The following is a 56,826-nucleotide window of genomic DNA, read 5'->3' as shown; positions in this document are numbered from 1 at the left end:
GTGCGGCGCTGCTGATGCGGCAGCGGTTCCCGCTCGGGGTGTGGATGGTGGTGTGGCTGTACACCGGCGTCAATCTCGCGGTGCCGGAGTACTATCCGTTCGCCTATCTGTTGGTGGCCGCGTATACGGTGGCGAGCCGGGTGCCCGCGTCCACCGCCCGGCTCGTGCTCGTCGCGTCCGCCCTGCCGCTCGGGCTGTTCAGCTATCGGTCCGGACAATCCGGTGCATCCGGAGACCAGGTGCGCGATGTCGGCACGGCCGTCGGCACCTGGGCGATCATCCTGTCCATCGCCTGGGGTCTGGGCAGGCTGGCCTACGCCCGTGAGCAGCATGCGCGCGCCGAGCGGGAACGACTGGCCGCGGCGGCCGAAAGGGCGCTCGCCGCACAGCGTTTGCGGCTCGCGCACGAATTGCACGACAGTGTGACCGGCGCGGTCGCGGGCATGATGCTGCACGCCGGGGCCGCTCGCGCGCTGTCGGCCGGGGGTGATCCGCGCGTGCGGCAGGCGCTGGAGGTCATCGAACAGGCCGGGGCCCAGGCCATGTCCGAACTGCATTCCATGCTCGGGCTGCTGCGCTCGAGCGACTCCGGCGACGCGCCGCACGCCCGATTCGCCGATGTCGAGCGGCTGCTGGAATCCGCGCGCCGCGCGGGGCTGCGGGTGTGCAGCGAGGTCACCGGAGCGGCCCGGCCGCTGGACCCCGAGGCCGACCTCGCGGCCTATCGAACCGTGCAGGAGTCGCTGACCAACGCCACCAAATACGCCGGGCCGGGCGCGACCGTCTCACTCGACATCACGTGGACCGAGGACGCGCTGGAACTGCTGGTCCGCAGCTCCGGCGGCAGCGCGACACCCGCCGCGGGGCTGTCGACCGGCAATGGGCTGCGCGGGCTACGCGAACGGCTGGACGCCGTCGGCGGGGAGCTGAGCAGCGGGCCGGACGGCGACGGCTGGTGCGTCCGCGCCACCCTGCCCACCACCGCCGACGCGCCGATGGAGCTGTCATGACGATCACCGTGCTCGTCGCCGAGGACGAGGCGCTGGTGCGCGCGGGCTGCGTCCTGCTGCTCGGCACCGCACCCGATATCGAGGTGGTCGGCGAGGCCGGTGACGGCGCGGCCGCGATCGAGGCCGCGAAAACCCTTGCGCCCCAGGTTGTCCTGATGGATCTGCGGATGCCGATCCTGGACGGTATCGGGGCCACCCGGGCGATCACCGAAATTCCGGGCGCACCGGCGGTTCTCGTGCTCACGACCTTCCACGAGGACACCGCTGTACAGGAGGCGCTCGCCGCCGGGGCGAGCGGTTTCCTGCTCAAACAGGCCGCACCCGCCGATCTGGTCCAGGCCGTGCGCCGCTGCGCCGCGGGCGAGGGGTGGCTCGATCCCGCCATCGTGGGCGGTGTTCTCGGGGCATTGCGCCGCGCCGGACCCCGGGCCGCCCTGGCCCCGACCACGCTCTCGGGCCTGACCGCCCGGGAACAGGAGGTGCTGAGACTGATGGCCCTGGGCCGCTCCAACACCGAGATCAGCGCCGAACTGTTCATCAGCGAGGCCACCACCCGCACGCACGTCGCGCACGTGATCGCCAAGACCCACTCCCGCGACCGCACCCAGGCCGTCGTACTGGCCTATCAGAGTGGACTCATGAGCTGACCATCCCATTCCCCCCGTACCCCGCTCCACGCACACACCACGCAAGTCCCCGCGCCCGCACACACCACGCAAGTCCCCGCACCACGCGCTCACCACAGGTCCCGGCACCACGCACTCACCACACATGTCCCCGCACCACGCACTCACCACACATGTCCCCGCACCACGCACTCACCACACATGTCCCCGCACCACGCACTCACCACACATGTCCCCGCACCACGGCCGCCAGGCCGGGGTGCGGGGTCAGCCGATGTCGATCGGATCGATCTGGACGCGCAAGGGAGCGTCGGAGCGGTGGGTGCTGCGGACGGCCTGGGCGGCGGTGAGGGCGCGGGAGAGGGCGGAGCCGCAGGGGCGGGGGGCGCGCAGGATCATGCGCTCGACCTCGGTGGGGGAATCGCCGGAGGAGAACGGCTTTCGGGCGCCGAAGGGCAGGGGGACCGGGCCGAGGACCTCGACCTCGGCGGGAAGCTTTGCCTCGCCGAGCAATTCGGCGATGGATTCGGCGGTGCCGTCGATGGCCGCCAGGCGGACGGCCGGGGGGAAGCGGACCTCGGTGCGGGAGGCTAGCTCGAATTCGGCGTGGCCCACCGGATCCCAGCGCACCAGGGCCTGCACGGTCGGAACGGCCGGATCGGCCATCACGATCACCTGACCGGTCGGGCGGACCAGCGTGGCCGCGGACATCCACCGGCGCAACGCGTCCTCGGCCGCGCGCAGATCCGCGCGCCCGAGCAACGCCCAACCGTCCAGCAACAGCCCCACCCCGTAACCGCCCGGCGCGACCGGCTCCGCCCCGATGGTCGCCACGACCACCTGTGGCCCCTCGGGCACCGAATCCAGCACGGCCGCACCGCCGGAGCCCCGAATCGGCACCCCCGGGAACGCCCGCCCCAACTCCTCCTGCGTACGCGCCGCCCCGATCACGACCGCCCGCAACGCCCGCGACCCACACGAACCGCATCGAAACGCGGCCTCGGTCTTACCGCACCACCGACAGCTCGGACTGTGCGCGACGGCATCGGACGCATCGCGCGCGAGGGAGACTCCCGCAGCACGCGCATCGAGGAACCGCGCGCGTCCGCCCGGATGACCGCCCTCTCGGAGGCCGCTCACTCGCTCGTCGGCCCCGCGCTCACCCCGGCCCGTTCGATCCTGTGCCCCCGCACTTCTCGCGCGACCCGTGGGCGCGTTGTCCGGCAGGGCCAGCGGTCCATTGCAATGACGGCAACGCGCGGGGACCCGGCATTTCGCGCAGGCGAGGGCCGGGACATAGCCGCGCCGGGGAACTTGGACCAGGACCGACTCCCCCGCCGCCAGCGCCTTGCGGGCCGCGGTGAATGCGACACCCGGGATGCGGACCGCCCGCGCGACCGGATCCCGTTCCAGGGCGATGTCACTGTCGCCGGGCGCGCTGATCCGCGGCATATGCTCGCGCACCACGGCCCGATCCGCGAGCAGGTCATGCGCCCAACCGGTTTCGACCACGGCCTGGATCTCCGCGGTCCGCGAGAACCCACCGGCCAGAAACGCCGCCCCCGTCTCGTGCGCCCGCAGCATCGCCACCTCCCGCGCATGGGGATACGGCGCCCGCGGCTCGGCGTACATATCGTCCCCGTCGTCCCAGATGGCAATCAATCCGAGATCCCGCACGGGCGCGAAGACCGCACTACGCGTCCCGACCACCACCCGCGCACTCCCACGCAACGCGGCCAACCACCGCCGATACCGCGCCGCGGGCCCCAACCCCGCCGCCAGCCCCACCACCGAATCCCCCACCAGCTCAACACAAGCCGCCAGCACCCGATCCAGATCCCGCTGATCCGGCACCACCAGCACCGCACTCCGTCCACCCTCGACGGTCACCGCGGCCAACTCCGCCAACCGCCGCGCCCACTCCTCCCCCGGCACCGCCTGCCAAGCCGCCCGCGGCCCCCGCCCCCGCCCCAGCGCGGCCAAAAACGACTCCGCATGCCGGTACTTCCCCCACCCGCGAAACCGCGAAACGTCAACGCCCTCAGCCCCCTGCCCGGACTCCGTCCGGGCAGGGGAATCGGAATGGCCCTCCGCCACTGGGGAAGTACTGGGAGCAGCCTCGACACCGGAGAGATCAGCGACGGCCGACTCGGCATCGGCGGAAGCAGCACGGGCGGACTCGACACCACCGGGAGCCAGCCGCTTTTCGAAGGAGGCACCAGGCAAAGTATCGACCGCATGATCCACCTCGGCCGGAGGAGCGGCGACAGGCACCATTTCGACGGAAGCCGCTGCAACGGACCCGGTTTCGGCCGAATACCCATGCCGCACCGCAGCGGGAGCCGTCTCGTCGACGGGTTCCGCTTCATGGGCTGCCTGCGGCACCGCCGCGCGAGGGGCGGCCGAGGTCGGCGAATCAGCCTGAGGGGGAGACGTTTCGGAGGATGCCGCAGACTTCTTCCCGCCCGGCGTCTCCGCCTCCACCTTCGCGTGCCGCGGCGGAATGGCCAGCCGCAGCACGTCCGCGCGCGTTCCGGCGTAGCGGGCGGCCACCGCGTTGACCAGGCGCAGGATCTCCGGCGTCAGTACCCGCTCGCCCGACACCACTCGCTCCAGGCGCACCAATTTGCCGGTGTGGTCGGAGGTTTCGAGGCGTTCGAGGATGAAGCCGTCGATCAGGCGGCCCGAGAAACGGATGCGGACGCGCACGCCGGGTTGGGCGAGCGCGTCCAGGTCGGGGGGGACCAGGTAGTCGAAATCCCGGTCGAGGTGGGCCGGTTCGAGCAGCGGCAGCACGCGCGCGATGGGGCGCGCGACTGCCGCCGCTTCCGGCGCCGGGGTGGCCAATTAGAGGCCGACGGCGGCGCGGAGCTTGTCCGCGCGCATCGGATGCAGCCTCCCAGGGCAGGTCGACATATCCACGCCGGCCACCTTACAGACCCACGGCGGCGCGGAGCTTGTCCGCACACATCGGATGCAGCCTCCCAGGGCAGGTCGACATATCCACGCAGGCCACCTTACAGACCCACAGCCGCGCGGAGCTTGTCCGCACACATCGGATGCAGCCTCCCAGGGCAGGTCGACATATCCACGCAGGCCACCTTACAGACCGACGGCGGCGCGGAGCTTGTCCGCGCGGTCGGTGTGCTCCCAGGGCAGGTCGACATCGGTGCGGCCGAAGTGGCCGTAGGCCGCGGTCGGGCCGTAGATCGGGCGCAGCAGGTCCAGGTCGCGGATGATCGCGCCGGGGCGCAGATCGAAGACCTCGGCCAGGGCGGCGGAAATCTTTGCCGGATCGACCTTTTCGGTGCCGAAGGTCTCGACGAACAGGCCGACGGGGGCGGCCTTGCCGATGGCGTAGGCGACCTGCACCTCGACCCGGTCGGCCAGATCGGCGGCGACCACGTTCTTGGCGACCCAGCGCATGGCGTAGGCGGCCGAGCGGTCGACCTTCGACGGATCCTTGCCCGAGAACGCGCCGCCACCGTGGCGGGCCATGCCGCCATAGGTGTCGACGATGATCTTGCGGCCGGTGAGGCCCGCATCACCCATCGGCCCGCCCAGGACGAACTTTCCGGTCGGGTTCACCAGCAGCCGGATGTTCGAGGTGTCCAGCGGTTCGGGCAGCTCCAGTTCGGCGAGCACCGAGTCCACGACCTTCTCGCGGATATCGGGCGCGAGCAGGTTGTCCAGGTCGATATCGGCCGCGTGCTGGGTGGAGATGACCACGGTGTCCAGCCGGAGCGGCCGCGCACCGTCGTATTCGATGGTGACCTGGGTCTTGCCGTCGGGACGCAGGTACGGCAGCACGCCGGACTTGCGGACCTCGGTCAGTCGCCGCGACAGCCGATGCGCCAGCGCGATCGGCAGCGGCATCAGTTCGGGGGTCTCCTTGGTGGCGTAACCGAACATCAGGCCCTGGTCGCCCGCGCCCTGCTTCTCGATCTCGTCGTCGGAGCCGCCCACGCGCGCCTCGTGCGAAACATCAACGCCCTGGGCGATATCCGGCGACTGCGCGCCGATCGCGACGTTCACACCGCACGACGCGCCGTCGAAGCCCTTGGCCGACGAGTCGTAGCCGATCTCGAGCACCTTGTCGCGCACGATGGTGGGGATGTCGGCATATGCGGAGGTGGTGACCTCACCCGCTACATGGACCTGACCTGTTGTGACCAAGGTCTCCACCGCGACTCGGCTGCGCGGATCCTGCGCGAGCAGCGCATCGAGAATGGAATCGCTGATGGCATCACAGATCTTGTCCGGGTGACCCTCGGTCACGGACTCACTCGTGAATAGCCGGCTACCGGACGTGCGCACAGTTAATCCCTCTCCCTCAACGGGTTTCTCGTCTCAGGACTGCGACGGTAACGGCATGACGTCATCGCGCAATCCTTCGACTCAGACTATTCCAAACCACCGACGGGGTGGGCGATGACGCCGCTGCTGCGACGCCCCCACCAGCGACAACACCTCCACAGGGCTCCGTTTCGGCGGCCGGTGCGCTAATGCATGCAATGCCCATTGTGCACTGCGTGCCAATTGCAGGATAGGCCGAAGCTCCCCGCGCGTCAGCGCAGCAGGGGGCCCAGCGCATCCAGCACGCGGCTGGCCAACAATGCCTTCGACCCGTGATCGAGGGCCTGTTCGGTGCCGTCGGCACCCAATAACCAGCCGTCGTTGTTGTCCACCTCGAAGGCCTTGCCCTCGCCGACCGCGTTGACAACCAGCAGGTCACAGCCCTTCCGCTTCAGTTTCGCACGGGCGTGAGTGAGCACATCGCCGTGCTCGTCGCCGGTCTCGGCGGCGAATCCGACGATCGCGAGCCCGGGCAGTCGCCCGTCGCGTCGCGCGGCCACCAGCCCGGCGAGGATGTCGCGGTTCTTGGTGAGCTCGATCGAATCCGGTTCTCCCGCACCCTTTTTGATTTTCGCGGCGGCGACGTTGGCGGGTCGGAAGTCGGCGACCGCGGCGGCCATGATGACCGCGTCGGCGCCGGTGGCGTGCTTGTCCACGGCGATACCCATCTGCTCGGCGGTGGTGACGTGCACCACCTCGACCCCCGCCGGGGGTTCGAGTCCGATGGTATTGCCCGCGACCAAGATCACATGCGCGCCGCGCTGGGCGGCCACGCGCGCCATGGCATAGCCCTGCTTCCCCGAACTGCGATTGCCCAGGAACCGCACCGGATCCAGCGGCTCGCGCGTACCGCCCGCCGACACCACGATGCGGCGGCCCTCCAGATCGCGCGGGATCGCGTCGGCGCGCTCGAGCAGCAACGAGGCCAGGGCGAAGATCTCCTCGGGCTCCGGTAGGCGCCCGGGACCGGTATCGGCGCCGGTGAGCCGGCCGGCGGCGGGTTCCATCACGATCGACCCGTGGGCGCGCAGCGTCCGCACGTTCGCGACCGTGGCCGGATGCTCCCACATCTCGGTGTGCATGGCCGGGGCGAACAGCACGGGACATCGCGCGGTCAGCAGCGTGGCGGTGAGCAGATCGTCGGCGCGGCCCATCGCGGCGCGCGCCATCAGATCGGCGGTCGCCGGGGCGATCACGACGAGGTCGGCCTCCTGGCCGATCCGCACGTGCGGAACCTCGGGGACATCGGCGAAAACGCCGGTATCGACCCGATTTCCGGACAGCGCCTCGAAGGTCGCCTTGCCGACGAACTGCAGCGCCGACTCGGTCGGGATCACGCGGACGTGGTGCCCGGTCTCGGTGAATTTGCGAATGAGAGAGCAGGCCTTGTAGGCGGCGATTCCGCCGCCCACGCCGACAACGATCCGCATCTGACTACGCCTCTTCGGGTCCGGGTGCTGTGGTGGGCGGCGGTGTCGCCGTTACTCGCCTTCGGAGTGCTCGAGCAGGTCGGCGTGGATCTCGCGCAGCGCCACCGACAACGGCTTCTCCTGCAGGCCCGGCTCGACCAGCGGACCCACGTACTCGAGGATGCCGTCGCCGAGCTGGTTGTAGTAGTCGTTGATCTGGCGCGCCCGCTTGGCCGCGTAGATGACCAGCGCGTACTTCGACGACGTGCGCTCGAGCAGCTCGTCGATCGGAGGGTTGGTCAGGCCGACCGGGGTGTCGTACGCGGGCACGGTCTTGGTGTCGCTCACTGGTGAGGCTCCTGCGGGTCGTGTGGATGAGTCCCGGCTGCGCCGGGGCCGACGGGCTACCCGATGTTCCACTGACGGAACGAGGGATTCCGTCTACATCGAATTTGTGCTAACGAACAACGATACCAACTGCCCACAGGCGCTGGTCAGCTCGTCGTTCACGATCACGGTGTCGAACTCGTCACAGGCCGCCAGCTCCATCCGCGCGGTCTGCAGCCGCCGCTCGATGACCTCCGGCGACTCGGTGCCGCGCCCGGTCAGACGGGCGACAAGTTCCTCCCAGCTGGGCGGCGCGAGGAAGACCAGGTGCGCCTCCGGCATCACCTTGTGGATCTGGCGCGCCCCCTCCAGGTCGACCTCCACCAGCACGTTCTTCCCGGCGGCCAGCGCCTCGCGCACGGGGGCGGCCGGGGTGCCCGACCGCTGCAGGCCGCCGTGAATCTCGGCCCACTCGAGCAACTCCCCCTTTTCGATCATGGCGTCGAACTCGGCCCGGGTCACGAAGCGGTAGTCACGGCCGTCGACCTCCCCGGGCCGCGGGGCCCGGGTGGTGGCCGACACACTGAAGACCAAGTCCGGCAGTCGTTCTCGGACACACCGGACGATCGTGGACTTGCCGACGGCCGAGGGGCCGACCAGTACTACCAGCCGACCCTTCTGCGTGTGCTCGACCACCCTCGTGATCAGGCCTGGTCGAACTTCTGCAGCAGCGCCTTGCGCTGCCGATCGCCCAGACCCCGCAGGCGACGGGTAGGCGCGATCTCGAGTTCGCTCATGATCTCGGCGGCCTTGACCTTGCCGACCTTGGGCAGGGCCTCCAGCAGCGCCGACACCTTCATCTTGCCCAGCACCTCGTCGGTCTCGGCGTCCTTCAGGACCGTCTTCAGGTCGGTGCCGCCACGCTTCAAGCGCTCCTTGAGCTCCGCCCGAGCCTTGCGCGCGGCAGCCGCCTTCTCCAAAGCAGCGGCGCGCTGCTCGTCAGTCAGCTGGGGAAGGGCCACGGTTCCTCCGTCTCATCGTTCATTGCTTCATCTCCCGCCGGTAACCCGGCGGTCTGTGCGACCGTACCCACGCCTCGCGCCGATTGCGAACCCACCCCCCAGGTCAGCGCGGGATTCGGGCACGGTATCGCGCGTGCGGACGCCGCGTCGCGCCCGATCGGACCGATAGCGCAGATCCTACGCCCGATCTCGCGATTCACGGCGTGACCTGGGATTTTTCCCCCTCCGACCGGCGTTGTCGCAGTACAGCCGGGGTACCCGTGGCTGTCGTAATCGGGCTGTTATCGCGCGACCAGGAATTTTCTTGGATTCGTCGGCGTGTCGTGAATTTTTGCCCCTGCGTGTCGCTCATCACGTCCCACGCCGCTCCGGGTCGGATGACCGAATCGATGGCAGCCACGCGGGCGGGGGTCGAAATACCGCCTCACAGCCCCGCTGACGCGGGAAAACACACCGCTGTAGTTCTCCCGTTCGATCGGAGGTTCGAACACGCTGGCGGGCCATACAAACAGAACGGACCGGTCTCTTTCGAGACCGGTCCGGTATCGCGCGCCCGGCATCGGGACCCGGCGTCCACCCGCTCATGCCTGCAGAAAGGCGAACTCCTCGGCGAGTTGATGCGTCCGCGTCCGCAGCGCCGCGACCGACGGCCCGGCCGCGAGCACCTCGCGAGACACTGCGGGCAGCACCGCCGCGTAGCTCTCCGGCGGCACGATCGCCCGGATCGACTCCGCTCCCCCGCCCTGCGCCCCGACCCCGGGCATGAGGATCGGCCCGTTGAGCTTGCTCAGATCCGGGGCCTCGGTGAGGGTCGCGCCGATCACCACGCCGACCGAACCGAACGCGGCCCCGGCATTGCAGGCGGCCGCGTCGTCGACCATGGTCTGGGCGATGCTGCGGCCGTCGGCGGTCACCGTGCGCTGCAGCGGGGCGGCCTCCGGATTGGAGGTGGCCGCCAGCACGATCACGCCACGCTCGTTGACCATCGCCAATTCGATTGCGGGCGTGAGCGATCCGAAGCCGAGATAGGGCGATACGGTGACCGCGTCGCTGCCCAGCGACCCATCGCCGAGCCAGGCCGCCGCATAGGCGGCCATGGTCGAGCCGATATCGCCGCGCTTGGCGTCGGCCAGCACCAGCGTTCCGGCCGACCGCAGCGCGGCGATGGTGTCCTCGAGCACCATGAGCCCGCCCGAGCCGTACGCCTCGAAGAACGCCACCTGCGGCTTCACGATCGCCACCTGCCCCTCGAAGGCCTCGACGCAGGCGTCGGCGAAGCGTTTGAGCCCCTCGACGTCCTCGGTCAGACCCCAGGCACGCAGCAGCGGCGGATGCGGATCGATGCCCACGCACAGCGCACCGTGCCGTGCGGTGGCATCGCGCAACCGCTCACCGAACGAGGTCACCGGCTCTCCGCGTCGGCACCGGCCACCGCCAGTTCCGGCTCGGCGTCGACCTCCTCGATCCACGGTTTGCGGCCCATGGGCGGGGTCGCCCGAAAACCGACGGTCGAATATCCGCCGACCTTCCGCATGCCCCGGATGTCTCCGCCGCCCGGCAAGACCGCCTCACCGGTTTCGACAGTCCGACGCCGACGGGGCTTGACCCGTCCGGCGCCCACCGGCCGGGCACCTGCCCCAAACCCGATGGCTCCCACCGTAGTAGTCCTCTCCTGTATCAGTTCAGCCGCGCAGCACGGCGTGCAGCTCTTGCAGTGAGCGCACCCCGATACCGCCATTGATGGTTGCCTCGATGCCCTGCACGGCCGCGGCCGCGCCCTGCACCGTGGTGATGCACGGAATGTTCGCTCCCACCGCGGCGGTCCGGATCTCGTAGCCGTCGACCCGGGGCCCGGAATTGCCGTAAGGGGTATTGAACACGATGTCGATCTCGCCGTCCTTGATCCGATCGACGATCGTCGGCGCGTCGGTAGGCGTGGGCTCCGAGTGCTTACGCACCCGTTCACACGGAATTCCGTTGCGCCGCAACATCTCCGCCGTTCCTTCGGTAGCCAGAATCCGGAAGCCCAGGTCGTGCAGCCGCTTGACCGGGAACACCATCGCTCGCTTGTCGCGGTTGGCAATCGACACAAACACCGTACCCCCTGTCGGCAGGGAGCCGTAGGCCGCGGTCTGACTCTTTGCGAAAGCCGTGCCGAAGTCGGCGTCGATGCCCATCACCTCGCCGGTCGACTTCATCTCCGGCGACAGCAGCGAGTCGATTCCCGAGCCGTCCGGGCGGCGGAACCGGTGGAACGGCAGCACGGCCTCCTTGACCGCTACCGGCGCGTCCATGGGCGCGTGGCCGCCGTCGCCCTCGGCGGGCAGCATCCCCTCCTTGCGCAGCTCGGCGATGCTGGCGCCCAGCATGATCCGGGCCGCCGCCTTGGCCAGCGGCACCGCGGTGGCCTTGGACACGAACGGAACGGTGCGACTGGCCCGGGGATTGGCCTCCAGCACGTAGAGCACATCGTCCTTGAGCGCGTACTGCACGTTGAGCAGGCCACGCACGCCGATGCCCTTGGCCAGCGCGGTGGTCGAGCGCCGCACGGCCTCGATATCGCTGCGGCCCAGGGTGATCGGGGGCAGCGCGCACGCCGAGTCACCGGAGTGGATACCGGCCTCCTCGATGTGCTCCATCACTCCGCCCAGGTAGACCTCCTCGCCGTCGCACAGCGCGTCGACGTCGATCTCGATGGCGTCCTCCAGGAACCGGTCGACCAGCACCGGATGCTCCGGATTCAGCTCGGTGGCCCGGGAGATGTAGCCCTCGAGCGAGGTCTCGTCGTAGACGATCTCCATCCCGCGCCCGCCCAGCACGTAGGACGGCCGTACCAGCACCGGATAGCCGATCGAGGACGCGATCTTCTTGGCCTGCTCGACCGTGGTCGCGGTGCCGTACTTGGGCGCGGGCAACCCGGCGTCCACCAGCACGTGCCCGAATTCCCCGCGGTCCTCGGCCAGGTCGATCGCCGCGGCGGAGGTGCCGACCACCGGCACCCCGGCGTCGGTGAGCCGCTGCGCCAGACCCAGCGGGGTCTGCCCGCCCAGCTGCACGATCACGCCCGCGACCGTGCCGGATTCGCGCTCGGCGTGGTACACCTCGAGCACATCCTCGAAGGTCAGCGGCTCGAAGTAGAGGCGATCGGCGGTGTCGTAGTCGGTCGACACGGTCTCCGGGTTGCAGTTGACCATCACCGTCTCGTACCCGGCCTCGCGCAGCGTGTGCGCGGCGTGCACGCAGGAGTAGTCGAACTCGATGCCCTGACCGATGCGGTTCGGGCCGGAGCCGAGGATGATCACCTTCTCGCGCTCGCGCTGCGGGGCGACCTCGGATTCGGCGGCCGGATCCAGCTCGTAGCTCGAGTAGTGATACGGCGTCTTGGCCTCGAACTCCGCGGCACAGGTGTCCACGGTCTTGTACACCGGCCGGATGCCGAGCCGGTGGCGCAGCTCGCGCACGCCGTTCTCGCCCGCCAATTCCGGTCGCAGCGCGGCGATCTGGCGATCGGACAGGCCGTTGTGCTTGGCCCGGCGCAGCAGCGGCTCGTCCAGCACGGGCGCGGCGAGGATCTCCACGCGCAGATCGACCAGGCCCGCGATCTCGGCGACGAACCACGGGTCGATGCCCGAGGCGGCGGCGACGTCCTCGATGCTCGCGCCCAGCCGCAGGGCCCGTTCCACCTGGTACAGACGCCCCTCGGTGGGCACGCGCAGATCGTCGAGGATCGCGGCGACGTCGGTCCACTTGCCGTCGGGCTGGGTCCAGAAGCCCGCGGCCTTGGTCTCGAGCGAGCGCAGCACCTTGCCCAGCGCCTCGGAGAAGTTGCGGCCCAGGCTCATCGCCTCGCCGACCGACTTCATCGTGGTGGTCAGGGTCGGGTCCGCGCCCACGAACTTCTCGAACGCGAACCGCGGCGCCTTCACCACCACGTAGTCGAGCGTCGGCTCGAAACAGGCGGGAGTCTCCTTGGTGATGTCGTTGACGATCTCGTCGAGGGTGTAGCCGATGGCCAGCTTCGCGGCGATCTTGGCGATCGGGAAGCCGGTCGCCTTGGAGGCCAGCGCCGACGAGCGCGACACGCGCGGGTTCATCTCGATGACGATCAGGCGGCCGTCGCGCGGGTTGACCGCGAACTGGATGTTGCAGCCGCCGGTGTCCACGCCGACCTCGCGCAGGATGGCGATGCCCAGATCGCGCATCTTCTGGTACTCGCGGTCGGTGAGCGTCATCGCGGGCGCGACGGTCACCGAATCGCCGGTGTGCACGCCCATCGGGTCCACGTTCTCGATCGAGCAGACCACCACGACGTTGTCGCGGCCGTCGCGCATCAGCTCGAGCTCGTATTCCTTCCAGCCGAGGATCGACTCCTCGATCAGCACGTTCGCGGTCGGCGAGGCCGCCAGGCCGCCGCCGGCGATGCGATCGAGGTCGGCGTCGTTGTAGGCCATGCCCGAACCCAGCCCGCCCATGGTGAACGAGGGCCGCACGACCACCGGGAAGCCCAGCTCCGCAACGGTTTCGCGCACCTCCTCCATGGTGTAGCAGACCCTGGAGCGCGCGCTCTCGCCGCCGACCTTGGCGACGATGTCCTTGAACTTCTGCCGGTCCTCACCGCGCTGGATGGCGTCGAAGTCCGCGCCGATCAGCTCGACGTCGTACTTCTCCAGCACCCCGCGCTCGTGCAGCGCGACGGCGGTGTTGAGCGCGGTCTGGCCGCCCAGCGTCGCCAGAATCGCGTCGGGACGCTCCTTGGCGATGACCTTCTCGACGAACTCGGGGGTGATCGGCTCGACGTAGGTCGAGTCCGCGAATTCCGGATCGGTCATGATCGTGGCCGGGTTGGAGTTGACCAGCGACACCCGCAGGCCCTCCGACCGCAGCACCCGGCACGCCTGGGTGCCGGAGTAGTCGAACTCGCAGGCCTGGCCGATCACGATCGGGCCCGAGCCGATCACCAGGATGTGCTTCAGATCCTCGCGGCGTGGCATCAGGCTCCCTCCATGAGACCGGCGAAGCGGTCGAAAAGATAGGCGGCGTCGTGCGGACCCGCGGCGGCCTCGGGGTGGTACTGCACCGAGAAGGCGCGGCCGTCGGTCAGTCGCACGCCCTCGACCGTGCCGTCGTTGGCGCAGGTGTGGCTGACCTCGGCGGTACCGAACGGGGTGTCGAAGCGCTGCCCGGCCTCACCCTCGACCGCGAAACCGTGATTCTGCGCGGTGATCGAGATCTGCCCGGTGGCGTGATCGACGACCGGCACATTGATGCCGCGGTGGCCGAACTTCATCTTGTAGGTCTTCAGGCCCAGCGCGCGGCCCAGGATCTGGTTGCCGAAGCAGATGCCGAACAGCGGAAGACCCTCGCCCAGAACGGCTTTGGTGAGATCCACCGCGGCGTCCTGGGTGGCCGGGTCGCCCGGGCCGTTGGACAGGAACACCCCGTTCGGGTTCAGTTCCTTGATCTGGTCCAGCGTCACGTTCGAGGGCACCACGTGCACCCGCATACCGCGCTCGGCGAACATGCGCGGGGTATTGGTCTTGATGCCCAGATCGACCGCGACCACGGTGAACCGGTGCTCACCGGAGGGCTCGATGGTGTAGACGCTGCCGGTGCTGACATCGGCGGCCAGATCCGCGCCCAGCATCGAGGGCTGACCGTTCACCCGGGCCAGCAGCTCCTCGGTCGAGGCGGCGGCGGCCGCGCCGGAGAAGATGCCCGCCTTCATCGACCCGCGGCTGCGCAGATGGCGCACCAGCGCGCGGGTGTCGATGCCCGCGATGCCGACCACCCGCTGACGCTCCAGCTCGGCCTGCAGCGTGGTGGTGGCGCGCCAGTTGGAGCAACGCTTGGCGGGGTCGCGCACGGCGTAGCCCGCGACCCAGATCTTCTGCGACTCGTCGTCCTCGTCGTTCCAACCCGTATTGCCGATCTGCGGGGCCGTGGCCACCACGATCTGGCGGTGGTAGCTGGGGTCGGTCAGGGTCTCCTGATAACCCGTCATCGCGGTGCAGAACACCGCCTCGCCCAGCGTCTCTCCGGTGGCGCCGAAGGGCGCGCCGCGGAATACGCGACCGTCCTCCAGCACCATCACAGCGGTAGCACCGCTCATGCTTTCTCGTCTCCTGTCGTCGTACTGGTCGCGCTGCCCGTCCAGGCCGGATACACCGTCTTGTCGTCGCCGCGGAATCCGGTGTCCACCTCGGTTCCGGTCGGCAGCTTCCAGCGAATCACCAGCACACCATCTGCTGTCATTACCTTGCCCGCATGGCCCCGCTCGGTGCGCACCGCGGTGATGGACTCGCTCGGAATCCACAGCGGCGACGCGCCGTCGCGCTCGAGCAGAATCCCGCGCTCGAAGCGGGTGAGCTCCGCCGTGGCCCGGAACCCCAGATCGCCCACCGCGATCCGGTTCTGCCAGCTGGGAGCCAGCGTGGTCCCGGTGTAGAGGCCCGTGGTGGGCTCCAGCAGCTGCGCACCCAATTCCGGTGGCACCGAGGGCAATTCGCCGATCGACGCCGCCTGCTTACGCGCCTTCTTCTGCCAGGCCCGATACATCAGCCACAGGCACAGCACAAACAGTGCCAGCAGCCCGAGCACCCACAGCGTTCGCTCCATGTCAGGCTCTCATTCTCCCGGCCAGCGACGGGCCGCTCCCGTCGTCAGGCGCTCGCATCTGTTGTGCCTTGCCGTCGCGCGCGGTGATCCGTCCGCGCAGGAACGTCGCCGTCACCCGCGCGGGCAGGGTCATCGCCTCGAACGGCGTGTTGTTGGAAATGCTCGCGAGCTCCGTTGCCCGCACCGTCCATTCCGTCTCCGGATCGACCAGCACCAGATTGGCCGGCTCGCCGACCGCCAGCGGCCGACCCTGATCGTCCAGACCCGCGATGCGCGAGGGGTTTTCGCTCATCACCCGGGCGACGCCACGCCAGTCGAGCAGTCCGGTGCGCACCATCGTCTCGACGACGATCGACAGCGCGGTCTCCAGTCCCAGCATGCCGGGGCGGGCGGCGGCGAATTCGCAGCACTTGTCCTGTTCGGCGTGCGGGGCGTGGTCGGTGGCCACACAGTCCACCACACCCTCGGCCAGCGCCTGACGCAGCGCCTGAACGTCGGAGGCCTCGCGCAGCGGCGGGTTGACCTTGTTCACCGCGTCGTAGGTCTCGAGCCGCGAATCGTCGAGCAGCAGGTGGTGCGGGGTGACCTCGGCGGTGATCGAAATACCCTGGGCCTTGGCCCATTTCAGCAGTTCGACGGTCCCGGCCGTGGAGGCGTGGCAGATGTGCACGCGCGCCCCGGCATCGCGGGCCAGCAGCGCGTCGCGGGCCACGATCGACTCCTCGGCCGCCCGCGGCCAGCCCTGCAGGCCCAGTCGCGCGGCGTTGGGGCCCTCGTGCGCCACCGCCCCCTTGGTCAGCCGCGGCTCCTCGGCGTGCTGGGCGATCAGCACGCCGAGCGAGTTCGCGTATTCGAGCGCCCGGCGCATGATCAGCGGGTCGTAGACACAGTGGCCGTCGTCGGAGAACATCCGCACCCCGGCCTCGCCCGCGGCCATGGTGCCCATCTCCGCCAGCTGCTTACCCTCGAGGCCTATGGTGACCGCGCCGACCGGATAGACGTCGACCAGGCCGACCTCCTGCCCGCGCCGCCACACGTGGTCGGTGACCACGACGCTGTCGGCGACCGGACTGGTGTTGGCCATGGCGAACACCGCGGTGTAGCCGCCGAGTGCGGCCGCGGCGGAACCGGTTTCGATGGTCTCGGTGTCCTCGCGGCCCGGCTCGCGCAGATGCGTGTGCAGATCCACGAAGCCCGGCAGCAGAATCTGGCCGGTGCCGTCGACGACCTCGGCGTCGACCTCACCCAAATCCGAAGCGATATCGCGGATCTCACCGTCCGTCAGCAGGACATCGACCGGATCGCCCTCGCCGTAGAGGCGCACATCCTTGATCACTACGTTACTCACGCCACCACCTCTTCGGCTCCGACCAGCAGGCGGAACAGCACCGCCATGCGCATGTGCACGCCATTGGTGACCTGCTGCAGCACCGCCGCCTTCGGCGAATCGGCCACCGCGGACGCGATCTCCATGCCGCGCAGCATCGGGCCCGGGTGCAGCACCACCGCATGCTCGTCGAGCAGCGCCATCCGCCGCTCGTTCAGTCCGTAGTTGATGGAGTATTCGCGCGCCGACGGGAAGAAGCCGCCGTTCATCCGCTCGGCCTGCACGCGCAGCATCATCACCGCATCGGCGCCCGGCAGCTCGGCGTCCAGCGCATGCGAGATCCGCACCGGCCAGGCGTCCACGCCGACCGGCAGCAGCGTGCGCGGTGCGACCAGCACCACCTCGGCCCCGAGGATGTTCAGCAGGAACGCATTCGAGCGCGCGACGCGGCTGTGCAGGATGTCACCGACGATGACCACCCGCTTACCGTCCAGATCGCCGAGGCGCTGGCGCAGGGTGAACGCGTCGAGCAGGGCCTGGGTCGGATGCTCGTGCATACCGTCCCCGGCATTGATGATCGCCGGGCCGGTCCCCGCGTAACCGCCTCTGCCCGTTTCCAATTCGCCGAACCAGCGGGCGATCTGATGGGCCGCGCCGGAGGCCGGATGCCGCACGATGAGCGCGTCCGCGCCCGCGGCGTGCAGGGTCAGCGCGGTGTCGCGCAGCGATTCCCCCTTGGAGACCGAGGAACTCGACGCGCTGACATTGATCACATCCGCGCTCATCCACTTTCCCGCGACCTCGAACGAGACCCGGGTGCGGGTGGAGTTCTCGAAGAACACGGTCATGACCGTGCGCCCGCGCAGCGTCGGCAGCTTGCGCACCTCGCGCCCCAGCAGCGCCTGCTCGAAACGCTGGGCATCGTCCAGCAATTCGGTGGCGGCGGCGCGATCCAGATCGGTGACGGAGAGAAGATGTCTCACTTCTCCTCCCCCTGATGCAGGTAGACGCCGTCGCGGCCGTCGTGTTCGGTCAAGAGCACGGAGATGTCCTCGCTGCGGGCGGTGGGCACGTTCTTGCCGACGTAATCGGCGCGGATGGGCAGTTCGCGGTGGCCGCGGTCGATGAGCACCGCCAGTTGCACCGCGCGGGGGCGGCCCAGATCGCGCAGGCCGTCCAGGGCCGAGCGCACGCTGCGGCCGGAGAACAATACGTCGTCGACCAGAACCACCAGCGCGTCGTCGATCCCGCCCTCGGGCACCGAGGTGCGCTCGAGCGGGCGATGCGGGCGATTGCGCAGATCATCGCGATACAGCGTGATGTCCAGCGAGCCCACGGCCGGGCGCACGCCGGAGAACTCCTCGATCCGGTCGGCCAGGCGCGAAGCCAAACCCGTTCCGCGCGTGGGGATTCCGATCAACACCACCCGGGGGACGCTCGGGTCCGAGGAATCGAGAGCGGTCTTCTCGATGATCTGATGCGCCATGCGCGCGATGGTTCGGCCGACATCCTGGGCGGACAACAATTCACGCCCGGCCCGCACCCACTCGGGGTCGTGCCGCTGCGAATATTCGCCCGCGCTCGACCTGGCGGCCCGATCCTCGGGCACGCTCATGCCGACCTCCTTCCCCGCCTCTCTGGACGGTCCTTTAAAGGATGTCTTCCGGCGGAGAATGCTAGCAGCGCGCCCGCAAACGCCCGCCATCGGGGGTGGCCGCTGTGAGGGCCGCCACCTGGGGGAATGCGGGCGCATGAGGATGCGGGGGCGAACCGCCGCGCCCACGTCGGGGTGCCGGACCTCGGGCCGGTTGCGGCGAATACTGGGTCGACCACGCCAGACGAGGAGGACGGACATGCGTGTGCGAACCGCGATGGTCACGACCCTGGCCGCGGCAATCACGATGCTGGCATTCGGCATCGGCACGGCAGCGGCGGTGACGTTCGAACCGCGGCCGCTGGGGGCCACGGTCTCGCTCGAGCCCGGCGAGGCGGCAGTGGTGTCCAACCTGAAGCTGGGCCGCCCGATCGCCCAGCTCGTCCCCGGCTCCGGCTGGAGTCCGGCGGGCCGCGACGAACTCGCCCGCACGCTGACCTGGGCCGTCGACACCGCCGCGAAGTATCCCGGCGCCACCGCGTTCGCCACCGTCGAGGGGCAGGCGCTCGATCCCGACCGGGTCGATATCGGCGTCCGACTGCCGGGGTCGAGCCCGGAATGTCTGGCCGCGAGCGTCCGATCCCTGTCCCGGCGCTGATCCCGGCCGAACCCGCCTGCGCGGGTGACCGATAGCCATCCGGCATGATTCCTCTGTGCCGGAACAGCAGGGTTCGGACCGATGGGACACCGACCTGCGGCTGAGCGAGCCGCTCATCCGCAGGCTCGAGCAGTACGGGCGACGTCGGCCGACGACCGCGGGCGAGGTGCTCTATCGCGGCGGCGAACGCGGCTACGACTTCCTGGTGGTGCTGTCCGGCACGATCGCGGCGCTCGGGCGCGACGGCACCGCGCAGCGGGTGATCGACGTCTACGGACCCCGCCAATTTCTCGGCGACCTGAGCCTGCTGACCGGTCAGGCCCTCTACGTCTCGGTGGTGGTGCGCGAACCCGGCGAGGTGCTCATCGTGCCCGCCGCGACCCTGCGCCGGTATCTGGCCTGTGACCAGGCGTTCGGAGATCTGGTCCTGGCCACCTATCTGACCCGGCGCGCGGTCCTGATCGGGCTCGGCGCCGGGCTGCAGATCGTCGGCTCCGCCTACTCGCCCGATGCTCGGCGACTGCGGGACTTCGCCACCCGCAACCAGATTCCGCACACCTGGCTCGATCTCGAGCGCGACGACCGCGCCGAGGCGCTGCTGCGCCAGCTGGACATCCCGCCCGACCAGACGCCGATCGTGATCGGGGCGGGCGATCAGATCTTCCGCAATCCGAGCAATTCCGAACTCGCCCGCGCGATCGGGCTCGAGGTCGTCACCACTCCCGACCGGCCCTACGACCTCGTGGTGGCCGGGGCCGGACCGGCCGGGCTCGCGGCCGCGGTCTACGCCGCGTCGGAAGGATTGTCGACGCTGGTGCTCGACACGGTCGCGATCGGCGGACAGGCGGGCACGACCTCGAGAATCGAGAATTACCTCGGCTTTCCCTCCGGCATCTCCGGCGCGACGCTCGCCGAACGCGCGGAACTGCAGGCGGTGAAGTTCGGCGCGCGGCTCTCGCGGCCGGCGGAGGTCGTCGGCCTGGACCATCGTCCGGGCCACAATGTGCTGAAGCTGGCGGACGGCGCGGCAGTCACCGGCCGCACGGTGCTCATCGCGACGGGGGCGCGGTATCGCAGGCTCGCCGTGCCCCGGCTCGACCGATTCGAGACCACCGATATCTACTACGCCGCGACGCTGGTCGAGGCCCAGCTGTGCCGGGATCGATCGGTAGTCGTCGTGGGCGGCGGCAATTCGGCCGGACAGGCCGCGCAATTCCTGACTCGCTTCGCGCGCGTGGTGCGGTTGGTGGTCCGCGCGGACGACCTCGCCGAGAGCATGTCGCGGTACCTGATCGACCAGCTCGAGCGGAATCCCGGCCTCGAGATCCTCCCCCACACCGAGGTGGCCGAGCTGATCGGCGAATGCAACCTGACCGCGATCACCGTGCGCGACAACCGATCCGGGGACAGCCGCACGCTCGACGCCGAGGCACTGTTCGTCTTCGTCGGCGCCGAACCGGCCACCGAATGGCTCGGCGACGCGGTGGCCCTCGACGACCACGGCTTCGTCCTGACCGGAGCGAATGCCCGCTCTCCCTTGGAAACCAGTCTGCCGGGCGTCTTCGCCGCGGGTGATGTCCGCAGCGGCTCGATCAAGCGGGTGGCCGCCGCGGTCGGCGACGGCGCGATGGCCGTGCGCCTCGTGCACGACTATCTGGACCGGGTCGACGAGCCGAACTCCGCCGATCACCTACACTGATCGGGTCTTCTCACCGAAGAGCACGGGCTCTCGTCGGCTTCGGCCGCACCGCACGGTTTCTCGGCGACATGTGGCGTCGGGGAGGTGGGAGTCGTTTTCCGACTCCGGTGAGGTATGTCTTGAATCAGGTAACCGTCGTCGGCGCGGCCCTCGGCGGCCTCCGTCTCGCTCAGGGCCTCGCCGCGCGGGCATCGATGTCGCTGTCCACGAACGAGATTCCGCCGCGACCACCCGGACCCGGAGCCACCGGCTGCACCTCGATGCGCGTGGCCGCCACGCACTGGCGGCCAGGTTGCTCCCACGGCTGTTCGACCTCGTCGCGCCCGAATCAAGGTTCCGCCACTGCACCGCGACCCGATACATCTCACAGCGCGGAACGTGTATATCAACCCACGACTAGCAGCAGCAAAGTCACCACGTGGTCATGACCGATCGGGACGGTGCCGTTCGGCGTAGGCGCGGGCCTTGCTTCGGTTGCCGCAGACGCGCATCGAGCACCATCGGCGGCTGCGGTTCTTCGAGCCGTCCCAGAAGACCCAGCCGCAGCTGTGTTCGGCGCAGCGTTTGATCCGCAATACTTCCCCGGTTATCGCCATATGCGCCCAAGCAATAGCCAATTGCCCCAACGCTTGCCGTACGGACTGGGGCGCTGTTGCCTGGAGTGGGGCGCTCGGGTCGAGCGTCACCCGCACCGGTAGCTCTTCCAGGACCGCGGTGGCGGTGCCAAGCAGGTCAGGATCGGCCGCGGTGCCCACACCGGCTCCCAGCGCCTCACGCAGCCCCGCCCGCAAATCCAGAGCCAGTCGGTGATCGCTCGGCTCGAGAGCCTGGCGCGTGGTTGTCAGTCCCGCCGCAATGAGCCAATCCGCCAGTGCGGCCGGACCTTCCAGCTCATCGGTGCCCGCCTCGATATCGAGGGTGTTGGCGAAGAGCATGATCAGCTCGGCGTGATGCGAAGGGTCCAACGACACTCTCCAACTCGATCAATAACCTGCAAACCAGTTTACCAGTTAGGCAACGTCACGTAGCCTGCTAACCATCGAACTGATACACCGGTTAGGGGCGGAGTACGGATGACTGTCACCACCACACCAACCGAAATCGCTCGCGGCCAACGGAACTCGGCAATACTCGTGTCGTTCACCGCTCTCACCAACCTCGCCGACGGCGCGACCAAGGTGACGCTCCCTCTGCTGGCGACCCAGGTCACCCACGCTCCCGGATTGATCGCGGGTGTCGGAGTCGTGCTCACATTGCCGTGGCTGCTGGTGGCCTTACATGTGGGAGTCCTTGTCGACCGGTTCGATCGACGGTTGCTGCTCTGGCTCGCGGACGGGGTGCGCGCTGCATCGATGGCGGCACTGCTGATCCTGACGGTGAGCGGATCCCTGAGCATCGGAGTCTTGTACCTCGTCGGGATGATCCTCGGGATCGCGGAGGTTGTCGCACTTACCGCGGCCGGGGCCATGATCCCGGCCGCGGTGCCGACGTGCGGACGTGAACGGGCCAATGCGTGGATCGGCGGTGCGGAGACAGTATGCAACGAGTTCGCTGGACCGCTCGTCGGTGGCCTGCTGGTGGCCGCCGGTGCCACTGCGGCGGTGGGTGCGACCGGCGTGGCCTATGTCGCGGCCACCGTTCTTCTGACATTGTTGGTCGGCACCTTCCGGCCGGTCCGAACCGCTGACGTCGCCTCCGGCGTGCACCAGCGAATCGCCGAGGGATTGAGTTTCCTGTGGCGGCAGCCGACACTGCGAATGATGGCACTGGTACTCACAGTCCTGTGCGCGTGCTGGGGTGCGTGGCTGGCAGTGATACCGGCTCTCGCTGTGACCCAATGGCATTACACCCCAATGGAATACGGTTTGACGATGTCCGCCCTCGGCGTCGGTGGACTCGTCGGGGCCGCATCGGTCGGGTGGATGAATCGGGTGTTGGGCATGAAATGGGCGCTGTTCGCCGACCTGGTCGGGACATTCCTGATGGTCGGAACTCCGGCTCTGACCGCCAATATCGCGCTGGTGGCGTGCACGGCCTTCGCGGGCGGTATGGGCGGGGTGCTGTGGTCGGTGAACGCGCGGACCCTTTCCCAGTCGTTGGTGTCGGATGAGCTCTTGGGCCGCTATAACGCCGCGGCCCGCTTGTTCTCCTGGGGCGCGATGCCGATCGGTGGCTTGCTCGGCGGCGCCTTGGCGCAGTGGGGTGGAGCTGATCGGGCCTTTGCGGTGTTCGCCGTGATAGCGGGGTTGACCATGGCGCCGTTCCTGTGGGCGGTGCGTGGGAGTGGGTCACCGGCAAGGGCGGGACAATCGGTTGTTCGCGGGTGATCGTTGTGGCGTCATGGATCGCGATGAAGCGACAGCGACCGGCGGCGGCCGGGATCTTCGGCGACGGGCTCGAACTGCACCGGCATGTGGGGCGGTGGTCGGGGCGTGCGCATACGGTGATTACGCTGCGGCCGGGTACGCGGGCTCGGTTCAGCACCAATCGGTTTCACGACACCTGGCGCGTGTTGTCGGATGAGCAAGGGTATGTCCTTGGCCGGACGGCCGGAGCCATGCTCGCGCACGCGGACGTGTTCGGTCTCGACGATCTGGCGGATATCGGTGCGGTCGAGGCGTATCGGCGAATGCGCGCTACCGGGGTGAAGGGGCTGAATCTCGAGATGTTGTGGGCGATGGAGGGCGCCCCCACCTATCGCGATCGGCGCAGCGTGCGTGCCGAACGCCGCCGGGAACTGGTCGCCGAACTCGGCCCGAAGCCTGTGCCCCAGCCGATTACGCGGACCACCAGCCACCGTCAGGGGTCGGGTGCACTCAGCGCGGCAGCTGGTTGTAAAGCCGGGCGATCTCCTCGGCGTTGGAAGGTCGAACGGTCGTCCTTGTCGAGTCGGAAGGAGCATTCCCAGGGATTCGCGCTGTTTCCGTAGTCGACGTCCAGCGCGGGCCCGTGGCCCTGCCCCACCTTGCCGAGCACCGCGCACGGATCCAGGGCAGCGAGTCGGGAGTTCATGTGCGCTCGTGGCGATTTCGCGCAACGGCCGTTCGAGCCGATGGGAGACGGCCGCCCGGGCGACGTCCTGTACGGCCGCGCATACATCACCCTTCAACCGATCCCCCAGGAATTCGCCATCGGCGACCACCATGAAGACGAGCCTGAACCGGTCACCGGGCATCTCGGCTGATTTCGGCGTCATCTCCGAACGCGTAAACTACGAAACGAACCGCAAGGTCCGTTCTCAACCCGGTGCGTGCCCACAAAGCTGGGCGTCGCCAGGAAGGAAGAGAGTCATGATCGCAGGTTTCGCTCGAATCGGGGCCGCCACAATCGCTTTCGCCTCGATAGGCGCACTTCTCAACGCTCCCGCGGCCAGCGCCGACGTGACCGGTGTGAGCGTGAACGCCGGGCCCGACGGCCTGCTGACCGGGTGTTCCTACACCGTCGTAGCGACCGTCACGACGCCACCGCACGAGCCGGGCGCGGTGACGTTCTTCAACGATGGATCCCAGATCCCCGGATGGGGCGACTACCACCCGGACAACGGCACGGTCACCACCAGTTGGACTCCACAACGGATCGGCGGCCAGAACATCACCGCCGTGCAGACCGAGCCGAACGGCGTCAACACCCGCAGCTACATCCGGGTCGACGTGGTCGGCGCGGGTGTGAATACGGGCAGCGGCTGCATCCGCACCCCGTAGCGCCACCTAGGAGCGCGGGCCCGAGTCACCCGCCTTCGCGCGGCGGACGCGACGTAATGCACTCTGCCACAGGGCTTGCGGCAACGCCGCAGCCGTCCGGACGAGCAGGTCGTGGTCCTTCAAGTCGGCCATCATGCGGGCCTGGTCGGCGAGCGAGGCGGCGCGGATCGAGGCCGGGGCCTTGCTCGGATGACCGGTGTCGAAAGGTGGCTGCGGGTCGTACTCCAGGCTCAATTGGATTGTGCGAGCGCGGTCTTCGCCGAAGTTCCGGCCCACCAGCCACAGCGCGAGGTCGATCCCGGCCGAGACGCCGGCCGCGGTGGCGATCCGGCCGGTGTGCACGATGCGTTGGTCGCGTTGCGATTTGGCACCCAGGGCTGCCAGGGCCTGCTGGGCGGCCCAGTGCGTGGTGGCGGGTTCGCCGTCGAGCAGACCGGCCGCGGCGAGAATCAGCGAGCCGGAACATACCGAGGTGGTCCATGCCGTGGTGGCATGGGCTCGGCGCAACCACTCCAGGACCCGCTCGTCCGCGAGCGTGGTGAACGCGCCCGGCCCGCCGGGAACGAGGACGATGTCCGGGCTCGGCGTCTCCGCCAGCGTGTGGGTCGCCCCGAGCACCAGCACATTGCTGTCGGTGACGATCGGGCCCGCCTGATGCCAGACGAACCGGATCTCCGCGTCCGGGGTGAATCGCAGCACCTCATACGGTCCGATGGCATCAAGGGCGGTCATAGCGGGGTACGTCAGCACTGCGATCTGCACGAGCGGTCCTTCCATCGAACTGAACTGCCGCCGAATGTTACCGGCGTCGGGTTCATACGCTGTAAATCCAAATGTGCGATGCTCGTGGGGTGAGCGATGAGGCTGACTTCTCCGAGCCGCGGCGGCTCGCGTTTCGTGGATACGGCGACATCACCCTCGCCGGGGAGAGCTGGGGGCCCGAGGACGGGCCGCTGGCGGTCTTCCTGCACGGGGGCGGACAGACGCGGCATTCGTGGAAGGAGTCGGGCGCGGCGCTGGCCAAGGCCGGGCTGCGGGCGGTGCTGCTGGACGCGCGCGGGCACGGCGAGAGCGAGTGGGCACCCGACGGGAATTACACGCGCGAGGCGATGACCGCCGATCTGCTCGGAATTCTCGGCGAACTCGGACGTCCCGCGATCGTGGTCGGAGCGAGCATGGGCGGCCTGACCGCACTGCTGGCCACCGCGCGGCCGGGCAGCGAGCGGATTGCCGGACTCGTCCTGGTCGATGTCGTGCCGCGCCCCGAGCATCGGGGCGTCGAGCGGGTCCTGAACTTCCTCGGCGGCCACCGCGAGGGATTCGACACCCTCGAGCAGGCCGCCGACGCCGTCGCCGCATATCTCCCCCACCGCCCCCGCCCCCGCAACACCGACGGCCTGCGCCGCAACCTGCGCCAGCGCGCGGACGGCCGCTGGTACTGGCACTGGGATCCGGCCATGCTCTCCGGCCGCGGCGAGGACATCGAACTGCACAGCGAGGCCCTCGAAGCCGCCGCCCGCGACCTGACCATCCCCGTCCTCCTGGTCCGCGGCCGCCTCTCCGACGTGGTCAGTGAGCAGGGCGTCGCCGACTTCCGAACACTGGTGCCGCACATGGAATACGTCGAAATCGGCGGCGCGGCCCATACCGCCGCCAGCGACGTGAACGACGAATTCTCCGACGCCGTAGTCGATTTCGTCCGCACGCATCTGGCGCGGTAACTCGAGCGCACGACCGCCACGGGCACCCGCGGAGCTTCCGCGACGCGAACGTCAGAGGCGCAGCGAGTCGACCAGGCGCACGGCGACTTCGGCGTCGAGAGGAGTCCGGGCCACGGCCAGGCGGTACCACAGGACGCCGTAGATCTGGTCCACCAGCAGTTCGGGATCGGCCGCGGCGTCCAATTCGCCGCGGCCCTCGGCTCGCGCGAAGATGTCGCGCAGGATCGCGCGGCGCTCGCGGGCGAAGTCGGCGAGCAATTGTGTTGTCGCGGGATCGGTTTGCGCCTCCGCCAAGACCGCGCGCAGCAGCGCGGCGGCGGGGGGTGTGGTCGCGGCCGCGAAGGTCGCGGTCAGGAAGGTCAGCAGGTCGGCGCGCACATTGCCGGTGTCGACATCCGGTGCGCTTTCGCGCGCCCATTCCGTCATTGCCTCGAGCAGGACCGCGCCCTTCGACGGCCACCACCGATAGATCGTCTGCTTGCTGACACCGGCCGCCGCGGCGATCTCCGCCGTGGACACCGCCGTGCCGCCCGAGCGCGCCAACAGCGCGGCCGCGGCCTCGAGAATGGCCCGACGCGCGGCATCGTTGCGGCGGCGGCCCGTGTGCGGGCGTGGCGAGGTCACCCGCACAGCATAGCGTTGACGGAACCAACGGTACCTACAACAATTGTCGACACCAACGGTACCGACAAAGAGGGGTGGCAGCATGACCTCGACCAAGCAGCGCCGGGTGAACTGGTATCACCGGCATATCGCCAATCCGCTGCTGCGGCGCGTGGTCGGGCATGTCCCGGGCCAGGCCCTGCTGGAGACCACCGGACGCCGGACCGGCTTGCCGCGCCGCACTCCGATCGGCGGGCGCGTGATCGACGGCTCGTTCTGGCTGGTCAGCGACCACGGGCGGGCCTCGGCCTACGTGCGCAATATCGAGGCCGATCCGCGCGTCCGGCTGCAACTTCGCTCGCGCTGGTACACCGGCACGGCCCACCTGCTGCCCGATGACGACACCCGCGCCCGGCTGCGCCGACTCCCCCGTCTCAACAGCTGGATCGTGCGACTGCTCGGCACCGACCTGCTCACGATCCGCATCGACCTCGACTGATCACCGCGCGGGGCGCACCCGCAGCGGCCACCAGAACCACCGGCCCAGTTGCACCGCGACGGCGGGCAACAGGAACGTCCGCACGATCAAGGTGTCCAGCAGCAGGCCGATGCCGATAATCGAGCCGATCTGCATGATATTGGTGAGACTGCTGCTGATCAGGGCGAACATGGTGATGCCGAAGACGATTCCGGCGGTGGTGACCACGCCGCCGGTGCCCGCGAAGGATCGGATGACGCCGGTCTTCAGGCCGCCGACGGCCTCCTCCTTGAAGCGCGAGGTGAACAGCAGGTTGTAGTCGGCGCCCACCGCGACCAGGGCGATGAACGTGAGCGGCGGGACCGCCCAGTGCAGCGGCTGGTGCAGCAGGTGCTGCCAGATCAGCACACCCAGGCCGAGGGCCGAAACATAGGACAGCAGCACGGTTCCCAGCACCGCGATGGCCGCCACCAGGCTGCGCAGCACGATCAGCACGATGAGGAACACCAGGATGAGCACGATGATCATCAGCAAACGGAAGTCGTGCGCGGCGATGACCTCGATATCGGCCATGGTCGCGCCGACACCGCCGACGGACAGCGAACTGTTCTGCAGCGGGGTGTCTTTCACCGCCGCCTTTGCCGCCGCCTCGATCGCGCGGGCGCGCTCGATACCCTGCGCGCTGAAGCTCTCGTTCTGCCCGTAGACGATGATGCGCGCGGTCCTGCCGTCGGGAGAGACGAGCAGCTTCAGTGCGGCCTGGAAGCGCGGATCGGAAAACGCCTGCGGCGGTAGGTGAAACGGCCCCGTGCCCGCGGCGCTGCTATCGCGGCCGAGGTCCTGCAGATAGGCCGTGATGTCGTGCAGTTGCGGAATCAGGATGCGGACGGTCGCGATCATCGCGCTCGCCATACCGCGCATCTGCGCGATCGAATCCTGCATGGCCGGAATGCTCTGGCCCAGGCCGGAAATCGCGCCCGAGGCCGCATTCGTGCTCTGACTCAGCTGGTCCATGGTCGCCGACAGCTGACCGACGGTGTCGAGCGAGGCGAACGCCTGTTGGGCTGTGCTGCACAGCCGATCACCGGCGCAGTTCGGGTAGTTGTCGAGCAATTGCCGTGCGGGGCCGATGGTTTGGTTCACCGTCGAGGCGAGCTGCTGCACCTGCCGCGTCTGCGACCGCAGATCGCCCATGCCCGCGCTGAGCCCCTGCAATCCGGCGCCGCCGGCATCCACCTGCTGGGACATCGCGTCGAGGCCGCGGATGAGCTGATCGAGTCCGCCGGTGATCGAGGACAGATCATTCAGGCGCTGATCGATGACCGAGGAGGTCAGATCCAGTCGGTTGCCGATGTATCCGGCCTGGTACAGCACCGAACCCTGGTCCAGCCGAGTGCCCATCGGGCGGGTGATGCTCTGCACCTGGCTGACATCGGGAATGTGGGCGACACTTCCCGAAATCTGTTCGATGGCAGTCAGATCCGTGGCATTGCGCAGATCGTGGTCGGCGGAGACGAGCAGGAAGTCCGGCGAGAGCCGGTTCTTCGGGAAATGCCGGTCCGCGGCCTGATAGCCGAGATTGCTCTCGGTGTCGCCGGGCTGCATGGCCCGCTCGTTGTAGTTGATTCGAATCGTCGGCAGCGCGACGGCGCAGACGGCCAGCAGGGCGAGGCTGGCGGCGATGATCGGAATGGGCCAGCGGGCGGCGTTGGTTCCGATGCGCCGCCAAAGATACGGTGCGCGTGGAGGTTTGGGCTCCAGATAGCCGAGATGGCGGCAGATCTCGACCAGCGCCGGGGTCAGCGTCACCGCCGCCGCACCGCTCACCAGCATGCCGATGGCACGGGCCAGCCCCGAGGTGCGCAGCAACCCGAGCTGACTGGTGCGCATGCAGGCGCAGGCGACCGCGATCGTCAGCGCCGAGGCGACCACCACCGGCACCACCGCACGGAAGGCGTCGTGATACGAGTCGACGAATTTCCTTCCCGCGCGGCGCGATTCCTGATACCGGCCGAGGAAGAAAATCGCGTAGTCGGTGCCCGCGCCCAGGATCATCGCCGAGGCCAGCGCGCTGGCGAAGATCGACACCTCGACGACGTCGTGCTCGCCGAGCACCGCCACCACCGAGCGGGCCACCGCCAGCGCGATGCCGACCGTGAGCAGGGGAACCGCGGCGGCCACCACGGACCGATACACCACCAGCAGCAACAGCATGATCAGCACCGCGGTGATCGCGGTCAGCACGATCATGCTGCGGTCGGCCGCGGTGATCTCGTCGCCCGCGGTGGCCGACGGGCCGGTGACGTAGACGTCGAGGCCGGCGGGCCTCGGATGGGCCGCCACCAGGGCGCGCACCGCGTCGATGGATTGCTGCGCCTTGGTGGTGCCCATTTCGCCGGTGAGCCGCAGCATCACATAGGCGGCCTTGCCGTCGGCGCTCTGATTGGCCACGGCCGTTTGCGGATTCGACCAGATGTCCATCGCCGACTGGACGTGCTGCCGATCCGCCACGATCCGGGCGAGTACATCGTCGTAATAGCGGTGGTCGGCGTCGCCGAGCCGGTCCTTGGGGCGTTCCAGCAAGAGGAAGACGACGTTATTGGTGTCGGACTCCCGGAAATCGGCGCCCATCTTCTTCAGCGTCACCGCAGATTCGGCATTGCCGGGCACGAATTCGCGCGAATGCCCGGCGATCACATGCTCGAGTTGCGGAATCGTCGCATTCATGACGGCGGCCAGCAGCACCCACGCGCCGACCACGAGCGGGGCCCAGCGGCGCACGAGACCGCCAACGGTGATGCGCCCGGTGCCCGCGGTGACGCCACCGTCCTTGCCGCGCGCGATATCCCACAGTGCGACGACGACCAACCGCGCCGCCGCCCCGAACGCGCCCCGGCGCAGGGCGGCGGCGAAGGTGCGTTCGTCCCGGTGCAACATGGGTCTAAACCGCCACCAGATTGCAGTTGACGGCCGCGTGCGGGCCCGGTGCGAAATCGCGGGTCTGTTCTTTTCCGTCCACCAGAATGCGGCAGGTCAACGCACCCTCCTCGGATTGCGCGACGACACCGGCCGGAATCGGCTTGCCACCGGTATGAATTTGCCGGGACCACGGCAGCGAATCGGAGACCCGCTGCGTCATAGAACGATCGTCCAAATAGGCGATCTGGCCGGTGGCCGCCCCCTCCGCGGTGATCTCGTAGGTGACGGTCCGATCGCCCATATCCATGTTAACGGCCTGGTCAAGACGCAAATCGGCAGGACCGGCGGTAGCCACGTCCCGACGCTGCGAAACGATCAGTCCGACCACCACGAGCCCGGCCACCACGACGAACACGATCCAGTACCGAGCGAACCGGGAACGCCCCGGACTCAGCTCGAATCGATCGTTTCGCGACTGCACGTGACGAAACGTAACACTTAAAGTTTCACGTGAAAACAAGGGTGTGACGCATGCGGTACTCGAGCCGGCAAGTGGTCGCGCTCACCTATTGCAGGCGATGTTCATGAATCGCCGTATTCAGGTCCACCCCATTCAGATTCAGATATAGCAGACCCTCGGTGACCGACAGATTCACCACATTACGCCGATCGACGGCATCGACGGCGGCACCGATGAAATCTCGATCGAAACTGTACACCGGGATATCCGCGCCGCGGTGAATCCGCTTGCTGGACAGCGCATTCAACACCTTGATCGGATCCCGATGAGTGTACACCGCGACCCGCTGCGCCAATTTACTCCCCCGATGCACCCGCTCGGCATCCGGCGCTCCGATCTCGATCCAGGCCCTCACCTGCCCGGTGAGATCCCGCACCAGCACCGCGGGCTCGTCGGCGTCGGAGACCCCGCCATCGCTGAATGCGATCCCCGCCTCGTACTCCAGGCAGTAGGCCAGCAGCCGCGTCAGCATGAATTCCGCCGTCTCGGACGGATGCCGTGCCACCCGCAGCTCCAACTCCTCGTAGACGCCGCGATCGACATCGGCGAGGTGGACGGTGAAAACGTGCATGGTCGCGCTCAGGGCCATGGACTCAGCAGTCTAGTGCCGCCGCAACGGCTTTCCCGCCCCCACGGGAAAGCCGCCGCCCGGTTCCGACTCATGGGCGATGCCTTCGACGGTGAGCCCGCGCGCCGAACTGCCCGTCGATGGCCCGAGGTCGTAGCTCCAGATCTCGACGAGCAGGCACTGCGCGTGCGTCACGGCCTCGCCGGTGCTCCCCCTCCTGAGCACCGGATGAACACCGGTGTAGCCGCACGGCGCCGCGTCCTCCACGATCGACCACTCCCCCGGTGGGTCGGAGACCGGGCGTTCCCGGCGGATGCGAGGCCCGCCGAGCCGCTCAGCAGCACCGCCGCGCTGCCGATGACCGCGATCAGCGTCGTCCTTACCTTCATATCGCTCCTCGCGCTCGAGTTTTCGATTCCCGCCCGCCCCCGCGGGCTTCGGACTCACCTTGCGCGCGGGCGCGCCCAGATCCGGCCCGGTTCCCGCCCAGGCACTAGCGCACGCCGGTGATGCGGGTCAGCGCGACGGCCGCGGCCATATGCGCGAGGGCGGCAAAGGCCAGCAGTGCGGCGAAACCCCCACCACCGAGTAGAGCGGGCGCGGCCAGCGGACCGAGGATCTGCGGCAATGCCGTGCCGATATTGGCGACCCCGAGGTCCGCGGCGGCCGTCTCTGGATCGGGCAGCACCTGCGTGACCAGCGCGAGACCCACCGACATGAACAGTCCCACGCCGATCCCGAACACCATTGCGGCGACCAGTACCCACGCGAACCGGTCCGCGACGGCGAGGGCCGTCATGGCGACCGCCATGAGCCCGGAACCGCTGAGCAGGAACGCCTTTCGCCGCCCGACTCGATCGGAAAACCACCCGCCCAGCACCGCGGCCACGGCCGTGAGCCCGAAGGTGGCCGTGACCAGACCCGAGACATTCGCGGCAACCTGCTCCGGATCGATATCCAGTCGATCGGTGAGGAAGTAGGCGAGATAACTCAGCGGCGTCGCGATCCCCAATGCGGTGAGGAAGCGATACAGCCAGGCCCAACGGAAGTCCCGGCTACGGCGCAGGCCCGCCACGAGACCGGCGAGGATACGCCCGGCCCGGGGCCGATCGATGGGACCCCCGCGGTCGGGCAGAACGACGGCGAACCCGGTGACGAGCAACAGCGCGGGCACGACCGGGAGCAGGAACTGCAGCGCGATGTGATCCGCGCAGGCGCCGACCACCATCGACCCGGCGACCACCCCGGCGAGCTGCCCCAGTCCCATCGCCGCCGCGGCCACGCCCCGGCGCTGATCGAGAACCTGATCGGCGACGGTGGCGGTGAGCGCGGCCAGGGTGCCGTTGAAACCGGCCTGCGCGAGACACCAGCCCAGCGCCACACCGGGAATCGAGGGTTGGGTCGCGCAGACGGCCAGCCCGGCCGCACCGACGACGAGGCCGCCGACCAGCCACGGTCGACGGCGGCCGATCCGCGCGGTGGTGCGATCGGACATCCGGCCCGCCACCGGATTGGCGATCAGGGCGACGAACGCGCCGAGGCCCAGCACCCAGCCCAGGCTCGCATTCTGCTGCGCCGGATCGATCTGATGCACGCGTAGGGCCAGGGTGACCAGCGGCGGGGTGAGCAGTGCCATCGACAGCGACAGATTGGCCAGCCCCAGCCACACCGGGAACACGAACTCAGTCCTCACGGCCGTGCCGATAGCGTTCCAACCGCGCGCGGATCTCGGGGGACTCGGGATCGTCGAATTCGTCGAGGATGATTCGGGCCGTGCTCAGACAGCGGTGCGCCGCATCAGCGCGACCGGTCTGGCGCAGTGCCTGACCCAGTTCGGTCATCGCGGCGGCCCGGCCCCACCGGTAGCCCATCGCGGCGAAGACCTCGGCGCTGCGTTCGAAATAGTCGATGGCCTCGTCGAACCGGTGCTGCTGCCGTCTGATCTTGCCCACGTTGAGCAGGCACCACCCCTCACCCCAGTGGCTGTCGATCTCCCGGGCGATGGCCAGGGCCCGGCCGAAGTGGTCGAGGGCCTCGTCGAAACGGTTCATGACCTGATACGTCAGGGCGAGGCCGTACTCGCCGATGCATTCGCCGCCGCGAATTCCCGCTTCCCGGAACAGATTCCGGGAACGCCGATGACACTCGACGGCCTCGTCGAAGCGGCCGGTCCTGGCCAGTGCGGAACCCAGGTTTTCCAGCGCCATGGCCTCGCCCGGGGGAAACTCGCCCCGGAAGAGGGCGACGGATCGCCGCTGATGGTCGACGGCCTCGTCGAAGCGACGGAATTCGAACAGGACGATGCCCAGCTGGGTCAGCATCCACGCCTCGCCGTGCCGATCGCCGGTGCGCCGGGCCGACTCCAGGCCGATTCGGCACGCGGCTTCCGCCTCGTGCCATTGCCTGCGCTGATACCAGTACTGCCATAGGGAGACAGCGAGTTTCCAAGCGTGAGTTGGCAGTTCGCGCCGCGCCGCCACGCGGATGACGGCCGCGACATTCTGCTGTTCGCCATCGCACCACGACAGCGCCGCGTCGTAGGTGGCGAGATCCGGTGTCTCGCGGTGCGGTCCGGGCGGGGCGAGGTCGGGGATCTGGGGTTTCTGCGGCATGAGCGCGCGGTCGGCGGCGGCGCACGCGTACAGGTACCACTCCACGAGGCGGCGCACGGCGTGCTCGCGCTCCGATTCGTGCTCGTCGGCGTGGGCGCGGTCGCAGGCATAGAGACCGAGCAGATCGTGCAGCCGATAACGCCCGGGCGCGTACGGTTCCACCAGGTGCGCGGCGGCCAATCCGTCGAGCAGCGACTGCGCCTGCGCCACCGGCCGTTCGACGAGAGCGGCGGCCACGTACACGGTGAAATCCGCGCCGGGCACCAGCCCCAAACGCCGGAACAGCCGACGCAGCTCCGGATTCAGCGCTCGGTAGGACGATTCGAAGGCGCGCCGAACGCTCGCCTCGGCGTCGTCGCCGACCTCGAGCGCCACCAGCCGATCGTCGCGCTCCATCGTCGCAACCAGCTGCCCGATCGAATCATGAGGGCGGACAACGAGATTGGCCGCAGCGACGCGCACCGCCAGCGGCAGGTGGCCGCACAGCCGGGCCAGCCCGCCCGCGGCGCCCGACTCGGCGTCGACGCGGTCGGGGCCGATGATCTCGCGCAGCAGGGTGACCGTCTCGTGCGGCCGGAGGGTATCGAGGGTGACCTGGTGCGCCCCGTGCGTCGCGACCAGACCGTGCAACTGATTACGGCTGGTGATCAGCACCAGACAGGACGGCGAGCCGGGCAGCAGCGGGCGGACCTGTTCGGCGGTCGCGGCATTGTCCAGCACGATCAGCACCGACTTGTCGGCGAGCAGCGTGCGATACAGCCCGGCCCGCTCGGCCGGATCGGCGGGTATCTGCTCGGCGATGACGCCGAGGGCGCGCAGAAACCGGCCCAGCGCCTCCGAGGCGGGCACGGGTGGTTGCTGCGGATCGAAACCGCGCAGGTTGACGTAGAGATGACCGTCACCGTAGCGGTCGGCGACCCGGTGTGCGAAGTGGACCGCGAGGGCGGTCTTGCCCACGCCCGCGATACCCGCGATCGCCGAGATCACCACGGGTGCGGCGCCGGCGGAGGCCGAGTCGGCGATCTCGTCGAGCGCCGCGAGATCGGCTCGGCGGCCGATGAAGTGACGAACGTCGGGCGGCAACTGACGAGGTTTCGGCATCGCCGGGCGGACCGGCGGATTGATGTCGGCCACGGCCGCCTCCGCCGGCGGCGGCTCGGCCACCAGGATCTGCTGGTGCAGGGCGCGCAGCCGCGGGCCGGGCTCGATCCCCAATGCCTCCACTATGTTCCGGCGCGCCTGGGTGTAGGTCTGCAATGCCGCGGCCTGCCTGCCGCCGCGATACAGCGCGAGCATGAGCAACAGCCACAATTCCTCGCGCATCGGGTACCGCGCCGTCAGCACGCGTAGTTCGCCGAGCACGGCGTCGGCCTCGCCCAGCTCGATCCGTGCCCGGGCGTAGCGCTCCACGACGGCCAGGCGTCGATCCTCCAGGCGAGTGCGCTCGGCCCGCAGCAGGGCGCTCGGCGACGGGAGGTCCTCGAACGGTTCGCCGCGCCACAGATCGAGCGCCTGCCCGAAACAGGTTGCGGCCCCGGCCGAATCGCCGTCATTCCACCGTCTCGTTCCGCGCTCGACCAGCGCCTCGAAGTTTGCCAGATCCGATTCGCCGGGCTCGAGCACGAGGGTGTAGCCGCCGGGGCGGGTTTGCAGCCGGGATTCGTGCACGCCGGACCGATGCAACCACCGGCGCAGCTCGGCGATGTAGGTGCGCAGATTCGACTCCGGTGAACAGGGCGGACGCTCCCAGACCGCCTCACTCAAATAGGCGGTACTCGCCGGTGTGTTGGCACGCAACAGCAGTGCCACCAGCAGCGTGCGCTGACGATGTCCGCCCGGCGCGATCACCGCCTCGTTCGTGCGCAGTTCCACCGGGCCCAGGATCCGGAACTCCACGGTGTGCCCCCATTTCGGCTGAGTCGCTACGGGGCCTGCTCATCATCGAAGAGATTATCGGCGGTCATGCCCGGCGAGTGGAACAATCTCGGATGAGAGTTTCCGCTCTGAAAGACGGATGACTTCGTCGTCGTCGCGTGGCGACCGACCGGACGGGCGGGACGCTGGCAGGATGCTGGCGTGCTCCTATCGATCGTCGTCGTCGCTGTCGTCGTGGTGATCTGGGCGCTGTTCGCGGCGCGGATACACCAGTGGCGCATCACCGCCCCGATCATGGTGGTGTGCGCCGGGATAGCGGTGGGGTTCTCCACTCGGGCCACCGTCGCCGACCGGCTCGATACCGAGGTCGCGCTGCACATTGTCGAGATCATCCTCGCGGTGCTGTTGTTCGTGGACGCCACCGAGGTGCGGGGCGGGCCGCTCGGCCATGATCCGCGCTCGGCGCTGCGCGTGCTGTTCATCGCGCTGCCGCTGAGCCTGGCGCTGGCGGTGGGGCTGGGGGCCTGGTTGCTGCCTGGGGCGTCGTGGGCGGTGCTGCTGGTGATCGCCTGCGTCGTGGTGCCGACCGACTTCGCTCCCGCGGCATCGATACTGCGCAACAAACGAATTCCGCGGCGGGTGCGAGATCTGCTCGCCGTGGAGGGCGGCTACAACGACGGGATCGTCTCTCCGGTGTTTCTGGCCGCCCTGGTGCTGGCCGGACACCGTTCACAGGCGCAGACCCTGGCCGATGCCCTGCGGACCGCGGTGCCGTCGGCGCTCGCGGCGGTGCTTGTCGGTTTGTTGGTGGGATTCGGGCTGGCCTGGGCGATGAACGCGGCCGAGCGGCGGGGGTTCTCGACCGAGCAATCCCAGCGCATCGCGCTCGTCGCGGCCCCGCTGCTGTCGTATGCGGTGTCGGTGGGTGTGCAGGGCAACGGATTCGTGGCGGCCTTCGTCTGCGGGCTCGTGGTCAATGCGATTCGGCGCTCACCGGCGTATCGGCGGGAGCTGGAGTTGGTGGACGATATCGGATTCCTGCTCACGATCGTGATGTGGTTCGTCTTCGGAGGGGTCGCGGTCTATGCGATCGCACAGGGTGTCGAGTGGGGCATGGTGGTCTACTGCCTGGCCGCGCTGTCGGTCGTGCGCGTCGTCCCGATCCTGCTGTCGCTGTGGGGTTCCCGCTTCACCGCCCGCGAACGCGTCCTGCTCGGCGTGCTCGGTCCCCGTGGCACCACCTCGATCGTCTTCGGGCTGCTGGCCTTCAACGAGCTCGGCAACGCCGACGCCGACACGACCGTGACCGCGATGGTCCTCACCGTGCTCGGCAGCGTCGTGCTGCACGGCATCGGTTCCTCGGCCACCGGGCTGGTCGGCGGCATTCGCCAGGCGCGGCGCTGACGGCGGTATCGCTATCCGGCCCGCTCCGGCGAGCGCACCGGGAGCAGGGCGACCAGGCCCGCGCCCAGGACCAGCAGCAGTCCCACGATGCCCGCGCGATCGGCCCCGAACAGCCACGCGAACAGGCCGAACATGACCGGGGCCAGGAAGGACACCGCCCGGCCGGTCGTGGTGTAGAGGCCGAACAGCTGCCCCTCCCGACCGGGCGGAGCGAGGCGGGCCAGGAAGCTGCGCGCCGCCGACTGCGCCGGACCGACGAAGATGGTGAGCAGCAGGCCGAATATCCAGAACATCGCGGGCCCGGAGACGATCAGCAGGGCGAGGCCGCAGGCCAGCATCGAGACCAGCGAGACGACGATGACCGCCTTGGGCCCGATCGTGTCGTCGAAGCGCCCGGCCACGATCGCGCCCAGCGCCGCAACGACATTCGCCGCGATGCCGAACAGCAGCACATCGTCGTCACCGATGCCGTAGACCCGCACGGCCAGCACCGCGCCGAAGGTGAACACACCGGCCAGACCGTCCCGGAAGATCGCGCTGGCCAACAGGAATCCCACCGTCCGCCGATCGACCGCCCACAGCTCGCGCAGATCGCGCCACAGCACCCGGTAGGAGGCGAGGAAACCGGCGCGCGCCGCGCCCGGATCGGCGTCGGTGCGCGGCACCTCCGGCACCATCAGCAGCACGGGCAGCGCGAAGGCCGCGAACCATACCGCCGCGAGCAGCGCGATCAGCCGGATGTTGAGCCCGTCGGCGGTCGGCACCCCGAGCAGACCGCGGGTGTCACCATCGCCCGCGATGAAGCCCACGTAGCACAGCAACAGCAGCAGGATGCCGCCGAAATAGCCCATCGCCCAGCCGAATCCGGAGACCCGGCCGATCGTGGCCGGGGTGGAGACCTGCCGCAGCATGGCATTGTAGGGCACATTCGCCAATTCGAAAGCGGCCGAACCGAGTCCGAGCAGCAGCAGGCCGAGCCAGAGATCGCGGTAGTCGTCGTGGACGAAGTACAGGCCCGCCATCATCACGACCACGCATCCGGTCAGGATGCCCAGCGAGAACTTGCGGCGCGCGGTCGCGTCGAAGCGCTGGCCGCTGATCGGCGCGGTGAGCGCGACGACGAGCCCGGACAGGCCCAGCGCCCAGCCGAGCCACACACTGGCCGAGGTGCCGCCGGGCAGGTCGTCGCCCACCTTGTCGGTGAGATACACGGAGAAGACGAAGGTGAGGATCACGGCGTGGAATGCCGAGGAGCCCCAATCCCACAGCCCCCACGCGACCACGTGCCGCCGCGCGGTGGCCTGTCCGACGGCGGCCTGTCCCGGAGCTTCGCTCATGCAGCGCAGCGTAGGCGAGAACGGCGTGTTCGGATGAGACGATGCCCGAAACGTCCGGCCGCTCTACACTGGCCGCATGCCCGTCCGTCGGCTCATCGCCCTGTGCGCGTTCGTCCTGCTCGCCCCGCTCGCATCCGCCTGCACGAGCCAGGGCCCCGGCACCACCACCAACTGCGACCTCACCGCCTGCACGGTCACCTTCGCCCGCGGCGTCGACGCCAAGGCCAGCATCCTCGGCGTGGAGGCGAAACTCCTTGCCGTGGACGGGAATATGGTCACCCTCGAGGTGGCCGGACAGAAGGTCACCGTCCCGGTCGGCGAAACCCAACCCGCCGACGGGCGGACCGTCACCGTCCAGGAGGTGACCAGCGACAAGGTCGTGGTGAGGATCGCGACCGGATTGACGTCGGGCTGATCCGCGGGCGTCAGCCGTGCAGTGCCACCGGGAGGGCGGTCAACCGACTCCCCTGAATACCGCCGCGGCTGATCTGCCGCAGTTCGGAATACGGCACCACGAGGCGAGCGCGCGGAAAGCCCTCGCGCAGCGCCTCGACCACCGCGCGCAGTTCCCACTGGGCCAGGTGCGCTCCGGTGCAGTAGTGCGGGCCCGCGCCGAAGGCCAGGTCGGCGCCCGGTGAGCGGCCCGGTGCGGTGTTGATGCCCTCGATGTCGATGAGCAGGGGTGAGTGGGCGGCGAGAGATACTCCGCCCAGGTCGATCTCGGTCGCGGTGAAGCGCCACAGCGTGAAGGGGGCGGGTGGGTGCACGCGCAGGGTTTCGCGGACGAGATCGTCGACCGCGATGTGTGCCATCGGCTTCGCGAGGATCCGGGCGAGCAGGAAACCGAGGCTGGCATCGGTGGTCAGCTGCCCGGCGTAGATCAGGGTGAACAACAGATAGTGCAGCCGCGGCTCGGTCACCTCATCGGGCAGCCGGTCGCGCAATTCGACGGCGAGGCCGCGCCGGTCGCCGTGCAGCGCCGCGGCGGCCAGGTCGGCGAAGGAATGCATTGCGCGGGCGGTCGTTTCGCGATCATCGCCGTAGCTGTACATGTCCTGACAGGCGGCGATGGCCTGATCCACGCGATCCGGCGGGACGCCGAGCAGCTCGCAGATCACGGTGAGCGGGTAGCGCGTGGCGAAGTCGGCCATCAGATCTGTTGTACCGCTCGCGCATTCGGTGAGCAGCGCGTGGGCGGTGGCCTTCATCCGCTCGAACTCGGCACGCATGCGCGGGCCCGTGAAGAGTGCGGTGTGGGCACGGCGCAACACCGTGTGCGCCGGGCCGTCGGAAGTAGTGAGCGAAAGTTGTTCGGCCGCGGTGGGTTCCAGGCCCGCGGCCCAGCGGTCCCAGTGCGGTGGCGCGTAGGCGGGGTCCTTGACGATCCGCGGGTGGACGAGCACACGACGAGCGAGGGCCTCGTCGGTGACGATCCAGACGGGACCGCCGTGGGCATGGACGCGGACGATCGGACCGGCTGCGCGCAGGGCCTCGCGGGCGGGATGGGGTTCATCGATGCCGCGAACATTGGGGACGAAGGGGTCGAGCGAGATCTCGGGGGCGAGGGTCATCGAATTCCTCGGAAGGTAGGATTGCTGCGTCGCGCAGCGACTGTGTGACACAGCAAAAGTAGCACGGATTCGCTGCGCGACGCAGCGATCGGAGAGGATCGGTGCGGCATGACGGAGTCGAAACGGGACCGAAAAGCGCTGGTCGGCGAGCTCACCAGGATCGCGGTGCCAGCCTGGGCGATTCGAGTGGTACAGCTCAACGGCCTGGTGGCCGCCAGGCTGGGAGTGACCGACACCGACGTGCAATGTCTGCATGTGCTGGACCGGTACGGTCCGGCGACGCCGGGCGCACTGGCCGAACGGGTGAATCTGACGACCGGATCGGCCTCGCGCATGATCGATCGACTGGTCGCGGCCGACTGCGTTCGGCGGGTGCCCGATCCGACCGATCGCAGGCGAGTTCTCATCGAGCCGACGCGCACCGGCATCGATCGGGCCGCCGCCGCCTACGCGGGGCTGGGCGCCCGCACCGAGGCCGACCTCGAGGGGTTCGACGACGAAGAGATCCGAACGATTCTCCGCTTTCTCGAGGCGGCCGAGCGGAGTACCGCCGAAGAGATCCGACGCCTGCGTTCCGGCTCGTGAGGGAATTTCGACCCGATCATTCCTGGAATTACATTCCTCCGTTTTCGAGTTTATCCAGCGAACTGCGGGCTATCGTGTGGTTATGCAACGTCCGTCATATTTGAAGGAGGAAGCATGGAGTGGCTTTTGGGTCTGCTCGGCGGGGTCGTAGGCGGCGGGGTCGGTGGAGCCAAGAGTCCGATGGGACCCGTCGTGAGCGGTGCGGCGGGTGCGGTCGGCGGGGGCATCACCGGGGCGATCATTCAGGCCGCGACCAGCAGCGGACTGGACTTCGGCCAGATCCTCGCGCAGGTCGCGGGCGGCGGCGTGGTCGGCGCCGTGCTGTCGGCGATCGTCGGATTCGCCACCAAGCCGAAGACCGGCGAGGTCCGCTGATTCACACGAGTCGAATTCCCTTTCGAATTACGAGGAGGCTTTCGATGAGTTTGTGGAAGAAAACGGTGTCCGCCGCGGCCACCGGCTTCGCCCTGGCACTGGGCGCGGGCATGTTGCTGAGTCCACCCGCGACGGCCCAGACCGCCGACGCCGATGCTGCGATCAAGGCGCACTATCAGGAAAAGGGCGGCGCGGCGTCGCCGCTCGGCGAAAGTGTCGGCGCGCCATACGCATTCGGGCCCGACGGCGCGGCCCAGGACTATCGCGGCGGCAAGATCGTCTACTCGCCCGATACGGGCGCGAAGGTGATGTACGGCGCGATTCTCGACAAATACCTCGCACTGGGCGGGGCGGATGCCCTCGGCTATCCGAAGAACGACGAATCCGATTCGCCCGTCGCGGGTACGGCCCGCTACAGCGAATTCTCGGCAGCGGATGGGGCAACCATCCATTGGAGTCCGCAGAACGGCGCGTGGCTGGTGCGCGGTCCGATCCGAACCGCCTGGTCACATCTGAAGGCCAGCGACGGCGTCATGGGTAGCCCCATCTCCGACACCACGGTCGCCGACGGCGTCTACAGCCAGACCTTCAGCGGCCAGAACGGCGCGCCCGTCGAGATTCGCTGGAGTCAGGCGGACGGTTTCGCCACGGTCCCACCGGATGTCGCCGGTCAGCTGAGCGGCCTGGACGTCTCGGTTCCGGGTGCCGCGCCCGGTGGGGTCCCCGCTCCCCCGGCCGAGGATCGCGGCAGCGCGGCCCCCGCCACCGACAACAACTCCAACGCGAAGTGGTGGGCGCTGCCGATCGGCCTGATCATCGCGGCGGCCGCGGGCGGCCTCGCGGCCATGGCCCTGCGCGGTCGTTCCGGCGGGTCGCATACGACGACGACCTCGATGCCCCGGCATACGGGTGGGGCGCATCTGTGGCGGCCGTCGGGCGCGAACCGGTGATCTAGCCGCCGCACCTCCGCGCGGTGCCGCCGGATGCGGCGGCACCGCGCGCAGCGGTCTGCGACTTCCACATCACGTGCGCGCGAGGGTCTGACCCGGTCGCAAGGTCGGACCGCAACCCGAGGTCCTGAACTCCTGCCACAGACCCGGGAGGACCTCACCCGCGTATCGACGCAGCTGTCCGAGCTGGTGTTCGTCGCGGACCACCTCTTTGCGGACCCAGTCTTCGTCCGGGCGGTCCGGGTCCGGGGACCGATGGATCCGGTAGTAGTCGCGTTCGATACGCGGATCGGTGGTGACCCCGTTCTGCATCCACGCCCCGTGGGTGTGCACGAAGGTGGGCTTGACCTCGTCGAATACGTAGTCGCCTAGGCGAGTGGGGTCCTTACCGGCGTAGATGTCCGCGACCCGCGCATCGGCGAGACCGGCCATGTCGACCAGTCGCAGCCGCGAGGTCAGCGAACTTCCACCCATATCGGGGGTGAACAGGGTGCCGTGCCGGAGGGCGAGAATGTCCGCGTAGCCGTTGACCATGCGCCCGAACCGCAGAACGATCCAGCACAGCGGCACGTCCTGATCGGCACGAAACGATTCGGACGAGACGGTGAGCGCGCAGCCCGACGGGATCAGAACACCGATCAGCGTCAGCGCGACCAGCACCTGGCCGCGCCGGTGCAGCCGCGCCAGCAGCTGCTCGGCCGAGATCGCGACGAGAATTGCCCCCAGGGCCCACACCGGGGTGGCGAACCGGAATTGCGCCATCCAGTCCGGCTGCAGCACGCAATACGCGATCACCGCCAGCACCAGCGGCACCGCGAGCGCGACGACGCCGTCGCGCCATCTGCCGCGTGGGGCAAGCGACAGCGCGACCACTCCCACGGCCACGAGCACCGCGGGCGCGCCCGCGTACTGCACCAGATCCCCGGCCCGGGTGAGATCCTGCACGGTCGGCATCGCCTGCTGTTTGGCGACCGCGGTATTCGGGACGAGTCGGCCGAATTCGACGATCCGCCACAGCAGATAGCCGCCGAACGGAACCGCGAACGCCAGGCCCGAATACAGGCCACACCGCAGCGCCACGGACAAGGTCGCCCGCCGGACCAGGATCGCCGACACCACGGGATAGGCGGCCAGATAGATCAGCCCGTCGGGACGGGTCAGCGCGGCGAGCGCGGCTGTCACACCGACCGTCACCGCCACCGCCGGTGTCCAAAGTCGCTCGTCCAGCACCGCCAGGAACAGACGGACGGCCAGCGCGGACACGGCCAGCGCGAACAACGCGTTCTCCAGGCCGGAGAAGCACCAGATCACGAACGAGGGGATCGCGGCCAGCGCGGCGCCCGCCACGAGGGTCACCAGCGCGGGCCAGCGCGATACCCGCCGCGCGGCCAGGTAGCAGGCCGCGAGGATACCCGCGCAGCAGATCAGCGCGATCGCCTTGGGATAGAGAACGTAATCGGGGATGCCGAACAGGGCGCCGTGGTCGAACAGTCCGCACCATTTACCCACCACCAGCACGAAAAGCCAAGTGGGATTGGAGAACCCCTCGACCGGCGCCGCACCGGGCTGCAACACCGGCCCCGCGCCCTCGGCGACGCTGCGCGCGTACGCGAAGGTGATACCCGCGTCGTCCACCATCCAGCTGCCGTATTCGCTCGCCCGCCAGGCCAGCAGTAATACGCCGCCCAGCACCGCCGCCAGCGGGGACAGCCACGACCAACCACGCCGTCCCCGAACACCTTCCACCACCTCGACCGAACCGCTCAGCCGCGCCGTCAATACTCAACCACCCTCCACCAGGTCCCCGGTCGCGCGGGGCATGGGGTCAATCCCCAGTGTGCCCAACCCTATTGCGCCCGCGCGGATCGACAACCCGTGCGTGTCATGGGCGTTGGGTCACATCCGGGCCGATTACGGTGCCGGGCAGCCTTGATCGCCGGTCAGCGCTGCACGGCCAGGCGCACGCCGAGGTCGAGGAAAACGCCGCCGGTCGCCACGTCCACGCGCCGACGAGCGGCTCGCCGGGTGCGCGGCCACTCCCCGATCCGCCCCCGAGCACGCCCACGGTGCCGTCGACGAGGAACTCCAGAGCGATCAAGATCACTCCCAGAATCGGGAACGCATACCGGGTGGTCAGCGTGAACGTCAGCAGCAGGCGATGATCCATCGGCACTGTGCCGAGTGTCCGTCCCGCCCGCATACCGGCCACTCGGTTTTCCGACACCCCGCGCCGGGCAACCTTGAACATATGTTCGAAAGGTCGTAGATTCGGGGCATGTCGATACCGCTGCAGGGGTCGCTGCTGGACGGGTTCGGGGAGGTCGAGCTCGGCCCGCTGGCCGGGGTGCGCCGGGATGTGCTGGGCGATGGGGCCTGGGTCGATGTGCTGCCGGGCTGGTTGCGGGGCGCCGATTCGCTGTTCGAACGCTTGGCCGACGGGGTGCCGTGGCGGGAGGATCGGCGGCAGATGTACGAGCGAGTGGTGGATGTGCCCCGGCTGCAACGGTTCTACGGCGAGAACGAGGCATTGCCGGATCCGATCCTCGACCAGGCCCGGGACGCCCTGAGCGCCCACTACGGCACCGAACTCGGCGAGCCGTTCCGCACCGCGGGCCTGTGCTACTACCGCGACGGCAACGACAGCGTGGCCTGGCACGGCGACACCGGCGGCCGAGGCTCGACCATCGACACCATGGTCGCCATCGTCTCGGTAGGCGCGGCCCGCCCCCTACTCCTGCGCCCCCGCGGCGGCGGCGCCAGCATCCGCTACCAGGCAGGCCACGGCGACCTCATCGTCATGGGCGGCTCCTGCCAGCGCACCTGGGAACACGCCATCCCGAAAACCCGCCGCCCGGTCGGCCCCCGAATCAGCATCCAGTTCCGCCCCCACAACGTCCGCTGACCTCCCCAGCTGCACCCCCGCCCGCCACCCCGTGCTCCGGCGCACCCCACCCGACACCCTGTCTCGGCACACCACACACCCTGCGCATATCCCTGTCCCCGGCGCACCCACACTTCCTGTCCCCGGCGCACCCACACTTCCTGTCCCCGGCGCACCCACACTTCCTGTCCCCGGCGCGCTTTCCGCCAGGGCAAGCGGCCGATAGATTGGCGATATGAGCAGTATCGGGGCGGGAATTCTGTCGATCATGCCGTTGCACACGATCAGTGAGGTGCACGGCGAGAGTGGGTTGCGGCAACGGCTGGAGCTCGAGAGCGAGAAGTTGGGTGAGCCCGAGAAGGTGGGGGCGGCCTTGGATTTGGCCGCGCGGTTGCATCGCGACGATCGATACGGGCGGGAACCGTATGTGAATCATCTGCTGCGGGTGGCCATTCGGATCGTCAGTCACTACGAGGTGCGCGATACCGAGGTGGTTGTCGCTGGGCTGCTGCACGATTCGGTCGAGGACCATCCCGAGGAGCTGGCCGGTGACCGCCCCGGCGCCCCGGCCGACGCCGCCCTCGCCGAGGTCACCGAACGCTTCGGCGATCGGGTCGCCACTATCGTTGCCGCCGTCACCAATCCGGCCCGGAAACCGGGCGTCGACCGGCACGCGCAGTACCGCGAACACGTCGCCACCAGCCTGGCCCGCGATCCGTGGGCCCGAGTGGTGAAGATCTCCGACTTCACCGACAACGGCGTGGGCATCGTCTACGCCACCGGTGGCGTCCAGCGGCATCTGGCCACCAAATACCGGCCGCTCACCGACGTCTACCGCGACCTGGTGACCCGCCCCGACACCCCGCTCGCCGAGCACGTCAAACGGCATATCCTCGCCCAGCTCGACCGCGCCGACCAGCGCTTCGACGCCATCCTCGAGGAGGGCTAGGCCGAGATCGTCGCCGGGCGCGGGGGCCGGGCGGTAGCGTCGACGCGGTGTCGAGCGCAATACGGTCGGACCGGATCGTCCCCTTCGCCGCCGTCGGCGTCTTCGGTGCGGCGCTGCTGGTCCTGATCGTGACGGGCCACACCAGCCTGCGCCACTCCGGCGATACCCCCGACACCACACCGATGCTGCTGCTGTGGGTCCCGGCGCTCGTCGGGATCGTCCTGACCCGGCTGGTGCCGCCGAAGGTCACGCCGGACACTGCCCTACCGGACACCGATCCGAATACGGCGGCGCGCCAGGGCTGGCTGCTGGCCGGAACAGCCGTCGCCTTCGTCGTGGCCCTGCATCTGGCGCCGCGCACGCCGCTCTGGTTCATCGGCCTCAAATTCGGCCTGCTGCTGGCGATTCCGCTGCTGCTGCGGCAGGTGACCGTGCGGGAATGGCTGCGGCTGGACACCCGCGGCCGCTGGCTGCGACCACTGCCCGCGGCCGTCGGCTTCGCGCTGGCCTGCAACCTGGTGGTCCAGTGGGACGGTGCGACCGCGCCCAGCGCGCTCACCCTGGCCGCACTGCTGCTGATCAATGCCACCACCGAGGAGATCTTCTATCGCCTCTGGTTGCAGACCAGGCTGGAGGCGCGGTACGGCCGGTGGCCCGCGATCGCGGTCACCGCGCTGCTGTTCGGCGCCTGGCATTCGGCCGTGCAGGGCGGTGCGGGCACCGCGATCGACCTCGCCTCGGCGGTGCTCAACACCGGGGTCACCGGACTGTTCCTGGGCTATTTCTGGTCGCGATACCGCAATCCCTGGCTGCTCATCCTGGCCCACGAGGCGGCCAACACCCCGGTCGCGATGCTCGCGGCCATGGCGTGACCGGCCGCGTCACGGCCGCCGCGCGAAGTCCGGGGCATGCTCGGGCAGCACACCGCGGGCCACCAGGAACGGCGGCACACTCCGCACGATCGGAATGCGCCGGAACACCCGCAGCGGCAACGGGGTTCGCTCGGAATTGGAGACGTTCAACCGGCCGGAGACCGCCGGGCGGATCGCGACCCGATGCATGAACCGCTGCATCGTCTGGGTGACCACGGTCGGCACGATGCGCCGCCGCTGCACCCGGGCCAGATCGGCGACGCCGACCGCACCGGACAGCAGGCGCGGCACCAGGATTCGCGCCGCGGCGACGGCATCCTGCACCGCCAGATTGATCCCGACCCCACCCACCGGCGACATGGCATGCGCCGCATCGCCCAGGCACAGCAGTCCGTCGGTATACCAGCGGTCGAGGCGATCGAGCTGCACATCCAACAGCTTCACCTGCTCCCAACCGGGCACGGCGTCGACGCGATCGGCCAGCCACGGCACGGCATCGGCCATACCGCGCATGATCTCGGTGACCGGCCCCCGCCGCAGCGCCGCCCTTGGCGATGAGCGTCGCGCATTGCCAGTAGTCGCCGCGATCGAGCAGGATCGCGACCCGGTCGGCGGTCAGGATCGGGACCGCACCCGCCGGATCGGTGTCGTGTCGGGGAATCCGGAACCACCGGACGTCGAACGGCGTCGCCCAGCGGCGCGAGCCGAGCCCGGCCGCCTCCCGCAGCACCGACGTGCGGCCGTCGCAGGCGAGGGTGAGATCGGCCCGGATCTCTCCGACCACACCGTCACTCGTGCGATAGCGCACGCCTGTCACCCGGCCGCCCGTGCGCAATAGATCGATGGCCTCGGTGTTCATCCGCAGCCGGAAGCTCGGCTCCTGATCAGCAGCGCGGGTGAGCAGGTCCAGCAGATCCCACTGCGGGACCATGGCAATGTATTTTGTGCCGCCCCGGCAGCCGTTCGAAGGTGGCGACGGTGGCGAAACTCCCGCGCAGGGGCAACTGCACAGCCGACACCCGCCGCTGCGGCAGCTTCGCGAACTCCTCCCCCAGGCCCAGTTCGTCGAGCAGGTCCAGGGTGGTCGGATGGACGGTGTCGCCGCGGAAATCGCGCAGGAAATCGGCGTGCTTCTCCAACACGGTGACGTCGACCCCGGCACGAGCGGCCAAGAGGGCGAAGACGATTCCGGCCGGACCGCCACCGGCCACCAGACAGGTCGTGCGTTCCATCGGGATGTCCCTTCGGTCGCGGTACCTCCGATGGTAGGCCGCGACCGTTCGGACTCAGACGCTTTCGCGGCGCAGGATGAAGAAATACGGCTCGTGCAGCCCGCGCAGATCCATCACGCCCAGCAGGGTCTGATCGTCCACCAGCCGGAAGATGTCGATGATCGGCAGGTGGTCGTAAATCATTGCCGCACTGATCTTTCCGCGATACTCCAGATTCCGCAGTCGGGCCCGCGGCGCGCGGGTGCGCAGCAGCGGACGCAGCACCGGGAGCAGGGCCCGGGCCGCGCGCACACCGGACAGCGGAATCCGTCCGGCCAGCGCGAGCGGCATCCGGCGCGGATCGACGGCGAAGACCGCGGCGTCCGGACCGGCGAACAGCAGCGGCTGGACATTGTCGGGACTGTCGAATTGCTTACCGTACCAGCCGGATTCGACCAGTACGTCCGCCCAGGGGTGGCCGGTGTCGAGCTCGTCGCCGCTCCAACGACCGGTGGTGATCTCGTCGACCCGCACCGCGGGCAGCGAGTCGAACAGCTCCCACGCCTGTCCCGGGGTGCAGCCGCGATCCTGTAGTTCGCGCAGCCGCGCGGCGGGCGTTTCGACAGCGGCCATTGGCCCTCCTCGACGTCGTGACCGAATGACAAGACTTCTCTCACGATATCTCAGACCCGCGCCGCCACCGGACCACGTGACCCAGGCCACGCCGAGGAACTCTGGACCTGAAGTCCGGTTGAGATACCACGATGAATCCCATGAACACCGCGCACCCGATCGCCCCGTCGATCACCGACACCACCGTTGATCACACCGGCGACATCGCCGCCATCCGGGCGATCATCGGGCGTGTCGAATCCGGCTACAACACCAACGACGCCGAACTCATGACCGCCGACTTCCTCGACAACGCCACGGTCGTCAACGCGATGGGCACGCTGCTCACCGGTCGCGCGGAACTACTGGAGTCCAGCCGGGCCGGACTGGCCGGTTTCCTGAAGGACGAGTATGTCCGCTACGACACCATCGACATCACCTTCCTGCGCCCCGACGTCGCCATCGCCCACAAACACGCCCGCGCCACCACGCCCGACGGCGACCTGATCGACCAGGAACCGGCCATGATCGCCCTCTACGTCCTGATCAAGGAGGACGGTCGCTGGTGGGCCGCCGCCCGGCAGAACACCCCGATCTCCCGGCCCGCCTGACGGCCCGGGTCCGACGGTCGCCCGATGCGACCGTCGCCGCCCCCGCTGCACCCACGTACACCCGGCAGCGGGGGCGATAACTACTTCCAGCCCCTATTACGTTGTACTGCAACATTTTCCGCCGCCGCTGCCGGTTAGGATCGATATCGTCGATCGCGCCCGGCCGGGCCCGTACCCCGAGCGCACGACTCGACGAAAGGCAAGACCATGACGCACATCGGTGGCGCACTGGTCACGGTCGGTGCGGTTGTCGCTCTACTCCTCGGCGGTGCGGCCGATGCCGGTGCCGAACCGACTCCCTGGCCCCGCCCCGCGAAGGGCGCGTTCGTCTACACCGAGCACGGCACGGAGAAGCGCCTGCGCGATCCCAAGAACAATCGGTGCTACGCCATCGAGGGTCGCGGAGCCGCCGAGAACAGGACCAACCGGGTCGCGAAGCTCTACCGCAACGCGGACTGCCGGGGCAAGCCGGTGACCTCGATTGCTCCCCGGGAGCGGGAGCGTCACGTCGTGTTCCGCTCCGTGCTGTTCGAGCGGTAGCTACCGCGTCACGACTGGTCAGCGGCGGTGGTCACCCACGGTGGCTACCCTGGGCGAGATGCAGACCAGTCTTCTGCCCCATGTGGCCGCGGCCAATTCGTTGACCGGGCGGTGGTGCGCCGCTGCGGGCAGCGATGATTTCGTGCTGTCGGGATGTGGCGCGTGGCCGTTGCTCGGCATACTGGCCGCCGCGGCGAACGAGCCCGTGCGGAGCGAGCTGGCCGCGGCCGTCGGACTCGAGGGACCGGACGCCCAAGCGGCCGCGCTGCGACTGCTGACGGAATTGAACGAGGCCGAGACGATCGCGGGTGCGCTCGGGGTGTGGGTGCGCCGGGATGTAACGGTGCGCGAGCGGTGGGCGCGGTCGCTGCCCGAGGGCGTCATCGAGACCCTGACCGACCAGGACGCCCTGGACACGTGGGCTGATCGCCATACCGACGGGCTCATCCGGCGCTTCCCGCTCGCCATCGACTCCGAGACGCTGCTCGTGCTGGCCACCGCGATCGTGGCGCGCACCGCGTGGCGCGAAACGTTCGACGAGGACGTGCTCGAACCGCAGGACGGGCCGTGGCGTGGGCATCGCGGACCGGGCCTGTCGCGATACTCGCGGCAGCTCGACGATGTGACCGTGCTCGACGCCCGCTCGCCGGTGACGCGCGTGGCAGTGCGGGGCGTCGCCGATCTGGACGTCCATCTGCTGCTGAGCGAGGGGTCGCCCGGTGAGGTGCTCGGGGCGGGGCTGGCCGCGCTCGACGGCTCGGTGATGGCGCGCGGTGATCTGCCGATCGGGACCCGGGCGCCCGGCCTCGTCGTCCGCGAGACCCGAGCGGTCGCCGACACGCTGCGAATTCAGCTGCCGCCCTTCGAGATTCGCTCGACACACCGGCTACTCGATCATCCCGACCTGTTCGGTCTGCGCTCGGCCGCCGATGACGGCGCACAGCGCTTCCCCGAAATATCGGAAACGCCACTGTATGTCGCCGACGCCGCCCAGAACGCGCTCGCCCGATTCACCCGCGAGGGTTTCGAGGCCGCGGCGGTGACGGCCATCGCGATGGCCCGGGCGGTCGCGCTACAGCGGCCGCGATCGGCCCTGGAGATCTCGGTCGCCTTCGATCGGCCGTTCGGCTTCCTGGCCGTGCATCGGCCGACCGGACTGGTGATCGTGGCCGGGTGGGTGGCCCGGCCGCCCGCCTGAGCGGGAAGGCCGAGGCGGCGGCCGAGTCTCCTGGGGCCCGACGGGTGGGTGTGCTGGATCGAATCCGCCTCGCGCTGTTGGCGATCGGGCTGCTGTGTGTCGCGACCGGGCTGCTGCCCCGCGCCGAGGCGGCCGCGAACCTGCGGCGGATCGGGCCGCTGCTGCTGTTTCTCGCGAGCGTGATGGTGCTGGCGCAGCTGGCTCGGCGGGCGCTGGTCTTCGATGTGGTCGCGCATCGGCTGGCCATCGTCGGGCGGGGTGACTACGCGATTCTGTTCGTACTGTGCGTGCTGTTCGCCGCGACGACGACCATGGTGCTGAATCTGGACACCACCGCCGTCCTGCTCACCCCGGTGCTGCTGGCGCTGGCCGGACCCGCCCGCATCGCTCCGCTGCCGCTGGCCATGACGACGTTGTGGCTGGCCAATACCGCGAGTCTGGTGCTGCCGGTATCCAATCTCACCAACCTGCTGGCCGCCGATCGCGTGGACCTGGACGGCGCCGCCTTCGCCACGAGAATGTGGCTGCCGCAACTGGTCTCGGTGCTGGTCACCATGGTTTTCCTGTGGGTCTGGTACTGGCGGCGACGCCAGCGCGGGGCGGATCGGTATCTGCCGCCCGAGCCGATCCGGCCCGCCCCCGGTCGCCAGCGGGCCCTGTTCCGCACCACCGGCGCGGCATGCGTGCTGTTCATCGCGGCCATCCCGATCGTCGGCGATCGCATCGGCCTGGCGGCGGCCGCGGCGGCGGTCATCGCCGTCGTGGCGTTCGCGGTATTCGATCGGTCGGCACTGCGCTGGTCGCTGATTCCCTGGCAGCTGCTGATTTTCGTGCTCGGACTGTTCCTGGTGATCCCGACGCTCGGGCGCGTCGGCCTCGACCACCTCATGGGCACGCTCATCGGGACCGACCCCGGCGCATTCGGCTCGTATCGCGCCGCGGCGGCCGGGGTGGGCCTGTCGAATCTGGTCAACAATCTGCCCGCCTACACCGCGGGCGAGGCCGTGATCCCACCCGGCAACCGAAACCAACTGCTGGCATTGCTGATCGGCACGAACATCGGCTCGATTGCCACTCCCTGGGCCTCCCTGGCCACGCTGTTGTGCCTGGAGTTCTGCCGCACCCACGGCGTCCGGGTTCCCCGGATGCGCTTCATCGCCACCGGTTGCGGACTGGCGGTGGTCGCCACGGCGGCCGCCGTCGGGGCATTGCTGGCCGTCGGCCACTAGCTCGTTTTCCGGTACGGGTAGCTGGACTCACATTCGCCCATGACTTGACGAACAGTGTGCGCCTTACGGTACAGTGTTCGGTGCAAGGAGCACTGTACGGAAGGATCTCCGATGATTTTCGATGCGTCGCACTGGCAGGCTCGTCTCGACGACCTTCGTGCCGCTCACCACGTTCCGGGCGCGACATTGGCCGTGCTGGTCGACGGGCGGATCCACGAGCTCGCATCCGGGGTGCTGCATCGCGGCACCGGCGTGGCGGCCACCGTCGACTCGATATTCCAATCCGGGTCGATCGCCAAGCTCTACACCGCGACGCTGGTCATGCGGCTCGCCGAGGCCGGGGCGGTGGACCTGGACGCGCCGGTGGTGGATGCGCTGCCCGAATTCGCGACGGCGGATCCGGAGGCGACCAGGATGATCACGCCACGGCAGCTGCTGTCCCATACCGGCGGACTCACCTGCGATTTCACCTTCGACAGCGGCCGCGGGGACGATTGCCTGGCGCGCTACGTGGCCGCCGCCCGCGACGTCGCGCTCGATTGCCCACCGGGAGTGGCGGTTTCGTATTCGAGCGTGGGTTACAACGTGCTCGGTCGGCTGATCGAGGTACAGACCGGGCAGAGCTGGGACGACGCACTGAAACAGCGCCTGCTCGCCCCGCTGGGAGTCGAACACACGATGACCCTGCCGGAGGAGGCGCTGCGCTTCCGGGTGGCGATGGGCCACCTCGGCGAGCTGGGGCGGATGCCCGAACCCGCTCCCGCCTGGGATCTGATGCCGCGCAGCGCCGGACCCTACGGCCGCGTCCTGGTGACCGCGGGTGATCTCGTCCGCTTCGCCCGCCTGCACCTCGACGGCGGCACGGCGGCCGACGGCACCCGCATCCTGGCGGCCGAGACCGTCGCGGCCATGCAGCGCCGCGCAACCGACGTGCCCGACAAGTGGACCGTCGGCGCCGACGGCTGGGGACTGGGCTGGACCCTCTACGACTGGGACGGGATCGTCGGCTACGGCCATGACGGCGCGTCCATCGGGCAGTACTCCTACCTGCGCGTCGTCCCATCGGCGGGCGTGGCCGTGGCGCTGATGACCAATGGCGGCGGCGCACGGGAGCTGTACGCCCAGCTGTTCCGGGAGCTGCTGGCCGAACTGGCGGACGTTCGTATGCCCGCCTCCTTCGCCCCACCGGCGCAGCCCCCCGCCGTGGACATGACCCCCTTCCTCGGCAGCTACGAACGCGAGGGCGTCACCATCACGATCACCGACACCCCCGCACCCCACCTGCGCTACGAATTCACCGGCGGCATGAAGGACTTCTCCCCGCCGCTGGAGGCGGATCTGATCCCGGTGTCGGAGGGCGTCTTCGCCGCGGCCGGATCGGGCGCCTTCGCCGAGGCGTGGATGCCGGTGGTCTTCGCCGACCTGCCCGACGGCACCACCTGCTGCTACGTCGGAATGCGCTGCGCCCCCAAGGTCACGGCGTAGGCGCTCAGCCGGTGATCTCCCACTCGTAGACCGTCAGCTCCGAGGCGCCGGTGGTGTGGATGGGGTCGGTGAACACCAATTCCCTTGCCGCGGCGAGATTCTCGGCCAGTACGACGTAGGCGCCGCCGCTGCCGTCGGTGAAGCGGCCGGTGCAGTCGAGGCGGTTCTGCGCGCGGACCTCGGCGAGCCAATCGCGATGCGGCTGGATCACCGAGTCGTTCCACCGCCCGGTGCGCAGGGCGAGCACCAGATATTTGCGCACTACGCCTCGTCGTCCCGGGCGGGGTTGGCACGCGTCGCGGCGGCCGCGGCACGGACCTGCGGCGCGACCAGCACCACCTGGCCGAGCACGCCGTTGACGAAGCTCGGGGAGTCGTCGGTGGACAGCTCCTTGGCCAGTTCCACCGCCTCGTCGACCGCGACCACGGGCGGCACATCGGTGGCGTGGAACAGCTCCCACACCGCCACCCGCAGGATGGCGCGGTCCACGGCGGGCAGCCGCGACAGCGTCCAATCCTGCAGGTAGGACTCGATCGTGCCGTCCACCCGGTCCAGGTCGTCGGCGACGCCCTCGACCAGGGTCCGGGTATAGGGATTCACCGGCGCCACCGAGTCGTCACGGACCGACAGCCGCACGCGCTCGTCGAGCAGCTCGGCCGGATCGATGTCGCGGGCCTCGGCCTCGAACAGTAGATCCACCGCGCGGCGGCGGGCCTTGTGTCGGGCACCGAGTTTCTTGTACTGGGACTTCTTGTCCCCAGGCTGATCCGCCACAGTCACCAGATTAGGCGTTGACGCGGCCGAGGTAGCTGCCGTCGCGCGAGTCGATCTTCAGCTTGTCGCCCTGGTTGATGAACAGCGGCACCTGCACCTCGGCGCCGGTCTCGAGGGTGGCGGGCTTGGTGCCCGCGCTGGAGCGGTCGCCCTGCAGGCCCGGCTCGGTGTGGGTGACCTCGAGCTCGACGGTGACCGGGAGCTCGACGTAGAGCACCTCGCCCTCGTGCATCGCGACCTGCACCGGCATGTTCTCCAGCAGGAACTTCGAGCTGCTGCCCAGCTTCTGCTCGCTGATGTGGATCTGATCGAAGGTGTCGCCGTCCATGAAGATGTAGTCCGACCCGTCGTGGTACAGGTAGGTCATATCGCGGCGGTCGACGGTGGCGATCTCCACCTTGACACCGGCGTTGAAGGTCTTGTCGACGACCTTGCCGGAGACGACGTTCTTCAGCTTCGTTCGCACGAACGCCGGACCCTTACCCGGCTTGACGTGCTGGAACTCGACGATCTGCTGGAGCTGATTGTCGATCTTCAGCACGAGGCCGTTCTTGAAGTCGCTGGTGTCCGCCACTGTCCTCGGATCTCCTGTTCGTAGGGCAACCGGCGTCAGTCGACGACGGTCAAGTCTTTGGTGGTGAGCGTAAGCAGCTCGGGGCCCCCCTCGCGAACCACGAGCGTATCCTCGATGCGGACACCGCCGCGGCCGGGGAAATACACACCTGGCTCGACGGTCACCGCCACGCCACCGAGCAGTGTACCCGTGCCGGTTTTGGCGAGTCCGGGCGCTTCGTGGATCTGCAGACCGACCCCGTGCCCGAGACCGTGCACGAACAGCTCGCCCTGCCCGGCCGCCTCGATCACCGAGCGCGCGGCCGCGTCCACCGCATTGCAGGCCGCGCCCGGTTTCAACGCCTCCCGCCCGGCCCGCTGCGCCGCGTACACCAGCTCGTAGACCTCGCGCTGCCAGTCGGCGGGCGCACCGAGGACCAGGGTGCGGGTCATATCGGAGTGGTAGCCGTCGACCACCGCACCGAAGTCGAGCTTCACGAAATCGCCCGGGGCGAGCTCCGCGTCGGTCGGACGATGGTGCGGCACGGCCGAATTCGCACCGGTGGCGACGATCGTCTCGAACGCGATCTTGTGCGCGCCGTGCTCGAACATCAGCCATTCCAGCTCGCGCGCCACCTGGCGTTCGGTGCGGCCGGGGCGTAATCCGCCGCGCTCAAGCAGGGCGGCCAGGGCGGCGTCGGCGGCGGCGCAGGCCGCGCGCAGGCGGTCGACCTCGTAGGCGTCCTTGACCATCCGCAGCTGTTCGACCAGGCCGGGGGTGGCCACGAACTCCAGTCCGGCACCCCATTCGAGGAAGCCGCGGTGCTGATCGACGGTGACCACGTGGCTTTCGAATCCGACCCGGCCGGTCTGCCACTCCCCCGCCAGCTCCACCAGCCGTCGGGCGCTGGCCCGGGCGATCTCGGCATGCAGATCCGGCACCTGCTCGCCGACCTGAGTGGCGTAGCGGCCGTCGGTGCAGATCACCGTGCGTTGCTCGCCAGCGTCCCAGGCGTAGACCAGTAGCGCCGCGTTCGAGCCGGTGAAGCCGGTCAGATATCTGATGTTCACCAGATCCGTCACCAGCAGGGCATCGACCCCGTTCTCCACCAACAGGTCCCGCAGCGCGGCCCGTCGGGTCGCATGGTCGGGACGGCGCGCACCGTGATCAGACATGGCATCAACGCTACCGCTACCCGGCCCGCACCCGCCCGCCGCTGTCCTCCGGGGGAGACACTCGCGACACGCCTCGGTAGCTGGGCGAATCCGGCCGTCGTGGGCGACTCGCCGTCACGAGTTATCCACAGCCCCACAGTTATCCACATTTTTCGTTCGCGGCCCCCACGGCCCGCCGCGGCGACGCACGATCGGGTCATGACCGCCATCGCCCTCGCGCTCCTCGCCCTGTGGTGTACGACGCTGAGCCTCATCGATCTGCGCACCCGCCGACTACCCGACTCGCTGACCCTCCCCGGCGGGTTCGCGGTACTCGGGTTCGCCCTGTTCACCGACCGCTTCTCCGTCGCTGTGACGGGTGCGCTCCTGCTGGTCGTGCCGTATCTGCTCGTTCATCTGGCCGCACCGGCCGCGTTCGGCGCCGGGGATGTGAAACTCGCGGCCGGGCTCGGTGCGGCCGCGGCGTGCGGCGGCGCACACGCCTGGACCTGGGCGGCATTGGCCGCCCCGATGCTGACCGCGGTGGGCGGCGGGGCCGCGGCCCTCCTGCGCGCCTATCGGTCCCACGCACCGTCCGCGAATACCGCTGTGCCGCATGGCCCTTCGATGTGTTTCGCGACGGTGGCCGCGTTGCTGGCGGTGCGCTAGTCCCGATTGCCCGCGACCGCGGCCGGACGGCTCCGGCGCGCGGCCGAAACGACCGGATGTCAAACCGGAGGTGTTGACATGGAAAGATGGATACCGTGTTGCGCTGGATAACTGCCGGAGAGTCTCATGGTCCCGCCCTCGTCGCGATCCTGGAGGGGATGGTGGCCGGTGTCGAGGTGACCTCGGCCGACATCGCCGCGCAACTGGCCCGCCGACGCCTCGGCTA

General features: G+C 69.0%; 57 protein-coding genes and 1 pseudogene (1 of these 58 only partly in view). 25 read left to right on the top strand and 33 right to left on the bottom strand.

Translation table 11 applies throughout. The annotated features are described in order from the left end of the window. A protein-coding gene (locus NDR87_RS22185) for a sensor histidine kinase (RefSeq protein ID WP_251915120.1) crosses the window boundary here: on the top strand, positions 1 to 1,010 show its 3' portion. 163 nt of this gene lie to the left of the window's left edge; the window shows 1,010 of its 1,173 coding nt (coding positions 164-1,173); its start codon lies beyond the left edge, outside the window; its stop codon occupies positions 1,008 to 1,010. Continuing rightward, positions 1,007 to 1,657, top strand: a complete 651-nt coding sequence (locus NDR87_RS22180) for a response regulator transcription factor (RefSeq protein WP_251915122.1) — start codon at positions 1,007 to 1,009, stop codon at positions 1,655 to 1,657. Before NDR87_RS22185 ends, NDR87_RS22180 begins: the two co-directional genes overlap by 4 nt. 246 nt (positions 1,658 to 1,903) lie before the next feature. On the opposite strand, the gene NDR87_RS22175 is transcribed toward NDR87_RS22180, so the two are convergent. From NDR87_RS22175 to pyrR, 14 genes are all read right to left on the bottom strand, one after another. Continuing rightward, positions 1,904 to 4,432: a primosomal protein N' gene (locus NDR87_RS22175; RefSeq protein WP_251915124.1), complete on the bottom strand. Its 2,529-nt coding sequence runs from the start codon at positions 4,430 to 4,432 to the stop codon at positions 1,904 to 1,906. 306 nt (positions 4,433 to 4,738) lie between these two features. Continuing rightward, positions 4,739 to 5,953 carry a methionine adenosyltransferase gene (gene metK / locus NDR87_RS22170; RefSeq protein WP_251915126.1) on the bottom strand — a complete coding sequence of 405 codons (1,215 nt, stop codon included), beginning with the start codon at positions 5,951 to 5,953 and terminating at the stop codon, positions 4,739 to 4,741. Between the two features lie 251 nt (positions 5,954 to 6,204). Further along, complete coding sequence (coaBC, locus tag NDR87_RS22165; protein ID WP_251915128.1) at positions 6,205 to 7,422, bottom strand: bifunctional phosphopantothenoylcysteine decarboxylase/phosphopantothenate--cysteine ligase CoaBC; 1,218 nt, start codon at positions 7,420 to 7,422, stop codon at positions 6,205 to 6,207. Between the two features lie 51 nt (positions 7,423 to 7,473). Further along, positions 7,474 to 7,749, bottom strand: a complete 276-nt coding sequence (rpoZ, locus tag NDR87_RS22160; RefSeq protein ID WP_195111994.1) for a DNA-directed RNA polymerase subunit omega — start codon at positions 7,747 to 7,749, stop codon at positions 7,474 to 7,476. A 93-nt stretch (positions 7,750 to 7,842) separates the two neighbouring features. Then, positions 7,843 to 8,424 carry a guanylate kinase gene (gmk, locus tag NDR87_RS22155; RefSeq protein ID WP_251915130.1) on the bottom strand — a complete coding sequence of 194 codons (582 nt, stop codon included), beginning with the start codon at positions 8,422 to 8,424 and terminating at the stop codon, positions 7,843 to 7,845. A gap of 8 nt (positions 8,425 to 8,432) precedes the next feature. Continuing rightward, positions 8,433 to 8,750, bottom strand: a complete 318-nt coding sequence (mihF, locus tag NDR87_RS22150) for an integration host factor, actinobacterial type (RefSeq protein ID WP_251915132.1) — start codon at positions 8,748 to 8,750, stop codon at positions 8,433 to 8,435. A 581-nt stretch (positions 8,751 to 9,331) separates the two neighbouring features. Continuing rightward, entirely contained in the window at positions 9,332 to 10,156 is an 825-nt protein-coding gene (gene pyrF, locus NDR87_RS22145) for an orotidine-5'-phosphate decarboxylase (protein WP_251915134.1), read from the bottom strand. After that, a complete protein-coding gene (locus NDR87_RS37425; protein WP_286013902.1) occupies positions 10,153 to 10,284 on the bottom strand; it encodes a hypothetical protein in 132 nt (43 codons plus the stop codon). The genes pyrF and NDR87_RS37425 overlap by 4 nt, the downstream gene beginning before the upstream one ends. Positions 10,285 to 10,432: 148 nt before the next feature. Beyond that, positions 10,433 to 13,741, bottom strand: coding sequence for a carbamoyl-phosphate synthase large subunit (gene carB, locus NDR87_RS22140; RefSeq protein WP_251915136.1), 3,309 nt, complete (start codon positions 13,739 to 13,741; stop codon positions 10,433 to 10,435). Continuing rightward, entirely contained in the window at positions 13,741 to 14,859 is a 1,119-nt protein-coding gene (carA, locus tag NDR87_RS22135; protein ID WP_251915138.1) for a glutamine-hydrolyzing carbamoyl-phosphate synthase small subunit, read from the bottom strand. The genes carB and carA overlap by 1 nt, the downstream gene beginning before the upstream one ends. Further along, the gene (locus tag NDR87_RS22130; protein ID WP_251915140.1) at positions 14,856 to 15,365 is read right to left on the bottom strand and encodes a transporter; all 510 of its coding nucleotides are present in this window, start codon (positions 15,363 to 15,365) and stop codon (positions 14,856 to 14,858) included. Before NDR87_RS22130 ends, carA begins: the two co-directional genes overlap by 4 nt. 1 nt (position 15,366) lies before the next feature. Further along, complete coding sequence (locus tag NDR87_RS22125; protein WP_251915142.1) at positions 15,367 to 16,713, bottom strand: dihydroorotase; 1,347 nt, start codon at positions 16,711 to 16,713, stop codon at positions 15,367 to 15,369. Continuing rightward, the gene (locus NDR87_RS22120) at positions 16,710 to 17,675 is read right to left on the bottom strand and encodes an aspartate carbamoyltransferase catalytic subunit (RefSeq protein ID WP_251915144.1); all 966 of its coding nucleotides are present in this window, start codon (positions 17,673 to 17,675) and stop codon (positions 16,710 to 16,712) included. The genes NDR87_RS22125 and NDR87_RS22120 overlap by 4 nt, the downstream gene beginning before the upstream one ends. Next, positions 17,672 to 18,307 carry a bifunctional pyr operon transcriptional regulator/uracil phosphoribosyltransferase PyrR gene (pyrR, locus tag NDR87_RS22115; protein WP_251915146.1) on the bottom strand — a complete coding sequence of 212 codons (636 nt, stop codon included), beginning with the start codon at positions 18,305 to 18,307 and terminating at the stop codon, positions 17,672 to 17,674. The genes NDR87_RS22120 and pyrR overlap by 4 nt, the downstream gene beginning before the upstream one ends. Positions 18,308 to 18,545: 238 nt before the next feature. Between pyrR and NDR87_RS22110 the strand changes: the two genes are divergently transcribed. Together NDR87_RS22110 and NDR87_RS22105 are read left to right on the top strand one after the other, a co-directional pair. Next, positions 18,546 to 18,944 (top strand): hypothetical protein, encoded by a 399-nt coding sequence (locus NDR87_RS22110; protein ID WP_251915148.1) that lies wholly within the window; start codon positions 18,546 to 18,548, stop codon positions 18,942 to 18,944. A 55-nt stretch (positions 18,945 to 18,999) separates the two neighbouring features. Continuing rightward, the gene (locus NDR87_RS22105) at positions 19,000 to 20,643 is read left to right on the top strand and encodes a cyclic nucleotide-binding domain-containing thioredoxin-disulfide reductase (RefSeq protein ID WP_251915150.1); all 1,644 of its coding nucleotides are present in this window, start codon (positions 19,000 to 19,002) and stop codon (positions 20,641 to 20,643) included. 422 nt (positions 20,644 to 21,065) lie between these two features. Here NDR87_RS22105 and NDR87_RS22100 read toward each other — a convergent pair whose 3' ends face one another. Then, positions 21,066 to 21,578, bottom strand: coding sequence for a CGNR zinc finger domain-containing protein (locus NDR87_RS22100; protein ID WP_251915152.1), 513 nt, complete (start codon positions 21,576 to 21,578; stop codon positions 21,066 to 21,068). Positions 21,579 to 21,716: 138 nt separating this feature from the next. Between NDR87_RS22100 and NDR87_RS22095 the strand changes: the two genes are divergently transcribed. The 4 genes from NDR87_RS22095 (at position 21,717) to NDR87_RS22080 (ending at position 24,344) form a co-directional block, all read left to right on the top strand. Continuing rightward, positions 21,717 to 22,970, top strand: a complete 1,254-nt coding sequence (locus tag NDR87_RS22095; protein ID WP_251915154.1) for an MFS transporter — start codon at positions 21,717 to 21,719, stop codon at positions 22,968 to 22,970. Positions 22,971 to 22,993: 23 nt separating this feature from the next. After that, positions 22,994 to 23,572, top strand: a complete 579-nt coding sequence (locus NDR87_RS22090) for a TfoX/Sxy family DNA transformation protein (protein WP_251915156.1) — start codon at positions 22,994 to 22,996, stop codon at positions 23,570 to 23,572. Positions 23,573 to 23,653: 81 nt separating this feature from the next. Continuing rightward, a complete protein-coding gene (locus NDR87_RS22085) occupies positions 23,654 to 23,827 on the top strand; it encodes a hypothetical protein (RefSeq protein ID WP_251915157.1) in 174 nt (57 codons plus the stop codon). Positions 23,828 to 23,933: 106 nt separating this feature from the next. Further along, a complete protein-coding gene (locus tag NDR87_RS22080; RefSeq protein WP_251915159.1) occupies positions 23,934 to 24,344 on the top strand; it encodes a hypothetical protein in 411 nt (136 codons plus the stop codon). Positions 24,345 to 24,350: 6 nt separating this feature from the next. On the opposite strand, the gene NDR87_RS22075 is transcribed toward NDR87_RS22080, so the two are convergent. Next, entirely contained in the window at positions 24,351 to 25,121 is a 771-nt protein-coding gene (locus NDR87_RS22075; RefSeq protein WP_286013901.1) for a DJ-1/PfpI family protein, read from the bottom strand. 74 nt (positions 25,122 to 25,195) lie between these two features. Here NDR87_RS22075 and NDR87_RS22070 point away from each other — a divergent pair, with 74 nt between their 5' ends. Continuing rightward, entirely contained in the window at positions 25,196 to 26,065 is an 870-nt protein-coding gene (locus NDR87_RS22070; RefSeq protein ID WP_251915163.1) for an alpha/beta fold hydrolase, read from the top strand. 51 nt (positions 26,066 to 26,116) lie between these two features. Here NDR87_RS22070 and NDR87_RS22065 read toward each other — a convergent pair whose 3' ends face one another. Next, positions 26,117 to 26,689 carry a TetR/AcrR family transcriptional regulator gene (locus NDR87_RS22065; protein WP_251915166.1) on the bottom strand — a complete coding sequence of 191 codons (573 nt, stop codon included), beginning with the start codon at positions 26,687 to 26,689 and terminating at the stop codon, positions 26,117 to 26,119. An 82-nt stretch (positions 26,690 to 26,771) separates the two neighbouring features. Here NDR87_RS22065 and NDR87_RS22060 point away from each other — a divergent pair, with 82 nt between their 5' ends. Then, the gene (locus NDR87_RS22060) at positions 26,772 to 27,167 is read left to right on the top strand and encodes a nitroreductase/quinone reductase family protein (RefSeq protein ID WP_251915168.1); all 396 of its coding nucleotides are present in this window, start codon (positions 26,772 to 26,774) and stop codon (positions 27,165 to 27,167) included. On the opposite strand, the gene NDR87_RS22055 is transcribed toward NDR87_RS22060, so the two are convergent. From NDR87_RS22055 to NDR87_RS22030, 6 genes are all read right to left on the bottom strand, one after another. Then, positions 27,168 to 30,083 carry an RND family transporter gene (locus NDR87_RS22055; RefSeq protein ID WP_251915170.1) on the bottom strand — a complete coding sequence of 972 codons (2,916 nt, stop codon included), beginning with the start codon at positions 30,081 to 30,083 and terminating at the stop codon, positions 27,168 to 27,170. It abuts the gene before it with no gap. 4 nt (positions 30,084 to 30,087) lie between these two features. After that, the gene (locus tag NDR87_RS22050; RefSeq protein ID WP_308212134.1) at positions 30,088 to 30,546 is read right to left on the bottom strand and encodes an MmpS family transport accessory protein; all 459 of its coding nucleotides are present in this window, start codon (positions 30,544 to 30,546) and stop codon (positions 30,088 to 30,090) included. 85 nt (positions 30,547 to 30,631) lie between these two features. Continuing rightward, complete coding sequence (locus tag NDR87_RS22045) at positions 30,632 to 31,174, bottom strand: YaeQ family protein (protein WP_251915174.1); 543 nt, start codon at positions 31,172 to 31,174, stop codon at positions 30,632 to 30,634. A gap of 12 nt (positions 31,175 to 31,186) precedes the next feature. Continuing rightward, positions 31,187 to 31,420, bottom strand: a complete 234-nt coding sequence (locus tag NDR87_RS22040) for a hypothetical protein (protein WP_251915177.1) — start codon at positions 31,418 to 31,420, stop codon at positions 31,187 to 31,189. Positions 31,421 to 31,646: 226 nt separating this feature from the next. Continuing rightward, complete coding sequence (locus tag NDR87_RS22035) at positions 31,647 to 32,846, bottom strand: MFS transporter (protein WP_251915179.1); 1,200 nt, start codon at positions 32,844 to 32,846, stop codon at positions 31,647 to 31,649. Further along, positions 32,836 to 35,661 carry a BTAD domain-containing putative transcriptional regulator gene (locus NDR87_RS22030; protein ID WP_251915181.1) on the bottom strand — a complete coding sequence of 942 codons (2,826 nt, stop codon included), beginning with the start codon at positions 35,659 to 35,661 and terminating at the stop codon, positions 32,836 to 32,838. The genes NDR87_RS22035 and NDR87_RS22030 overlap by 11 nt, the downstream gene beginning before the upstream one ends. 180 nt (positions 35,662 to 35,841) lie before the next feature. On the opposite strand from NDR87_RS22030, the gene NDR87_RS22025 reads away from it, so the two are divergent. Continuing rightward, positions 35,842 to 37,044: a sodium:proton antiporter gene (locus NDR87_RS22025; protein WP_251915184.1), complete on the top strand. Its 1,203-nt coding sequence runs from the start codon at positions 35,842 to 35,844 to the stop codon at positions 37,042 to 37,044. A gap of 11 nt (positions 37,045 to 37,055) precedes the next feature. On the opposite strand, the gene NDR87_RS22020 is transcribed toward NDR87_RS22025, so the two are convergent. Further along, positions 37,056 to 38,381 carry an MFS transporter gene (locus NDR87_RS22020; protein ID WP_251915186.1) on the bottom strand — a complete coding sequence of 442 codons (1,326 nt, stop codon included), beginning with the start codon at positions 38,379 to 38,381 and terminating at the stop codon, positions 37,056 to 37,058. A gap of 76 nt (positions 38,382 to 38,457) precedes the next feature. On the opposite strand from NDR87_RS22020, the gene NDR87_RS22015 reads away from it, so the two are divergent. Next, positions 38,458 to 38,796 (top strand): hypothetical protein, encoded by a 339-nt coding sequence (locus NDR87_RS22015; RefSeq protein ID WP_251915188.1) that lies wholly within the window; start codon positions 38,458 to 38,460, stop codon positions 38,794 to 38,796. Between the two features lie 10 nt (positions 38,797 to 38,806). Here the strand turns inward: NDR87_RS22015 and NDR87_RS22010 are convergent, their stop codons facing one another. Then, complete coding sequence (locus NDR87_RS22010) at positions 38,807 to 39,952, bottom strand: cytochrome P450 (RefSeq protein WP_251915190.1); 1,146 nt, start codon at positions 39,950 to 39,952, stop codon at positions 38,807 to 38,809. A gap of 108 nt (positions 39,953 to 40,060) precedes the next feature. Between NDR87_RS22010 and NDR87_RS22005 the strand changes: the two genes are divergently transcribed. The 3 genes from NDR87_RS22005 to NDR87_RS21995 all read left to right on the top strand — a co-directional run bounded on the left by NDR87_RS22005 (position 40,061) and on the right by NDR87_RS21995 (position 41,862). Further along, complete coding sequence (locus NDR87_RS22005; protein WP_251915192.1) at positions 40,061 to 40,537, top strand: MarR family winged helix-turn-helix transcriptional regulator; 477 nt, start codon at positions 40,061 to 40,063, stop codon at positions 40,535 to 40,537. A 114-nt stretch (positions 40,538 to 40,651) separates the two neighbouring features. Continuing rightward, positions 40,652 to 40,912, top strand: coding sequence for a hypothetical protein (locus tag NDR87_RS22000; RefSeq protein WP_251915194.1), 261 nt, complete (start codon positions 40,652 to 40,654; stop codon positions 40,910 to 40,912). A 44-nt stretch (positions 40,913 to 40,956) separates the two neighbouring features. Beyond that, positions 40,957 to 41,862, top strand: a complete 906-nt coding sequence (locus tag NDR87_RS21995; RefSeq protein WP_251915196.1) for an LGFP repeat-containing protein — start codon at positions 40,957 to 40,959, stop codon at positions 41,860 to 41,862. A 72-nt stretch (positions 41,863 to 41,934) separates the two neighbouring features. Here NDR87_RS21995 and NDR87_RS21990 read toward each other — a convergent pair whose 3' ends face one another. Next, positions 41,935 to 43,641, bottom strand: coding sequence for a hypothetical protein (locus NDR87_RS21990; RefSeq protein ID WP_251915197.1), 1,707 nt, complete (start codon positions 43,639 to 43,641; stop codon positions 41,935 to 41,937). A 103-nt stretch (positions 43,642 to 43,744) separates the two neighbouring features. Next, positions 43,745 to 44,035, bottom strand: a complete 291-nt coding sequence (locus tag NDR87_RS21985; protein WP_251915199.1) for a hypothetical protein — start codon at positions 44,033 to 44,035, stop codon at positions 43,745 to 43,747. Between the two features lie 102 nt (positions 44,036 to 44,137). Here NDR87_RS21985 and NDR87_RS21980 point away from each other — a divergent pair, with 102 nt between their 5' ends. From NDR87_RS21980 to NDR87_RS21970, 3 genes are all read left to right on the top strand, one after another. After that, complete coding sequence (locus tag NDR87_RS21980) at positions 44,138 to 44,764, top strand: alpha-ketoglutarate-dependent dioxygenase AlkB (protein ID WP_251915200.1); 627 nt, start codon at positions 44,138 to 44,140, stop codon at positions 44,762 to 44,764. 214 nt (positions 44,765 to 44,978) lie between these two features. Continuing rightward, positions 44,979 to 45,692 (top strand): HD domain-containing protein, encoded by a 714-nt coding sequence (locus NDR87_RS21975; RefSeq protein WP_251915202.1) that lies wholly within the window; start codon positions 44,979 to 44,981, stop codon positions 45,690 to 45,692. Between the two features lie 47 nt (positions 45,693 to 45,739). After that, the gene (locus NDR87_RS21970; protein ID WP_251915204.1) at positions 45,740 to 46,564 is read left to right on the top strand and encodes a CPBP family intramembrane glutamic endopeptidase; all 825 of its coding nucleotides are present in this window, start codon (positions 45,740 to 45,742) and stop codon (positions 46,562 to 46,564) included. A 9-nt stretch (positions 46,565 to 46,573) separates the two neighbouring features. On the opposite strand, the pseudogene NDR87_RS21965 reads toward NDR87_RS21970, so the two are convergent. Both NDR87_RS21965 and NDR87_RS21960 read right to left on the bottom strand, forming a co-directional pair. Then, positions 46,574 to 47,796: pseudogene (locus NDR87_RS21965) on the bottom strand (FAD-dependent oxidoreductase). 54 nt (positions 47,797 to 47,850) lie between these two features. Beyond that, positions 47,851 to 48,408, bottom strand: coding sequence for a DUF4334 domain-containing protein (locus tag NDR87_RS21960; RefSeq protein WP_251915205.1), 558 nt, complete (start codon positions 48,406 to 48,408; stop codon positions 47,851 to 47,853). Positions 48,409 to 48,548: 140 nt separating this feature from the next. On the opposite strand from NDR87_RS21960, the gene NDR87_RS21955 reads away from it, so the two are divergent. From NDR87_RS21955 to NDR87_RS21935, 5 genes are all read left to right on the top strand, one after another. Further along, complete coding sequence (locus NDR87_RS21955) at positions 48,549 to 48,998, top strand: SgcJ/EcaC family oxidoreductase (RefSeq protein WP_251915207.1); 450 nt, start codon at positions 48,549 to 48,551, stop codon at positions 48,996 to 48,998. A gap of 207 nt (positions 48,999 to 49,205) precedes the next feature. Beyond that, entirely contained in the window at positions 49,206 to 49,538 is a 333-nt protein-coding gene (locus NDR87_RS21950; protein WP_251915209.1) for a hypothetical protein, read from the top strand. A gap of 58 nt (positions 49,539 to 49,596) precedes the next feature. Further along, positions 49,597 to 50,736 carry a serpin family protein gene (locus NDR87_RS21945; RefSeq protein WP_251915211.1) on the top strand — a complete coding sequence of 380 codons (1,140 nt, stop codon included), beginning with the start codon at positions 49,597 to 49,599 and terminating at the stop codon, positions 50,734 to 50,736. Next, positions 50,712 to 51,965, top strand: a complete 1,254-nt coding sequence (locus tag NDR87_RS21940; RefSeq protein ID WP_251915213.1) for an SLC13 family permease — start codon at positions 50,712 to 50,714, stop codon at positions 51,963 to 51,965. Before NDR87_RS21945 ends, NDR87_RS21940 begins: the two co-directional genes overlap by 25 nt. Before the next feature lie 111 nt (positions 51,966 to 52,076). Next, complete coding sequence (locus tag NDR87_RS21935) at positions 52,077 to 53,450, top strand: serine hydrolase (RefSeq protein WP_251915215.1); 1,374 nt, start codon at positions 52,077 to 52,079, stop codon at positions 53,448 to 53,450. Between the two features lie 4 nt (positions 53,451 to 53,454). Here the strand turns inward: NDR87_RS21935 and NDR87_RS21930 are convergent, their stop codons facing one another. Genes NDR87_RS21930 through NDR87_RS21915 form a run of 4 tightly spaced genes read right to left on the bottom strand, consistent with a single transcriptional unit; the run spans position 53,455 to position 55,952 of the window. Beyond that, positions 53,455 to 53,712, bottom strand: a complete 258-nt coding sequence (locus tag NDR87_RS21930; RefSeq protein ID WP_251915217.1) for a YciI family protein — start codon at positions 53,710 to 53,712, stop codon at positions 53,455 to 53,457. Continuing rightward, positions 53,712 to 54,224, bottom strand: a complete 513-nt coding sequence (nusB, locus tag NDR87_RS21925; protein WP_251915219.1) for a transcription antitermination factor NusB — start codon at positions 54,222 to 54,224, stop codon at positions 53,712 to 53,714. Before nusB ends, NDR87_RS21930 begins: the two co-directional genes overlap by 1 nt. 10 nt (positions 54,225 to 54,234) lie before the next feature. Continuing rightward, positions 54,235 to 54,798: an elongation factor P gene (efp, locus tag NDR87_RS21920; protein ID WP_251915221.1), complete on the bottom strand. Its 564-nt coding sequence runs from the start codon at positions 54,796 to 54,798 to the stop codon at positions 54,235 to 54,237. Between the two features lie 35 nt (positions 54,799 to 54,833). Continuing rightward, positions 54,834 to 55,952, bottom strand: coding sequence for an aminopeptidase P family protein (locus NDR87_RS21915; protein WP_251915223.1), 1,119 nt, complete (start codon positions 55,950 to 55,952; stop codon positions 54,834 to 54,836). Positions 55,953 to 56,150: 198 nt separating this feature from the next. Between NDR87_RS21915 and NDR87_RS21910 the strand changes: the two genes are divergently transcribed. Beyond that, on the top strand, positions 56,151 to 56,600 hold the full coding sequence (locus tag NDR87_RS21910) for an A24 family peptidase (RefSeq protein WP_251915225.1): 450 nt from the start codon (positions 56,151 to 56,153) through the stop codon (positions 56,598 to 56,600). Positions 56,601 to 56,686: 86 nt separating this feature from the next. Then, the coding region (locus tag NDR87_RS21905; protein ID WP_251915248.1) for a chorismate synthase at positions 56,687 to 56,826 on the top strand (140 nt) is incomplete at its 3' end.

Origin of the sequence: Nocardia sp. CDC159 (assembly GCF_023740735.1) — a bacterium.
Lineage (GTDB): Bacteria > Actinomycetota > Actinomycetes > Mycobacteriales > Mycobacteriaceae > Nocardia > Nocardia pulmonis.
This window is presented reverse-complemented; position numbering and strand designations above follow the sequence as displayed.

Excerpts from the sequence above, each read along its gene's own strand:
- NDR87_RS22180 (WP_251915122.1), top strand. The coding sequence starts at position 1,007 with ATGACGATCACCGTGCTCGTCGCCGAGGACGAGGCGCTGGTGCGCGCG.
- coaBC (WP_251915128.1), bottom strand. The coding sequence starts at position 7,422 with ATGCGGATCGTTGTCGGCGTGGGCGGCGGAATCGCCGCCTACAAGGCC.
- NDR87_RS37425 (WP_286013902.1), bottom strand. The coding sequence starts at position 10,284 with ATGCGGAAGGTCGGCGGATATTCGACCGTCGGTTTTCGGGCGACCCCG.
- carB (WP_251915136.1), bottom strand. The coding sequence starts at position 13,741 with ATGCCACGCCGCGAGGATCTGAAGCACATCCTGGTGATCGGCTCGGGC.
- carA (WP_251915138.1), bottom strand. The coding sequence starts at position 14,859 with ATGAGCGGTGCTACCGCTGTGATGGTGCTGGAGGACGGTCGCGTATTC.
- NDR87_RS22130 (WP_251915140.1), bottom strand. The coding sequence starts at position 15,365 with ATGGAGCGAACGCTGTGGGTGCTCGGGCTGCTGGCACTGTTTGTGCTG.
- pyrR (WP_251915146.1), bottom strand. The coding sequence starts at position 18,307 with ATGAGCGTGCCCGAGGATCGGGCCGCCAGGTCGAGCGCGGGCGAATAT.
- NDR87_RS22110 (WP_251915148.1), top strand. The coding sequence starts at position 18,546 with ATGCGTGTGCGAACCGCGATGGTCACGACCCTGGCCGCGGCAATCACG.
- NDR87_RS22100 (WP_251915152.1), bottom strand. The coding sequence starts at position 21,578 with ATGCTCTTCGCCAACACCCTCGATATCGAGGCGGGCACCGATGAGCTG.
- NDR87_RS22095 (WP_251915154.1), top strand. The coding sequence starts at position 21,717 with ATGACTGTCACCACCACACCAACCGAAATCGCTCGCGGCCAACGGAAC.
- NDR87_RS22090 (WP_251915156.1), top strand. The coding sequence starts at position 22,994 with ATGAAGCGACAGCGACCGGCGGCGGCCGGGATCTTCGGCGACGGGCTC.
- NDR87_RS22085 (WP_251915157.1), top strand. The coding sequence starts at position 23,654 with ATGTGCGCTCGTGGCGATTTCGCGCAACGGCCGTTCGAGCCGATGGGA.
- NDR87_RS22080 (WP_251915159.1), top strand. The coding sequence starts at position 23,934 with ATGATCGCAGGTTTCGCTCGAATCGGGGCCGCCACAATCGCTTTCGCC.
- NDR87_RS22075 (WP_286013901.1), bottom strand. The coding sequence starts at position 25,121 with ATGGAAGGACCGCTCGTGCAGATCGCAGTGCTGACGTACCCCGCTATG.
- NDR87_RS22060 (WP_251915168.1), top strand. The coding sequence starts at position 26,772 with ATGACCTCGACCAAGCAGCGCCGGGTGAACTGGTATCACCGGCATATC.
- NDR87_RS22055 (WP_251915170.1), bottom strand. The coding sequence starts at position 30,083 with ATGTTGCACCGGGACGAACGCACCTTCGCCGCCGCCCTGCGCCGGGGC.
- NDR87_RS22045 (WP_251915174.1), bottom strand. The coding sequence starts at position 31,174 with ATGGCCCTGAGCGCGACCATGCACGTTTTCACCGTCCACCTCGCCGAT.
- NDR87_RS22020 (WP_251915186.1), bottom strand. The coding sequence starts at position 38,381 with ATGAGCGAAGCTCCGGGACAGGCCGCCGTCGGACAGGCCACCGCGCGG.
- NDR87_RS22015 (WP_251915188.1), top strand. The coding sequence starts at position 38,458 with ATGCCCGTCCGTCGGCTCATCGCCCTGTGCGCGTTCGTCCTGCTCGCC.
- NDR87_RS22010 (WP_251915190.1), bottom strand. The coding sequence starts at position 39,952 with ATGACCCTCGCCCCCGAGATCTCGCTCGACCCCTTCGTCCCCAATGTT.
- NDR87_RS22005 (WP_251915192.1), top strand. The coding sequence starts at position 40,061 with ATGACGGAGTCGAAACGGGACCGAAAAGCGCTGGTCGGCGAGCTCACC.
- NDR87_RS22000 (WP_251915194.1), top strand. The coding sequence starts at position 40,652 with ATGGAGTGGCTTTTGGGTCTGCTCGGCGGGGTCGTAGGCGGCGGGGTC.
- NDR87_RS21995 (WP_251915196.1), top strand. The coding sequence starts at position 40,957 with ATGAGTTTGTGGAAGAAAACGGTGTCCGCCGCGGCCACCGGCTTCGCC.
- NDR87_RS21980 (WP_251915200.1), top strand. The coding sequence starts at position 44,138 with ATGTCGATACCGCTGCAGGGGTCGCTGCTGGACGGGTTCGGGGAGGTC.
- NDR87_RS21975 (WP_251915202.1), top strand. The coding sequence starts at position 44,979 with ATGAGCAGTATCGGGGCGGGAATTCTGTCGATCATGCCGTTGCACACG.
- NDR87_RS21960 (WP_251915205.1), bottom strand. The coding sequence starts at position 48,408 with ATGGCCGCTGTCGAAACGCCCGCCGCGCGGCTGCGCGAACTACAGGAT.
- NDR87_RS21955 (WP_251915207.1), top strand. The coding sequence starts at position 48,549 with ATGAACACCGCGCACCCGATCGCCCCGTCGATCACCGACACCACCGTT.
- NDR87_RS21950 (WP_251915209.1), top strand. The coding sequence starts at position 49,206 with ATGACGCACATCGGTGGCGCACTGGTCACGGTCGGTGCGGTTGTCGCT.
- NDR87_RS21945 (WP_251915211.1), top strand. The coding sequence starts at position 49,597 with ATGCAGACCAGTCTTCTGCCCCATGTGGCCGCGGCCAATTCGTTGACC.
- NDR87_RS21935 (WP_251915215.1), top strand. The coding sequence starts at position 52,077 with ATGATTTTCGATGCGTCGCACTGGCAGGCTCGTCTCGACGACCTTCGT.
- NDR87_RS21915 (WP_251915223.1), bottom strand. The coding sequence starts at position 55,952 with ATGTCTGATCACGGTGCGCGCCGTCCCGACCATGCGACCCGACGGGCC.
- NDR87_RS21910 (WP_251915225.1), top strand. The coding sequence starts at position 56,151 with ATGACCGCCATCGCCCTCGCGCTCCTCGCCCTGTGGTGTACGACGCTG.